The organism is Tropicimonas sp. (assembly GCF_047971885.1).
GTDB lineage: Bacteria > Pseudomonadota > Alphaproteobacteria > Rhodobacterales > Rhodobacteraceae > Tropicimonas.
Window position 1 is genome coordinate 1 of sequence record NZ_JBKEAE010000183.1, and the last position, 55993, is coordinate 55993.

Annotated in this window: 50 protein-coding genes, 2 tRNA genes and 1 pseudogene (1 of these 53 cut by a window edge); 25 read left to right on the forward strand and 28 right to left on the reverse strand. The window is 65.1% G+C overall.

Features of this window, described 5'->3' with window-relative positions:
* Positions 1-254: 254 nt before the first annotated feature.
* From ACK5IR_RS15290 to ACK5IR_RS15320, 7 genes are all read right to left on the reverse strand, one after another.
* A complete protein-coding gene (locus tag ACK5IR_RS15290; RefSeq protein ID WP_416930034.1) occupies positions 255-887 on the reverse strand; it encodes a hypothetical protein in 633 nt (210 codons plus the stop codon).
* A 233-nt stretch (positions 888-1120) separates the two neighbouring features.
* On the reverse strand, positions 1121-1792 hold the full coding sequence (locus ACK5IR_RS15295) for an aspartate/glutamate racemase family protein (protein WP_416930035.1): 672 nt from the start codon (positions 1790-1792) through the stop codon (positions 1121-1123).
* A gap of 95 nt (positions 1793-1887) precedes the next feature.
* A complete protein-coding gene (locus ACK5IR_RS15300; protein ID WP_416930036.1) occupies positions 1888-3027 on the reverse strand; it encodes a lactonase family protein in 1140 nt (379 codons plus the stop codon).
* Positions 3024-4487, reverse strand: coding sequence for an NAD(P)H-dependent oxidoreductase (locus tag ACK5IR_RS15305; RefSeq protein ID WP_416930037.1), 1464 nt, complete (start codon positions 4485-4487; stop codon positions 3024-3026). Before ACK5IR_RS15305 ends, ACK5IR_RS15300 begins: the two co-directional genes overlap by 4 nt.
* A gap of 72 nt (positions 4488-4559) precedes the next feature.
* Positions 4560-6077, reverse strand: coding sequence for a tripartite tricarboxylate transporter permease (locus ACK5IR_RS15310; protein ID WP_416930038.1), 1518 nt, complete (start codon positions 6075-6077; stop codon positions 4560-4562).
* A 20-nt stretch (positions 6078-6097) separates the two neighbouring features.
* Positions 6098-6508 (reverse strand): tripartite tricarboxylate transporter TctB family protein, encoded by a 411-nt coding sequence (locus ACK5IR_RS15315; RefSeq protein ID WP_416930039.1) that lies wholly within the window; start codon positions 6506-6508, stop codon positions 6098-6100.
* Between the two features lie 131 nt (positions 6509-6639).
* Positions 6640-7605: a Bug family tripartite tricarboxylate transporter substrate binding protein gene (locus ACK5IR_RS15320; RefSeq protein WP_416930040.1), complete on the reverse strand. Its 966-nt coding sequence runs from the start codon at positions 7603-7605 to the stop codon at positions 6640-6642.
* 234 nt (positions 7606-7839) lie between these two features.
* On the opposite strand from ACK5IR_RS15320, the gene ACK5IR_RS15325 reads away from it, so the two are divergent.
* The gene (locus tag ACK5IR_RS15325) at positions 7840-8766 is read left to right on the forward strand and encodes a LysR family transcriptional regulator (RefSeq protein ID WP_416930041.1); all 927 of its coding nucleotides are present in this window, start codon (positions 7840-7842) and stop codon (positions 8764-8766) included.
* A gap of 125 nt (positions 8767-8891) precedes the next feature.
* Here the strand turns inward: ACK5IR_RS15325 and ACK5IR_RS15330 are convergent, their stop codons facing one another.
* From ACK5IR_RS15330 to ACK5IR_RS15380, 11 genes and pseudogenes are all read right to left on the reverse strand, one after another.
* A complete protein-coding gene (locus tag ACK5IR_RS15330; protein ID WP_416930042.1) occupies positions 8892-9071 on the reverse strand; it encodes a DNA gyrase inhibitor YacG in 180 nt (59 codons plus the stop codon).
* A complete protein-coding gene (locus tag ACK5IR_RS15335) occupies positions 9068-10111 on the reverse strand; it encodes a ribonuclease E/G (protein ID WP_416930043.1) in 1044 nt (347 codons plus the stop codon). Before ACK5IR_RS15335 ends, ACK5IR_RS15330 begins: the two co-directional genes overlap by 4 nt.
* The gene (locus ACK5IR_RS15340) at positions 10108-10686 is read right to left on the reverse strand and encodes a Maf family protein (RefSeq protein ID WP_416930044.1); all 579 of its coding nucleotides are present in this window, start codon (positions 10684-10686) and stop codon (positions 10108-10110) included. The genes ACK5IR_RS15335 and ACK5IR_RS15340 overlap by 4 nt, the downstream gene beginning before the upstream one ends.
* A gap of 9 nt (positions 10687-10695) precedes the next feature.
* Positions 10696-10914 (reverse strand): translation initiation factor IF-1, encoded by a 219-nt coding sequence (infA, locus tag ACK5IR_RS15345; protein ID WP_043918791.1) that lies wholly within the window; start codon positions 10912-10914, stop codon positions 10696-10698.
* 73 nt (positions 10915-10987) lie between these two features.
* On the reverse strand, positions 10988-11887 hold the full coding sequence (locus ACK5IR_RS15350) for a nitrilase-related carbon-nitrogen hydrolase (protein WP_416930045.1): 900 nt from the start codon (positions 11885-11887) through the stop codon (positions 10988-10990).
* Positions 11888-12054: 167 nt separating this feature from the next.
* Positions 12055-12519 (reverse strand): low molecular weight phosphatase family protein, encoded by a 465-nt coding sequence (locus ACK5IR_RS15355; protein WP_416930046.1) that lies wholly within the window; start codon positions 12517-12519, stop codon positions 12055-12057.
* 5 nt (positions 12520-12524) lie between these two features.
* A complete protein-coding gene (locus ACK5IR_RS15360; protein WP_416930047.1) occupies positions 12525-13010 on the reverse strand; it encodes a UPF0262 family protein in 486 nt (161 codons plus the stop codon).
* On the reverse strand, positions 13007-14317 hold the full coding sequence (gene hisD, locus ACK5IR_RS15365; RefSeq protein WP_416930048.1) for a histidinol dehydrogenase: 1311 nt from the start codon (positions 14315-14317) through the stop codon (positions 13007-13009). Before hisD ends, ACK5IR_RS15360 begins: the two co-directional genes overlap by 4 nt.
* A 68-nt stretch (positions 14318-14385) precedes the next feature.
* Positions 14386-14862, reverse strand: a complete 477-nt coding sequence (locus ACK5IR_RS15370; RefSeq protein WP_416930049.1) for a DUF2948 family protein — start codon at positions 14860-14862, stop codon at positions 14386-14388.
* A 10-nt stretch (positions 14863-14872) separates the two neighbouring features.
* Positions 14873-16129 (reverse strand): annotated as a pseudogene (murA, locus tag ACK5IR_RS15375) (UDP-N-acetylglucosamine 1-carboxyvinyltransferase); the annotation flags it as partial.
* Positions 16101-16310, reverse strand: coding sequence for a hypothetical protein (locus ACK5IR_RS15380; RefSeq protein WP_416930050.1), 210 nt, complete (start codon positions 16308-16310; stop codon positions 16101-16103). The pseudogene murA and the gene ACK5IR_RS15380, both read right to left, overlap by 29 nt.
* A 127-nt stretch (positions 16311-16437) precedes the next feature.
* Here ACK5IR_RS15380 and ACK5IR_RS15385 point away from each other — a divergent pair.
* Positions 16438-16512, forward strand: a tRNA-Thr gene (locus tag ACK5IR_RS15385).
* Positions 16513-16940: 428 nt separating this feature from the next.
* Here the strand turns inward: ACK5IR_RS15385 and ACK5IR_RS15390 are convergent.
* Positions 16941-17453: a DUF2478 domain-containing protein gene (locus tag ACK5IR_RS15390; RefSeq protein ID WP_416930051.1), complete on the reverse strand. Its 513-nt coding sequence runs from the start codon at positions 17451-17453 to the stop codon at positions 16941-16943.
* A 241-nt stretch (positions 17454-17694) separates the two neighbouring features.
* Between ACK5IR_RS15390 and ACK5IR_RS15395 the strand changes: the two genes are divergently transcribed.
* Positions 17695-19797, forward strand: a complete 2103-nt coding sequence (locus ACK5IR_RS15395; protein WP_416930053.1) for a TonB-dependent receptor plug domain-containing protein — start codon at positions 17695-17697, stop codon at positions 19795-19797.
* Between the two features lie 62 nt (positions 19798-19859).
* On the opposite strand, the gene ACK5IR_RS15400 is transcribed toward ACK5IR_RS15395, so the two are convergent.
* From ACK5IR_RS15400 to ACK5IR_RS15425, 6 genes are all read right to left on the reverse strand, one after another.
* Entirely contained in the window at positions 19860-20588 is a 729-nt protein-coding gene (locus tag ACK5IR_RS15400; RefSeq protein ID WP_416930054.1) for a helix-turn-helix transcriptional regulator, read from the reverse strand.
* Positions 20589-20615: 27 nt separating this feature from the next.
* Positions 20616-21209 (reverse strand): histidine phosphatase family protein, encoded by a 594-nt coding sequence (locus ACK5IR_RS15405; RefSeq protein WP_416930055.1) that lies wholly within the window; start codon positions 21207-21209, stop codon positions 20616-20618.
* A gap of 27 nt (positions 21210-21236) precedes the next feature.
* The gene (locus ACK5IR_RS15410) at positions 21237-21956 is read right to left on the reverse strand and encodes a glutathione S-transferase family protein (protein WP_416930056.1); all 720 of its coding nucleotides are present in this window, start codon (positions 21954-21956) and stop codon (positions 21237-21239) included.
* 34 nt (positions 21957-21990) lie between these two features.
* Entirely contained in the window at positions 21991-23445 is a 1455-nt protein-coding gene (locus tag ACK5IR_RS15415) for an aldehyde dehydrogenase family protein (RefSeq protein WP_416930057.1), read from the reverse strand.
* Between the two features lie 162 nt (positions 23446-23607).
* Positions 23608-23682, reverse strand: a tRNA-Gly gene (locus tag ACK5IR_RS15420).
* 117 nt (positions 23683-23799) lie between these two features.
* On the reverse strand, positions 23800-27243 hold the full coding sequence (locus tag ACK5IR_RS15425) for a pyruvate carboxylase (protein WP_416930058.1): 3444 nt from the start codon (positions 27241-27243) through the stop codon (positions 23800-23802).
* 128 nt (positions 27244-27371) lie between these two features.
* Between ACK5IR_RS15425 and ACK5IR_RS15430 the strand changes: the two genes are divergently transcribed.
* Both ACK5IR_RS15430 and ACK5IR_RS15435 read left to right on the forward strand, forming a co-directional pair.
* Positions 27372-29735, forward strand: coding sequence for an ATP-dependent helicase (locus ACK5IR_RS15430; protein ID WP_416930059.1), 2364 nt, complete (start codon positions 27372-27374; stop codon positions 29733-29735).
* A 71-nt stretch (positions 29736-29806) separates the two neighbouring features.
* Positions 29807-30220: a response regulator gene (locus ACK5IR_RS15435; RefSeq protein WP_416930060.1), complete on the forward strand. Its 414-nt coding sequence runs from the start codon at positions 29807-29809 to the stop codon at positions 30218-30220.
* Positions 30221-30284: 64 nt separating this feature from the next.
* On the opposite strand, the gene ACK5IR_RS15440 is transcribed toward ACK5IR_RS15435, so the two are convergent.
* Both ACK5IR_RS15440 and ACK5IR_RS15445 read right to left on the reverse strand, forming a co-directional pair.
* On the reverse strand, positions 30285-30506 hold the full coding sequence (locus ACK5IR_RS15440; RefSeq protein ID WP_416930061.1) for a DUF1127 domain-containing protein: 222 nt from the start codon (positions 30504-30506) through the stop codon (positions 30285-30287).
* A 191-nt stretch (positions 30507-30697) separates the two neighbouring features.
* Positions 30698-30916, reverse strand: a complete 219-nt coding sequence (locus ACK5IR_RS15445; protein WP_416930062.1) for a DUF1127 domain-containing protein — start codon at positions 30914-30916, stop codon at positions 30698-30700.
* A 1308-nt stretch (positions 30917-32224) separates the two neighbouring features.
* Between ACK5IR_RS15445 and ACK5IR_RS15450 the strand changes: the two genes are divergently transcribed.
* The 10 genes from ACK5IR_RS15450 (at position 32225) to murD (ending at position 43628) form a co-directional block, all read left to right on the forward strand.
* The gene (locus tag ACK5IR_RS15450; protein ID WP_416930063.1) at positions 32225-33316 is read left to right on the forward strand and encodes an Mrp/NBP35 family ATP-binding protein; all 1092 of its coding nucleotides are present in this window, start codon (positions 32225-32227) and stop codon (positions 33314-33316) included.
* A gap of 713 nt (positions 33317-34029) precedes the next feature.
* Positions 34030-34497 (forward strand): division/cell wall cluster transcriptional repressor MraZ, encoded by a 468-nt coding sequence (gene mraZ, locus ACK5IR_RS15455; RefSeq protein ID WP_416930064.1) that lies wholly within the window; start codon positions 34030-34032, stop codon positions 34495-34497.
* A gap of 3 nt (positions 34498-34500) precedes the next feature.
* Positions 34501-35502: a 16S rRNA (cytosine(1402)-N(4))-methyltransferase RsmH gene (gene rsmH, locus ACK5IR_RS15460; protein ID WP_416930065.1), complete on the forward strand. Its 1002-nt coding sequence runs from the start codon at positions 34501-34503 to the stop codon at positions 35500-35502.
* On the forward strand, positions 35499-35852 hold the full coding sequence (gene ftsL / locus ACK5IR_RS15465; protein WP_416930066.1) for a cell division protein FtsL: 354 nt from the start codon (positions 35499-35501) through the stop codon (positions 35850-35852). Before rsmH ends, ftsL begins: the two co-directional genes overlap by 4 nt.
* A complete protein-coding gene (locus ACK5IR_RS15470) occupies positions 35849-37633 on the forward strand; it encodes a peptidoglycan D,D-transpeptidase FtsI family protein (protein WP_416930067.1) in 1785 nt (594 codons plus the stop codon). The genes ftsL and ACK5IR_RS15470 overlap by 4 nt, the downstream gene beginning before the upstream one ends.
* 65 nt (positions 37634-37698) lie before the next feature.
* Complete coding sequence (locus ACK5IR_RS15475) at positions 37699-39186, forward strand: UDP-N-acetylmuramoyl-L-alanyl-D-glutamate--2,6-diaminopimelate ligase (RefSeq protein ID WP_416930068.1); 1488 nt, start codon at positions 37699-37701, stop codon at positions 39184-39186.
* On the forward strand, positions 39183-40634 hold the full coding sequence (locus ACK5IR_RS15480) for a UDP-N-acetylmuramoyl-tripeptide--D-alanyl-D-alanine ligase (protein ID WP_416930069.1): 1452 nt from the start codon (positions 39183-39185) through the stop codon (positions 40632-40634). Before ACK5IR_RS15475 ends, ACK5IR_RS15480 begins: the two co-directional genes overlap by 4 nt.
* Positions 40635-40644: 10 nt before the next feature.
* Entirely contained in the window at positions 40645-41727 is a 1083-nt protein-coding gene (mraY, locus tag ACK5IR_RS15485) for a phospho-N-acetylmuramoyl-pentapeptide-transferase (RefSeq protein WP_416930070.1), read from the forward strand.
* A 15-nt stretch (positions 41728-41742) separates the two neighbouring features.
* Positions 41743-42210 (forward strand): hypothetical protein, encoded by a 468-nt coding sequence (locus ACK5IR_RS15490; RefSeq protein WP_416930071.1) that lies wholly within the window; start codon positions 41743-41745, stop codon positions 42208-42210.
* Positions 42207-43628 (forward strand): UDP-N-acetylmuramoyl-L-alanine--D-glutamate ligase, encoded by a 1422-nt coding sequence (gene murD, locus ACK5IR_RS15495; protein WP_416930072.1) that lies wholly within the window; start codon positions 42207-42209, stop codon positions 43626-43628. The genes ACK5IR_RS15490 and murD overlap by 4 nt, the downstream gene beginning before the upstream one ends.
* 275 nt (positions 43629-43903) lie before the next feature.
* Here the strand turns inward: murD and ACK5IR_RS15500 are convergent, their stop codons facing one another.
* Positions 43904-45097 (reverse strand): NAD(P)/FAD-dependent oxidoreductase, encoded by a 1194-nt coding sequence (locus ACK5IR_RS15500; protein ID WP_416930073.1) that lies wholly within the window; start codon positions 45095-45097, stop codon positions 43904-43906.
* 152 nt (positions 45098-45249) lie between these two features.
* On the opposite strand from ACK5IR_RS15500, the gene ftsW reads away from it, so the two are divergent.
* The 10 genes from ftsW to lpxC form a co-directional block, all read left to right on the forward strand.
* Complete coding sequence (gene ftsW / locus ACK5IR_RS15505; protein WP_416930074.1) at positions 45250-46416, forward strand: putative lipid II flippase FtsW; 1167 nt, start codon at positions 45250-45252, stop codon at positions 46414-46416.
* Entirely contained in the window at positions 46416-47507 is a 1092-nt protein-coding gene (locus ACK5IR_RS15510; RefSeq protein ID WP_416930075.1) for a UDP-N-acetylglucosamine--N-acetylmuramyl-(pentapeptide) pyrophosphoryl-undecaprenol N-acetylglucosamine transferase, read from the forward strand. The genes ftsW and ACK5IR_RS15510 overlap by 1 nt, the downstream gene beginning before the upstream one ends.
* A gap of 50 nt (positions 47508-47557) precedes the next feature.
* Positions 47558-48955 carry a UDP-N-acetylmuramate--L-alanine ligase gene (gene murC / locus ACK5IR_RS15515; protein WP_416930098.1) on the forward strand — a complete coding sequence of 466 codons (1398 nt, stop codon included), beginning with the start codon at positions 47558-47560 and terminating at the stop codon, positions 48953-48955.
* A gap of 129 nt (positions 48956-49084) precedes the next feature.
* Positions 49085-49357 carry a DUF2484 family protein gene (locus ACK5IR_RS15520; RefSeq protein WP_416930076.1) on the forward strand — a complete coding sequence of 91 codons (273 nt, stop codon included), beginning with the start codon at positions 49085-49087 and terminating at the stop codon, positions 49355-49357.
* 20 nt (positions 49358-49377) lie between these two features.
* Complete coding sequence (murB, locus tag ACK5IR_RS15525; protein WP_416930100.1) at positions 49378-50307, forward strand: UDP-N-acetylmuramate dehydrogenase; 930 nt, start codon at positions 49378-49380, stop codon at positions 50305-50307.
* A 101-nt stretch (positions 50308-50408) separates the two neighbouring features.
* The gene (locus ACK5IR_RS15530; protein WP_416930077.1) at positions 50409-51323 is read left to right on the forward strand and encodes a D-alanine--D-alanine ligase; all 915 of its coding nucleotides are present in this window, start codon (positions 50409-50411) and stop codon (positions 51321-51323) included.
* Entirely contained in the window at positions 51311-52201 is an 891-nt protein-coding gene (locus ACK5IR_RS15535) for a cell division protein FtsQ/DivIB (RefSeq protein ID WP_416930078.1), read from the forward strand. The genes ACK5IR_RS15530 and ACK5IR_RS15535 overlap by 13 nt, the downstream gene beginning before the upstream one ends.
* Positions 52198-53532, forward strand: coding sequence for a cell division protein FtsA (ftsA, locus tag ACK5IR_RS15540; protein WP_416930079.1), 1335 nt, complete (start codon positions 52198-52200; stop codon positions 53530-53532). The genes ACK5IR_RS15535 and ftsA overlap by 4 nt, the downstream gene beginning before the upstream one ends.
* Positions 53533-54046: 514 nt before the next feature.
* A complete protein-coding gene (ftsZ, locus tag ACK5IR_RS15545) occupies positions 54047-55642 on the forward strand; it encodes a cell division protein FtsZ (protein WP_416930080.1) in 1596 nt (531 codons plus the stop codon).
* 242 nt (positions 55643-55884) lie between these two features.
* Positions 55885-55993 carry the beginning of a UDP-3-O-acyl-N-acetylglucosamine deacetylase gene (gene lpxC, locus ACK5IR_RS15550; protein WP_416930081.1) on the forward strand. It continues 815 nt past the right edge of the window, so the window shows 109 of its 924 coding nt (coding positions 1-109); the start codon lies at positions 55885-55887; its stop codon lies off the right edge, out of view.

The window sequence follows — 55993 nt, forward strand, 5'->3', positions numbered from 1 at the left end:
CGTCGAGCCGTCCAAATGGACGCCCATTTTGCCGTCCAATTCCAAGCCTGAAACCTCCGCTACCCAGCAGGTCGCAGATGGCACCGATCAGATCGGGACCGGCAGCAGCGGAACAACGTCGCGCTTACGATGATGCCAACGTCATGCGGATTGATCGTCTGTAAGATGTCAGCAATACGGGTAGAATGCGCATTCACCGCAGATGCTCAATTTGTGCTGTGTCAGAAGGACTTTGGAAGGTCGAGCGGAATCGATTAGTGTGCGGCACAAACGTCGGCGGACATCCAGGTTGCCTCAATTTCGACGATACCGGCGGCACTTGCTTTCGCCTTTATCTCGCGTGGTCGTGCTCGCATGCCGCACAGGGAGTCGATTGCTGCTTGCATGCCCTCGATGATCTCATCGCGAATGTCCTTTGCTGAGGGCATTCTGCTCGATCCAGGCCACCACGCGGCTTGAACAATTCCCGAGCTTGCCGCTGATTTGAATTCCAACGGCTGCATATTGTCTGCCGCTTCCGGGACAACTAGGAAATCTGAGACACCAGCAGCGATACTCCGGGTGTAGAGCGAATATCTGCTATCCGGAGATAGTGCCTCATATCCGCCTGCCGCAACACCCTCATTCCAGCCGGCCGTTTCAAGGAAATCTGACACTTCGTGCGCAGATGCATCGATTTTAACCTGCTGCCATTTATCCACGGATGGTGCCGCGATAATCGTGGAAAATTCACCGAGTTGGCTTAGATCAGGTATTTTCACCCCGGAAATCGGTGCCGGCTGAATGACCTCCTGCGCGATCACCTGACTTGGCTGGGTCGCTAATCCGAAGCCAAGAAAGCAGACGAAAGCGGCGCGACTCGCGAGCTTGCCTTTTCTTGCAGCCATTGTCTCCAATCCAACTCTTTGACCTCCTTGATGATATCACACTTGCGAGAGCGACGCACAAAATTTGTCCACAGGATCAGGCAAACTAGCCAAGTGCCTGATCCGGCCTTGAGTTCTGGTCCGCCGCGTTGGTTGCGGCGATCCGGGCGGAGTAATCCGCGCTCGCGGGGCGGTGCCCTGACGAGGGTATCCGCCATGTTGCCGGCGCCGGCGGGGTCGGCGGGGTCGCGCGATCAGCATGCCCGTTTCTCCAGTTCTTCCCGCATGGCCCTGACCGCCGCCTCGGGGGCGGTGAGCACCGGCACCCCGACCCTGCCGTGCACCAGAGCGGCGGCGCGCGAGGTGGAGAAATGTGCCAGCATGATGGCATCCATCGCGTCGAGTTCTGCCGCACGCCGGGCTACCAGCCGGTTGTGCGTCTCGCCATCGCCCTCCCTGAGCCTGTCGAGGGCATCGGCGACGAGAAGCGTGGTCAGTTCTGCCTCCGCGCCGGCCTCACCGGCGAAATCGTGGAATTCGCGCTCCATCGCGGCCACCGAGGGGCCGAAGGTCGCCAGCATCCCGATCCGCCGGCCCTGCCGCAGCGCCTGCCGGAACATCGCCTCGTTGGGTTTTACCACCGGGACGGGCAGGTCCGCCGCCATGCGGTCGAGGGCCGGGCCGAAGGCGGAACAGGTCGCGAGAATGCCATCGGCCCCCTGACCGACGGCATAGCGCCCCAGGTCCATCAGTCGGGCGGTCAGCCGCTCCGAAAGCGCGCCGGTCTCCTGCGCCCGATCGTGCGAAAGCCCGTCGTCGAGCAGGTTCACCGCCAGCGCTTCGGGCCACAGCCGCGTCATCGCCGAAAGGACCGGCTCCATCGCAACCGGCGTCGCGTGCAGAAGCACTATTCGTGGAGATGTCATGGATTGTCCTCCCTGAATACGGGCCGGCCGCGAGGGCGTTCGCCGGCGCGGGAACCCGAAAAGGCAAGCCGACCCCGCGCCGGGGTCGCGGATTCTCAGTCGGTCCGCACAATCTCGACCCAGGCGGGTCCGGCACCGGTTTCCTGCCGGTCTCTCAGGGTGAGCGTGCCGCTTTCGGGATCGATGCGGTAGGCGGCGATATGGCCGGACTTCTCGCCTGCCGCGATCAGGAAAGCGCCGTCCGGCGAGATGGCGAAATCGCGCGGCTGCTGCTCGGTGTCGGTCGCGCCAAGATAGCTGAGCGCGCCGCTTTCGGGGTCGCGGGCAAAACCGATCAGGCGGCTTTCCGTCCGTTCGGAGATGTAGAGCCAGCGCCCGTCCGGCGTGATCCCGATATCGGCAGCCCAGATCGCTTCCGGGTCGGGCTTTGCCGGGCCGGCGCTGGAAACGGGCGGGCGCTTCTTGCCGGGGTGGAGGCGGGTGCCGGGCATGCCATCAAAATCGCCCAGGGCGGTGAGTTGGCCGGTTGCGCCGTCCAGCGCGAAGGCCGAGACAACGCCGAGAAACTGGCTGACCACATAGAGGTGCCGGTTGTCCGGCGAGACGATGAAATGGCGCGGCCCGCTTTCCTCGGGCAGCGGGACGGTTTGAGCCGCATTATAAGCGAGGGTGGCGGTTGCCGGGTCAAAGGTGAACTGCTCGACGACATTTTCGCCCAGACTGGGTGCGAAGAGGTAGCGGTTGGTTGCATCCGTGCGCACCGCATGGACATAATCGCGGGTCTGAACGCTCTGAACCGGCGTATCCGAAACCCGTCCGGCCTCGTCCAGCGCGTTGACGGTGATCAGATCGGAGCTGTTTGAGGCCGCGAACAGGTAGCGCCCACTCTGGTCCAGCGAGAGATAGAGCATGTTGGCGGCAAGCGGTGCGGTTCCCAGAGGCGTCAGCGCGCCACTTTCTGCGTCGATCCTCCAGGCATGGACCGCGAAGGGTTCGGAGCGCACCGCGGCATAAAGGGCTGAGCCATCGGTGGCTGATGTCATTGGCATGACCAGCGGCGCTGCCTCGCTCAGCCCGAGCGGCGCAAGCCGGCCGTCATCGGAGAGCGCGAAGCCGGCCACATTCCCATCCTTGGCATTCGAGACATAGACGAATGTGCCGGCCACGGTTGGTGCCGCACCAGCCAGCAAGGCCATAGCGGCAAGGCTCCCGGCAAGGGATCTGCGATATCTCATGATCTACTCTCCTCCTGTTGAATATCGGTGGCGGACGGCGCCTGAGAACTCAGGAAGACCCGATCCTGTTCGCGCCTGAGTGCCCAGAGTACCGATCCCTCGGGCTCCTCGACCATGTCGTAGGTGATCGCGGTCCCCGCCGGGATGTCGACGGCGGCGCGATTGCCGCGCAGCAGATGCGCGCAGGCGAGATTGCCGGGCGCAACCGGCCGGGCGGGAACGATGCGCGCGCTCATCGAAGGGTCGTGGTCATTGCCGAAAACCTCGCCCCTGCCGATATCGCGGGCGGCGACCTTCACCAGATCATAGCGCGGACGGTAGTTCTCCGCGCCGGTATCGATGCCGAGCAGGCCCGCCATCAGGATCGAGGTCGATGTCTCGACGCCACAGAGGTGATAGGGGCGATAGATCACCGCTGCGCTGTCATCGTAATTGGCGATCTGGCCCTTGGTTGTCAGCACATGGTTGGAATAGGCATTGTCGCAGCGGACAACGAGGAACACGCCGCCGCCCAGCCCCGATTCATCGGGCGCCCGCAGGCAGGTGGCCAGGTCGATCACATCAGAGGCCGCGAACAGGCCGCCATCATCCGCCCCGCAATAGGCGACGGGAATCTCGGTGATCCGCAGCGGGGCATGATAAAGCGCGTCGCGCGCCGGTTTCATGCCGGTGTAATTGGCTGCGATGGTCATCTCGCAGAGGTCATAGCTTCCGGGCTGGGGCAGGCCGGCGAGGATCCGTGCCCGTTCGGCGACATATTCCGCTGTCCTCCCCTGCGGGATCATCTCCAGATAGCGAGCGTCCTGGGGCGCAACGGTGATCGTTTCGACAGAAGGGGGATGTATCTTCTTGTCGGTCTGGATTGTCACTGTGCCGGCAGCACGGTCATAGATGAATTCGCCATCGGTCGCCTTGCCGCCGCTCAGCACCGTCAGGCCGACCGATTTCGCCCATTCATAGAGCTGGATCAGCAGGCCATGCTGATCGCCATCCACGGGGGTATAGACGACACCGGCCTGCTCTGCCTTGCGCTTGAGGATCGGGCCAACGGCGACATCGCAATCCTTGGTGATCATCGCCACATGCTTGCCATTGGCAATTGCGGCAAGCGCGTAGCGGGCGCTCATCTCGGGCATGCCGGTGCTTTCGCAAACCACATCGACAGCGTCGATCTCGGTCAGTATTTCAGAGCGGTCGGTGTAGATCCGGGCCCCCGCGCGGATCTTCTGCCGGGCATCTCCGACCGTTTCGGCATAGGTCACATGGCTCATGTCGAAGCCGCCTTTTTCATAGGCTGCACGGGCGGCATCAACCGATATGTCGGCAACCGCAACCACAGCGAGCCTTGGTGTTGCCGGGTCCTGGGTAACGATCGCACTTCCGTAGTTTCCGGCGCCAATCACGGCCACCCTGACTTCGGACCGTGTTGCAAAGCGGCTGTAGAGATGATGGTAAACCATGAACGAACTCCTGCAGAGGCTCGGAAAGCCGGCCTTGATTGACTTGTCGGATCGCGGAAATGGACGCGACGCTCAGGTCGATGGTTGCTGGTCGCGGGCGCTGCCGGGTCTTTTCCAGAACGTCGAGATGAACGGATAGAACAGGGTGATGACCGCCATGAAGAAGATCACGTTGGCGATCGGGCTCTGGAAGAACACCATCGGATCGCCGTCCGAGCCGACCAGCGTGCGCCGGATGCCGCGTTCGAGGATCGGCCCGAGGATCATGCCGAGGATGAGCGGCACCGGCGGGTATTTCAGCTTGACCATGACATAGCCGATGAAACCGCAGACCGCCGCGACTACCACGTCGAACATCGAGTTGTTGATCGAGTAGATGGCGAAGCAGACAATGCCAATGACCGAGGGGAACAGGTAGCTCGGCTTGACGAAGGCGCAGCTTGCCAGAAGCGGGATCAGCACGATGGTGATCAGCACCAGGGAAATGTTGCCGATGTAGAAGCTGCCGAAGATGGTCCAGACGAAATCGGGCTCGGTCTGAAACAGCATCGGGCTGGGCTGGAGACCGATCATCAACAGGCCGCCCAGCAGAACGGCGGTTGTGCCAGATCCCGGAATACCCAAGGCAAACATCGGGATCATCGACCCGTAGGAGGCCGCATTGTTGGCCGATTCCGGCGCCGCTACTCCCTGAATCGCGCCCTGGCCGAACATCTCGGGCGTTTTGGACAGGCGTTTTGCCAGCGCATAGGCAATCATGGTTGCGGCGGTTGCGCCCGCGCCCGGAAGGACACCGACGACAAACCCGACAACCGAGCCGATCAGCAGTTCACGCCAGCAACTCAGTGTCTTGCGAAGATCGGGGAAAAGCTCGCGGAAACGGAAGCGCGGGCCGGAAGCCTTCCCGGCGGTGCCGATGGGGGTCGAGTACATCTCGGCGAGGCCAAAGAGGCCGACGGCCAGAATGGAAAACTCTATCCCATCCATCAGGTGCACCTCGCCGAAATCGAAGCGGGGGATGCCGATGATCGGATCAAGCCCGATCACACCAACCCAAAGCCCGACAAACAGCGCCAGCAAACCCTTGACCGGGTCCTTTCCGCCGAGCACGCTGACCAGCGACAGGGCGAAGACCATCATCGCCGTCATCTCGATCGGGCCGAAGGCGATCGCCGCCCGGGCAATCGTCGTTGCGAACAGGGTCAGGAATATCAGCCCGATCAGACCGCCGGCAAAAGACGCTGCAATGCTGATGCCCAGGGCGGTTCCCGCCTGTCCTTTCTTGGTCAGGGCATGGCCGTCGATCACCGTCATGGTGGCAGCGGAATCGCCCGGTATCCCCAGCAGGATCGCCGTCACCCCGCCGCCATATTGCGACCCGTAATAAACCCCGCCAAGTGCTGCGATCGCCGCCGTGCCGTCGAAGCCGACGACGATGGGCAGAAGGATCGCGACCCCCGCCGTTGGGCCGAGGCCGGGCAAGGCGCCGATGAACAGGCCGAGTATGGCGCCGATGAAGATTGCCGCCAGAATGGCCGGAGATGCGGCATGCGCCACACCGTCCGCAAGAAGTGCAAGTGTTTCCGACATCGCGATTCTCCAATCCCCTTTCAGGGCAACGGAACGGACAGGATCCTGACGAAGATGACATAGAGGACACCAGACATCAGCAGGGCGAGCAGCGCCGAGCGGCTCAGTTGCCTGCCGGTTCGGGCGCCGAAGGCCGCGGCGACGAAGATCATCAGCAGAAATCCGGAAACCAGCATCCCGATATGTGCCGAGAGCCAGGTAAACAGGCAGATCGCGGCGCTGCATGCCAGCACGCGCACGATCTCTTCGGAGCCGATGTGCTCAAGAACATCGGTTCGCCGGATGGCATTGATCAGGTTGACCAGTGCCAGCAGGGTTATTCCCGCCCCGATCAGGACAGGGAAATAGCCTGCCCCGGGCGAAGTGCCGTCCATGAAACCGTAGCTGCGGCCGGTCTGCACCACGTAGAGGCCGAAGCCTGCCAGGAGCACTGATACGACAATGTCCAGATTTCGGATTCCGACCATTGGGTTCCCCCTCTCGTGGCCAATGACAGGCAGGGCGCCGGCAAGTGCCCGGTGTGGCCGGGAAGGAGCCGTTCGGCCCCTTTCCCGAGTTTGCATCATTCGATCAGACCAAGTTCCCGCATCAGGTCTTCATAGCGTGCGGAGGTCTCGACCATTTCCGCACCGAATTCCCGGCTGTCCATGAACAGTGAAATCTCGTTGAACTTGTCGAGATAGGCAGCGCGCCATTCGTCGCTTTCGGCGACCGTCTTCATGACGCCTTCCCAGAACGACACCGCTTCGGGTGGAACATCGGCAGGCATGATGATGCCGCGAAGCTGGGTATGGTCGATATCGTAGCCAAGCTCTTCAAAGGTCGGAACATCGGGCAGTTCCGGAATCCGCTCCGGCGCGCTGACTGCCAGCGGCCGCATGGCGCCCGAGCGCACCTGTTCCAGCATTTCGTTGGGGTTGCCCCACATTACGTCGAGATGCCCGCCCAGAACCGCGGCGATCACCTCGCCGCCGCCGTCATAGGGGATCACCTTGACCGACGCGCCGAGTTTTTCGTTTACCAGATGGGTCAGCAGCGCCTCGTCGGCAACCGCGCCGACGCTGCCCACTTTGAGCCCCGTCGCCGTCTTGATGTCATCGAGCGACTCGATGGGAGATTGCGAGCGCACCACGAAGATATAGGGCGAGCGGGCAACTGCGGCGAGGGGCGTGAAGCTCTCGTAATTATAGGGCATTTCGCGCAGAAGTGGTGTGGTAAAGAAGCTGACGCCGACACCGCCGAGCATATAGGCGTCGCCCTTGTGCGAGTCGATATGGGTATAGCCGATCGCGCCCGAGCCGCCGGGGCGGTTTTCGACGAGGATGCGCACACCGTCGGGCAGCAGGCCCTTCTGCTCGATGACGCTCACCAGTGTGCGGGTCATCACATCGGTGCCGCCGCCGACTCCGGCGGCGACGATATAGGTCATGTTCATGTCGGGATAGCTTTCGGCCACCGCCGCGTTCACGGCAGGCAGCGACAGGGTGCCGGCCATCAGCAGGCTCAGCGTGCGTGGAATTTTCGTCATGGGGCTCCTCCTTCGTGTTGGCAGAACGAGACCGCCCGCGGTCCGGGCAGATCCGGACCGGTCGCGAACGGATATGTCAGTGCGAGTTCCTCCTGCTTGCAGCAAGTTGCAGGCATTTCCCCTGGACAGACAAGCTAAATAAACTTGTCGATTATTCGATTGGACAAACCAATAGGGCGGTGGCTATCCTGTAACTGAGGCGCGGTTCGAACTGCCCGTCCACACGGTGGGAGAATGGCGATCGACAGCGTCAACAATATCAACCTCAAGCTGCTGCAAACCTTCCTGCTGGTCGCCTCCGCCCGCAGCTTTCGCGCCGCTGCCGAGCAGTTGAGCCGGTCGCATTCGGCCATCAGCAGCCAGATCAAGCAGTTGGAACAGCAGCTTGGTGTGCCGCTTTTCGAGCGCACGACACGCAGCGTGCGACTGACCGACGAGGGGCGGAAACTGCAGGAGATTTCGTCGCGGGCTCTGCTCGATATCCAGCTCGGGCTGAGGCAGTTGCGCGAGGTTGCGGATTTCCGGCAGGGCAGCCTGACCGTCGCTACCTCACCCAATCTGGCATCGATCTATCTGCCGGCGGTTCTGGCCGGATTCGTGCGCGACTATCCCGCTGTTTCGGTCAGGATGCGCGAACTGACCACCCGCGACCTGTTCGAGGCGCTCAAGCAAAAGGAGGTCGATTTTGCGCTTGGGCCGCAGCGGGAGGATGCGGAACTCAGCTTTGTCACCGTCCTGACCGAGCCGGTCTTCGCGCTGGTGCCGCCGCAATTCGTCGAACCCGACCAGACCGAAATCACCTGGCGGGCGCTTGCCCGGCTGCCGTTGCTGCTGCCGAGCAATGCAACCTCGATGCGCAGCCTGCTCGACAGGATGATGCGCGAAATCGGCGTTGTGCCCGAAGCGCGCTATCAGTTCATCCAGGCCGAAACCATCGTCGCCATGGCCGAGGCCGGACTCGGTGTCGCCATCCAGCCGGCATCGCGACTGCGCAAACTGGGCGCCACGCAGGCGCGGATCCTTGATCTGGTCGAACCGAGGGTCAGCAGGAAAATGGCACTGATCACCCGTCGCGATCAGGTTCTCTCGCACACCGCGCAAAAATTCGCGGACAGGATCATCGCGGAACTGGCGGGCGGTGGCGCGGCCGCAATCGCGTGATGCCGAGCGTGCCCCGACGATATCGACATGTGTCACACATCAGGCACCGCGCGCCGGTCGACGGATCGGAAAATTCCCTGTCGGCGCACCAGCGCTGTCGCCAGCCCGGTTCGGCTGACGCTCGCTCAGTCGTCGCGCGGCTCCCGGGGCAGGTCCGCTTCGGGCGATCCGGGTTCGGGTGCCTCGTCGGTCTCGATCCGGTAATATCCGCCGAGCCAGCGGCCAAGATCGACATCGGCGCAGCGCTTCGAGCAGAAGGGCCGGTAGGCCGGGTCGCTGACCTTTCCGCAGATCGGGCAGGTCATCGCAGCGCCTTTCGCACCACCGCATCGAGCGGCGTCCGCTCGCGTTTGCGTTGCAGTTCGAAGTTCCCCAGCGGCGTCCAGCCGGCCAGGGCGGTTTCCACCGCGTCGCTCCTGAATGCCGCCTGTAGTGCCTGTTCGATCTGCCGCCGGTCCTTCTTGGCCAGCGGCGCGAAATCGATCGCGATCTGCCCGCCAAGCCCGCGCAGCCGCAGCGCGCGGGGCAGGGCGCGTGCCGCCGCCAGATTGGCCTTGAGCCCGGCGGCGGGCGATGCGTCGGCGCCGGTGTTCACATCCACCGCGACAAAGGCCCGGGTCGGCTCGACCGCCATCGTGCCGCCGCCGGACAGGTCTTCGAGCGGCGCGGTCGCGCTCGCCAGGTCGTCCAGCACACCGCGCGCCGCAAAGCACCCCGGTTCGGTCATAACCTCGTCCGGGCTGCCCCACTCCCGCCAGGCGAGCGCATGGGCATCCGGGCCGTCGAGCAGCAGCTCCGCGGCGCCATCGGCGTTTGCGGTTACCGCTTCGGCCTGCGCGCGCATTTCGGCGATGTCCTCGGCGATCTTGTCCTCCGGCGCGTTCGCGCTGGCCGAGCGCAGGATCAGGCCGAACCCCGAGCCCTCCATGATCCCGGCCGCCAGCACCCTGAGTTGCAGGCGCGTCTCCTCGTCGCGGATCGCGCGCGAGACGTTCAGCCCCGGCGCGCCCGGTGTGACGATTGCGTATTTCGACTTGAAGAGAAGCTTCTGCGTCAGCGGAACCGCCTTGCCCGGCTCGCAATGGGACGAGATCTGAACCAGAACCGGCTGACCGGCGGAAAGCCCCTTCGAATGACGCAGAAAGCCCTTGCCGTCGGGCAGGCGGACAAAGACACCGCCCATGCCCTTGAGCGGGCGCTCGACCAGCCCGCGAAAGATGGCGCCGGGAACGGCCGGGCCGTCTTCGGGTGGATCGATCAGGAAATCCTCCAGCCGGCCATCCGTCAGCAGGGCGGCGGCCCGCCGCCCGGCGATCCGGTCGAGAAAGGCGCTGCTGCCCCTCATGACCGGCTCCGGTAAAGCGGATAGCCGGCGGCCATCAGCAGGTTGGCCGTTTCGGCAACCGGCAGGCCGACAATGGCGGTATAGGAGCCGCTGATCCACGGAACGAAGGCGCCGGCCGGCCCCTGGATCGAATAGCCGCCTGCCTTGCCCCGCCAGTCGCCGCTGGCCAGGTAGGCGTTCACCTCGAGATCGCTCAGCCGTTTCATCCTGACGGTGCTGAGCGCTTCGCGCTCCCACAGCCTGCCGTTGCGCCGTACGGCAACCGCCGTTACCACGCGATGGCGCCGCCCCGACAGCGCATGGAGGAATGCCGCCGCCTCGCCCGCATCCGCGGGCTTGCCATAGATGCGGCGGCCGAGCATCACGGTGGTGTCGGCGGCAAGCACGATGTCATCGTCCTCGGCCGGAACCGCCAGCGCCTTTTCGCGCGCCATGCGGGCGCAATAGGGGCGCGGAAGCTCGCGCGGCGCCGGCGTCTCGTCGATTTCGGGCGGGCGGACCGCATCGGGCGTCACGCCGATCCGGGCAAGCAGTTCCCGCCGGCGCGGGCTGGCCGACCCGAGAATCAGCCGCATCCCCGCCGCCTATTTGAAACGATAGTTGATTCGGCCCTTGGTCAGGTCGTAAGGGGTCATTTCCACCTGAACCCGGTCGCCTGCAAGAACCCGGATGCGGTTTTTCCGCATCTTGCCTGCCGTATGCGCGATGATCTCGTGGCCATTGTCCAGCTCGACCCTGAATGTCGCGTTCGGCAGAAGTTCCTTCACGACACCGGGAAATTCGAGCATTTCTTCCTTGGCCATGGTCACTCCTGAGTAGTTTGCGCGTACCTCCCGTCGGAAGGTGCCGGTTAAATGCGCCCTGCGGTCTAATAAATCAAGGCCGATTCTCGGCAAAGCCCCGCAGCGTGGCGCCAGCGGCGCAACTGTCCGCCCGGGCGGAATCGGTTCGGGTGGAAACCTGGCCTTCGGTGCGGCATTGTCTGAGCGCGGCACGGCTGACCTCGGCATGGCACCAGCCCGGGCGGTTCAGTACGCCCTGGGCCAGAATGCCGGTTGCCGGGAAACCGACATCGGGCGGAGCGAAGATCGCGGCACGCCCGTAATTCTCGTCGACGATCGGGCAGCCGGGCACCGGGCCGACCATCGGCGCATGGATCGCGACGCATTGCTGTTCGAGCGCCCGCGCCCGCGCCGCGATGCGCACTCGCTGCTGGCCCGACATGGTTTCGGTGTTCGATGGTACCAGCAGGACATCGGGTTTCAGCACGGTGGCCAGCGCGGGGAACTCGGCGTCGTAACAGATGAGCACGCCGATACGGCCGAGATCGGTTTCGAAAGGCGTCAGCGGCTCGCCCGGGACAAGCGGAGTGAAATCGCGCTCCCACGGGGTGAGGATCTGCTTGTCCTGATAGCCCGTTTCGCCGGTGGGCGTGTGCAGATGCGCGCGGTTGACCAGCCCCGGCACACCGTTGGCCGGCAGGGAGCCGCCGAGCAGGAAGACCGAGTGGCGCCGCGCGAGCCCGCCACAAAGCGCGGCGTAGCGTTCGGCGACCGCGGCCGAGCGCGGCCACCATTCCGCCAGCGGCAGGTTGGGCGGGGCATCGACCAGCGCGGCTTCGAGCCCCGCGTATTCGGGCAGAACCAGCAGCGCCGCGCCGTCGGCTGCCGCCCCGCCGATCCAGCGGTCGAGCTTTTCTTCGAGCGCCGCCCAGTCGGGCAGGCGGTCGACAGGGTAGGCCGCGCAGGCAAGGCGGATCGTTCGGGCTTTGGTCATGGGCGTTTCCGTTGTTCTTTCCGTTTCCGGTGTCGCTGTTCACGTCGTTCCTGCCGAATCGTGCGGCAATATCGTGGTTCGGGCAATAGCCGCAGCCCAGTCGGGCGGGTGGAACACACAGATTTCCGATGCGGACCAGCGATCATCGCCCGAAAGCCGGACCAGCCTCAAAGGGTGTCGCCGTCGAGCGGCGGGCCGAAGCGGGCCACCATGCGGTCGATGATCTGATCGCGCGACTGCCGGTAGCGTGACAGCTTTTCCTCGCGCGTCTCGCCCAGACCGGTGGGGTCCATGATCGGCCAGTATTCGACATCGAGGTGGTAGTAACGGGTCAGTTCCAGCGCCTTTCGCTGGCTGGCCGGCGAAAGCGCCACGATCAGGTCGAAACCGCCCAGATCGTCGCCCCAGTCCTGCATCTCGTCGAAACTGCGCGAGCGGTGGCGCGACAGTTCGACATCCATCTCGGCGCAGACCGAGATGCAGAATCCGTCGATCTCCAGATCGTTCTTCACCCCGGCGGACTGGATGTAAAAGCGGTGCCGGTAGAACAGCTTGGCTATCCCCTCGGCCATCGGCGAGCGGACGGCATTGTGATCGCAGGTGAACAGGACCGATGCGGGCAGATCGCTCATGCAGGTCAGCCCCCGAAATGCAATACGCAGATCAGGGTGAAGAGCCGCCGGGCGGTATCGATATCGATTTCGGCCTTTCCCTCCAGCCGCTCCTGCAATACGCGGGCTCCCTCGTTGTGGATGCCGCGACGGGCCATGTCGATGGTTTCGATCTGGCCCGGTGGCAGCGTCTTGACGGCGCTGAAATAGCTTTCGCAGATCTGGAAGTAGTCCTTTACCACCTGCCGGAACGGGCCGAGCGAGAGGTGAAATTCGGCGACCATCTGTTGCGTTTCGGTGGCGACCTCGAACACCAGCCGCCTTTCGCGGATGGCCAGGCCCAGCCTGTAGGGGCCATCGGGAACGGGCTGGTCGCCGCGCGGCGGGATGGCGAAGCTGTTGTCTTCCAGCAGATCGAAGACGGCGACCCTGCGCTCCTGTTCGATCTCGGGGGTAGGCGGCGGCAGCTGGGAATCGTCGATCTCGACGTGGCAGATACGGGTGGTGCTCATGACTTGTCCTCGTTGAGCCGGTCGAGCCGGGCGCGGACGGACAGGCCATGCGCTTCGAGGCTCTCGGAAATGGCGAGCCGTTCGGCGGCCGGGCCGATGGCGCCGAGCGCGCCGGGGCTCATGCGGGCGAGCGTCGTGCGCTTGAGAAAATCCAGCACCGAAAGGCCGCTGGAAAACCGCGCCGACCGGGCGGTCGGCAGAACGTGGTTCGGCCCGCCGACATAATCGCCGATCGCCTCGGGGGTCCATGCGCCCAGAAAGATCGCGCCCGCGTGGCGTATCCGCGCCGCCAGCGCCTCGGGGTCGGCAACGCAAAGCTCCAGGTGTTCGGGGGCGATACGGTCCGAAAGGGCCACGGCTTCGTCCAGATCGCGCACGGTGATGACGGCGCCGAAATCGCGCCAGCTCGGCCCGGCGATGGTCCGCCGTTCGAGCGTTTCGAGCCGGCGCTCCACCGCCGCCGCCACCGCCTGCCCAAAGTCCGCATCGGGGGTGATCAGGATCGACTGCGCGCTTTCGTCGTGTTCGGCCTGGCTCAGCAGATCGACCGCCAGCCAGTCGGGATCGTTGTCGGCATCGGCGATCACCAGGATTTCCGAGGGCCCGGCGATCATGTCGATACCGACCCGCCCGAAGACGCGCCGCTTGGCGGCGGCGACAAAAGCGTTGCCCGGCCCGGTGATCTTGTCGACCGGGGCGATGGTTGCGGTGCCATAGGCAAGCGCGGCGACCGCCTGAGCGCCGCCGATGCGGTAGATCGTATCGACCCCGGCGATCCGCGCCGCCAGCAGGACCAGCGGGTTCACCGTCCCGCCGGGGGTGGGTACGGTGATGACCAGCCGCCCGACACCGGCAACCCTGGCGGGGATCGCGTTCATCAGCACCGAGGAGGGATAGGAGGCCAGCCCGCCCGGCACATAGAGCCCGGCGGCATCGACCGGCGTCCAGCGCCAGCCGAGTTCCGCGCCCTCGGGATCGGTCCAGCGCGCATCGGCGGGTATCTGGCGCCGGTGATAGGCGCGGATGCGTTCGGCCGCCAGTTCCAGCGCGCGGCGCTCGTCCTCAGGCACGCGGGCGCATTCGGCGTCGATCTCGGCTTCGGTGAACGCAAGGGTCGCCGGAGTCAGCGCCAGCCGGTCGAAACGCTCGGTCAGTTCGATCACCGCCGCATCGCCGCGCGCCCGGACATCGCCGATGATCGCGGCCACCACCGCGTCGACATCGGGCGAATCCTCGCGCTTCGTGGTCAGGAAGGTGGCGAAGCGCGGCTCGAAATCCGGATCGGCGGTGTTCAGGAACTGGGGCATCTGATCTCCTCGTCTGCCCCCTGATATCTTCCGCGTGCGGGGCCCTCAAGCCGGCCCTTGCGCGGCGCTCAGTCGCCGTGGCCGGGCGCCCGGCGCGATGGCGCCAGATAGGGGCGGCTGACATCGCGCAGCCAGATGTTCAGGCTCTCGACATCGAGCGCGATCGCGCCGTCGCCGGCAAGGACCAGTTCCAGCCGCCCGGTGCCATCCTCGCCGGGCAGGAAGACCAGATCGATCAGCGACAGGATCGTCTCGTGATCGGTCCGGTCGATCCCCTGGCTCGCCACCTTCGCGACGTCCGAGACCAGCAGCAGGCTCTGCACCCGTTCGTAGGGGCGGTTGAGCCGTTCGGCGTCGGCACGGTCCTCCCAGCGGAACCGGTTGAGCAGCAGCGAAAAGCGCCGCAATGCCGGCTGCCATTTCATCTCGGTGACCGGAAAGATCGCATCCTGAACCAGCGTCGCGACGATCCGGAGATCATCGGCGTCGGTGACGCCCAGCGACAGCGGGCGTTCGGCGCCGTCCTCGAAAGTTGCGACAGCCATGCCCCTCACTCACCCGTTCGATATCGGCACCGCAGGCGCCCAGTTTTTCCTCGACCCGCTCGTAGCCGCGGTCAAGGTGATAGACCCGGTTGACCACGGTTTCACCCTCGGCCGCAAGGGCGGCGAGGATCAGCGAGACGCTGGCGCGCAGGTCGGTCGCCATCACCGGCGCGCCCTTGAGCTTGTCAACCCCGACAACCGTCGCCGTGCCGCCGTGCACGTCGATCCGTGCGCCCATCCGGATCAGTTCGGGTGCGTGCATGAAGCGGTTTTCGAATATTCGTTCCTCGAGCACACTGATGCCGTCGGCGGTGCACATCAGCGCCATCATCTGGGCCTGAAGGTCGGTCGGGAAGCCGGGGAAGACCTCGGTCACCACATCGGTTGCCCGTGCCCGCCCGTTGCGGCGTTCCACGACAATCCCCTCCGCCGTCTCCTCGATGGCGATATCGCAGGCGTCGAGCTTTTCGCAGAAGGCGCCCAGCAGATCGGTGCGGCCGCCGATCAGCTCCACCCGGCCGCCGGCGATCGCCGGAGCGAGCATGTAGGTGCCGGTCTCGATCCGGTCCGCCACCACGGGATGTGTCGCGCCATGCAGCCGGTCGACGCCCTGAACGGTAATGACCGGGCTGCCTTCGCCTTCGATCTCGGCCCCCATCTTGCGCAGACAGTGCGCAAGGTCGACAATTTCCGGCTCGCGCGCGGCGTTGCCCAGAACCGTGGTGCCCTTCGCAAGCGTTGCCGCCATCAGCACGTTTTCGGTCGCCCCGACCGAGGGGAAGCGCAGGTCGATCCGGTTGCCCCTGAGACCGCCCGGCGCGCTGGCGTGCAGATAGCCATCCCTCAGTTCGATTTCCGCCCCCATCGCCTCGAGCGCCGAGATGTGGATATCCATCGGCCGCGCCCCGATCGCACAACCGCCGGGAAGCGAGACGACCGCATGGCCGTGACGCGCCAGCAGCGGCCCCAGCACGAGGTTCGATGCCCGCATCTTGCGCACGATCTCGTAATCGGCGACCGGGTTGTCGGCGTTGTGGCTCGACATGGCCAACACCTTGCCGTCCTGCATGGTCGAGGTTTCGGCCCCGAGCGAGGCGAGAAGCGTCGTCATGGTGCGGATATCGGACAGGCGCGGCGCATTGGTCAGCGTCAGCGGTTCGTCGCTGAGAAGCGTCGCCGGCATCAGTGCCAGACAGGCGTTCTTTGCCCCCGAAATCGCGATTTTCCCGGCGAGGGGCCTACCGCCCCGTACAACGATCCTGTCCATGCCCGTCTGCCCTCTCGTCGTCGTTCTGCCCATCGTCAGCATGGGTGCCGCTTTCGCCGACCGCAGGCACCGCCCGCGCCCTGGCCTGCGCCTTGCGCTTCGCAAGATTGGATTTCAGCGCGTCCCTGAGCCGCTTTTCGCGCCCGTCGCCCGCCGTTCCGGATTGCCTTCCCTTGCCCATGCGCCGCCATACCGCGCAAGGCGCGCTCTCGTCCAGTCTTCCCGACCACCCCCGGCAAATCCGTGCCGCAACCGAAAATCCGCTTGCACTCCCCCCCTCGGCCCGTATATCCCGCCGTCACTTCGGCGCTGCTGTAGCTCAGTGGTAGAGCACTCCCTTGGTAAGGGAGAGGTCGACAGTTCAATCCTGTCCAGCAGCACCATCAACGCCAAGAAAATCAAGCGGCTAGGATGGTTGGATGGCAGTGTGATCCGTTACCTCGCGTTATCCCCGGGCGGAATCACGTGCATCCCGACCAGCCATCACCTGCGGCACCCTATCTGCTCTCCAAGTCATGACCGACGATAGACCGCAGGAGTTCATACAATTCGACACGACTGGAATTCGCGGAAGCAGAGCGAAGCATCTTGGCTGTGTTGCGCAAATCAACTGACGGCTGACCGTCCCCTATCCCCGGACGGCCCTATCCGACGACCTTTGTAACGGGTATGCCGAGGGCAGTGTCGCCATTCAGAACAGCGATGCGGACCTGTGACCGGCCCGTCCGGAAAACAGGGAATACCGGCGTCTGACCAGACATTCCCGGCCGGCGGCGATCACCGGTTGGGGCTTGCCCTCACGAGTTCCGCTTCAGGCGGCGCGCTTGCAGCAGGCGGCGCGCAGCCAGTCGAGCGCCAGATCGGCGTCGGCGGCAAGGGGCTGCGCCACGCCATCGGCGAAGGTCAGGAAAGCGGTGCGCCATTCTGGCGCGACACCGACCAGAACCGGCAGACCCATGTTGCAGGCCTGGCCGATGGCCTCGACCAGCCCGCGGCCCGCGGCTTCCTGTTTGCCGAACTTGTTGACGATCAGCGCCTGCGCTCCGGGGAGGCGTTCGTGAACCACACTTACCGCCTGTTCGAGCGCACCTGCGTCAAGGCGGCAACTGACCGAGCCGGGGCCGAGATCCATGCTGACATTGCGGACCGGCCCATCGGGCAACAGGCGCAGGACGATGTTGCATAACTGATGTTCCGCCCCCGGATCGTCGAGTTGCACCGTGCCAGCAAGCACGATGCCCTCGGCCGCCGCGTGCCGGGCGACGGTATCGAGAATGCGGTTGGTCAGCAGATCCTCGTCCGAACAGATATAGCGGATGTCCATGTGTTCCACCTTTTATTATCAATATGTATTGTGAGGAATATCGCATGTGTCTTTCAAGCAATATTTTTCGGAAAATCCTGAATTTTGGCGGATAGGAATTTCGAATTTTCCTAGGAAACCGTGTGTCAGGGTGTTTTGTCGCGCCATGCGCGGCTTGCGTATTGGATTCGTTATAGTTTGTTACACATAACGATTCGCCAGACCTTCCCCCGAAGGTCGCGCCATTGGAGGAGGTTTCCCGATGCTGTGTTCCACGTCACGTTTGCGCCGCCTGATCTTTGCCGGAACGATACTGTCCGGTATCCCGGTTCTGCCCGTGCTTGCGCAGACCGCCGAACAGGGCGGTACGGACGCGTTCGAACTCGGCACGATCTATGTGGATGGAAACGGCGAAGGTCAGGGTGGCACCACCACCACGGTCAGCGGCGAGCAGGCGATGAAGGCCGGTCGCGTTACCCTGGACGATACGGTCGGCGTGTTGCCCGGTGTCTCGTCCATTTCCGGCGGCGGGTCGCGCAACGAACGGGAAGTCTTTGTCCGGGGGTTCGATCGCTGGCATGTGCCGCTGTCGATCGACGGTATCCGCATCTATCTGCCGGCCGATAACCGGCTCGATTTCGGCCGCTTCCTGACGCCGGATCTGGCCGAGATCCAGATACAGAAAAGCTATGTCTCGGTCCTGAACGGGCCGGGTGGCATGGGTGGCGCGATCAACCTCGTGACCAGAAAGCCGACCGAACCGTTCGAGGGAGAACTGCAACTGGGTATCGAGGCGGGCAACAGCGGCGATGTCACCGGCCGCCAGGGCTATATCTGGCTCGGAACGAAGCAGGAGTTCTGGTACGCGCAACTCAGCTACATGAAACGCGAGAGCGACGGCTTCTACCTGTCAGACGATTTTGACGCGGTGCCGCAGGAAAATGGCAAGTTGCGCGACGATTCCGATAGCGAGGACAGCCGCCTGAACGTGAAATTAGGCTATACGCCGAATGCGACCGACGAATATGTGCTGAGCTATACGCGGCAGGAGGGGGCGAAGAACGCGCCCTACAGTGTTCTTCTGCCGATAAGCGGCAAACCCGACACCTACGATCCCGATCTGCGCGACCAACGCAACTGGACATGGCCGGAATGGGATGTTTCGAGCCTGGCATTCTATTCGCATACCGAGCTTCCCGTCGGCTATCTGAAAACCCGCTTCTATTACAACACCTTCGACAATACCCTGTCGTCCTGGGACGATTATCATCACAACACCCAGACCTCGCGGCGCACCTTTGACAGCGTCTACGAGGACTATTCGCTGGGGGCGAGCGCGGAATACGGTGTTTCGCTTGGTGCGCACGACCTGAAGACGGCGCTGCATTTCCGGCGCGACATTCATCAGTCGACGCAGCATTCGATGCCCGATCTTGTGTCCGGAACCGATCCGACCGAACACAGCGAGGAGGAGACCATCGCGGTTGCCGTCGAGGACAGCTGGCAGATCTCCGATGCCGTCCGCCTTGTCGGCGGGCTCAGCTACAGCCGGGCAATGGTGCTCGAAGCGAACCGGACCAGGAACGACCGCGGCCTGCCGAAGGTGGAAACCGAGGCCGTGGACTGGCAGCTTGCCGCGATCTGGACCCCGGAGATGTGGGGCGAATTCCACGCCAGCGTCTCGTCGCGCACCAGCTTCCCGACGCTGTTCCACCGTTACAGCACCCGCTTTGGCACCTTTGAGGTCAACCCCGACCTTGACGCCGAGCGTGCAACCAACTTCGAAATCGGGTATCGGGGCGACATTGGCCCGGTCGCGGTTGAAGGCGCATTGTTCTACAGCGATGTCACCGATCTGATCCAGTCGGTCTATCGCTATACCGACAGCTTTGGCGATGAAATCTGGCAGCAGCAGAACGTCGGCGATGGCATCTACAAGGGGGTCGAGCTTGCAGCGAACTGGGCGGTGAACGACCGGGTGGATGTATACGCGAACTACACCTATCTCGACGCCAGCATTTCGGATCCGTCGATCAACGGATTGCGGGTCACCGATATTCCGCAACACAAGTTCTATCTTGGTGCCGACTGGCAGGCGACCGATACGCTGACCCTGTCGCCGTCGATCGAGGCCTACGGGTCCCGGTGGTCCGATCCCGCCGTCAACTCGGGCGATGCGGAGAATCCGACCTATACGAAGATGAGCGAATTCGCTCTGGCGAACTTTGCCGGGACATGGCAGGCGACGCCGAGGATCGCGGTGGATTTCGGCGTTCGCAATCTGCTCGATCACAACTACGAACTGGTCGAGGGTTACCCGGAGCCGGGGCGGAGCTTCTTTCTGACCTCGCAGGTCAAGTTCTGAAGGTTGGCGTCGGGCTTGCGGGCCCGGCGCCGGTGCCGGCTGTCGGCAGCGGGCAGGGGGTGTCAGGCGGCCAGTTGCAGCAGGCCGGCGCCGATTCCCTTGACCGCCGCCGTCGTTCTGTCATTCACATCCAGTTTGCGGAAAATCCGTCGCACATGTGTATCGACGGTATGCACCGAGATGCCCAGGATATCCGCGATCACCGAGTTGGATTTGCCCTTGGCGATCCAGGCCAGAACCTCGCATTCGCGCCGGGTCAGGTCGAAGCCGTTCACCGGATCGGGCGGCACCAGCCTGCAATAGCGCAAATGGCCGAGTTGCGCCGCAAGCTGAAGCTCCCTGAGCCTGCATCGCTCCAGTTCCGGGGCGTCGTCGCCGAACCCGAGGTTGACGGTTCCGTTCCGGCTGTCGGGGCCGAAGACCTGAATGACCAGCCCCTTGCCGGGCACCAGCGCCCGCACGTATTCGAGGTAGTCGATATCATCCCGTGAAAGCTCGGAAAGCCGCGTTGCCTCGGTCCAGTAGAAGGGTTCGGTCGTATGAAGCGCCCTCTCGATGATGGGGTTGTCGCGGAAATGCGGGTTGGCGAGTATCTGATCGACGATATCTCTGTCGAGCCCGTGGAAATAGACCTGCGGCGGTTCCTCGGCCGAGGGTTCGCCGATCACGTGGCGATAGCTGACGATGCGGGCGCCGGCCGACCTGAAATACCCGACCATTACCGCCCACAGCGTATCAAGATCGCGCGCGGTTGCGACCGTCCTGATGAGGGTGGGCAATCCGGTGTTCATCTGCCTCTCCGTCCGACTCGGTCAAGCCTAGCACGAAAGGAGCGCCTGGCCATCCGGTTCGGCCGGTGGATCCAGAACGGTCTGACATCCGTCTTCCACGCGGTACACGACACCCTGTCGGTCCTCGATCGTGCCTATGGAAGCGGGCGCAAGCCCGGTCAGTTGTGCCCGCAACACCTGCGAGGTGACCCCGTGTGTCACCACGACAGCCGGGCCGGAAAGGTCGGACAGGAACGCCGAAACGCGGCGCCAGATATCGTCGAGCGTCTCGCCACCGGGGGCGGAGAACTTCCATGTCACCGCGTCGGTTCCGTGGAATGCCTGTGGATGGCGCGCCCGGATTTCGGCCATGGTCAGCCCCTGCCAGGCGCCCATGCCGACCTCGTTCAGGCGCGCGTCGCGGATCGGGCTGCGCCCAGGCAAGGCCAGTTCCGCAGTTGCTTTCGCGCGCCCCAGCGGCGAGCAGAAAAGCGGCAGGCCGGCCGCCCCGACACGGCGCAGGACAGCGCCCTGCGCCCGCGCCTGTGCCGCACCCCGCCGCGTCAGCGGGGAATCGAGATGGCCCTGCATCCGGCCCTGCCGGTTCCACTCGGTCTCTCCATGACGCAGGATCAGCAGCATCGGCCTGTCATCCGCGTTCCGGGCAGTTCACTCACCCGCCCAGACCGTGACTACCTTTCGCAGCGATTCCTCGATCTGTCCGCCGCAATAGGCATCGCCCCAGCGCGCATCACAGCTTTTGCGCATCGCGGCGATTTCCGGCAGGCTTGCGATGCGCCGGCTCAGCGCGGCGACGGCGGGGGCGCTGCGTTCCAGCAAGGGCCCGAGCGGCGGCAGCTTGTCCGTCATGGTGAACCAAAGGGCGGCGGTTGCCAGATCGGCGAGCGAGGGCGCGTGCGAGCCCAGCATGTGGCCCGCCGTTTCGCTCAGCCCGTGGCGGCGGCCGGTCTCCTCGAATATCGCCATCCAGCGCGGCAGCCGGCCGGCGGCAAATTCATTCCACCCTTCCTGTGTCCACATTGCGCGCCCGCAATTGCAGGTGATTTCCTCAAGCACATCGCTGGCATCGCCGATGATCTTGTGCACCAGGGCGTCGGCTGCCGGCGCGCCTGGAAACAGCCCGTGTTGCCGCCCGAGATAGCCGAGGATGGCGGGAAGCTGACTGAGCCACAGATCGCCCGCGTGGTGATGCAGCAATGGTGGTGCCATGAACGGAACGGGTTGCCGGGCGGCGGGCTGATCCTTGAGCGCCAGCATCTCCGCCACCGGCGGTTCGTCCCAGGTCTGGCGGCAGTGGACCAGAAGATAGCGAACGAAATGGCCGCGGAACGGGATCGGCCAGTAGTAGAGCGTGTAATCTGTCGGCATTGCCGCCTCCCTTGCGCTGATTGCCGGCGATGGCCTAGCGGCGGCGGATCGCGATATTCTTGGTCTGCACGTAGTTCAGCAGTGCTTCGCGCCCTTTTTCCCGGCCATAGCCCGATTTTCCCCAGCCGCCGAACGGCGTTTCGACCCCGCCCGCGTACCATTCGTTGACAAAGACCTGACCGGCGCGCAGCCGTTTCGCCGCCGCCGTTGCCCGGTCCAGATCGCTGGTGAAAACCCCGCCGACTAGCCCGTATTGCGTAGCGTTGGCGATCTCGATCGCCTCGTCGTCGTCGCGGAAACCGAGCACCGACAGCACGGGGCCGAAAATCTCGGTCCGGGCGATCTTCATCTCCTGCGTGACCTCGGTCAGCATGGTGGGCTGGTAGAAGGCGCCGATGTGATCCTTTGGCCGGCGTCCGCCGGTGGCCAGGTTGGCGCCGTCGGAAATGGCCTCGGTCACCATCAGTTCTACCCGGTCGCGCTGCAATTCGCCGACCATCGCCCCCATGTTGGCGCCGAATTCCGCCCGGTCGATCCCCGGCCCGACCGAGAGCGATTCCGCCATTTCGGCGATACGGTCGACCAGTTCGTCATGGCAGCTTTCGTGCACGATCACGCGCGACATGGCCGAGCAGACCTGCCCGGCATTGAGGAAAATCCCCCAGCGGACATCGTCGACAAAGGCGTCGAGATCGGCATCCTCGTGCACGATGGCCGCCGATTTCCCCCCCAGTTCGAGCACGCAGGGCACGATGTTGAGCGCCGCCGCCTTGGCGACCGAAACCCCGGTCGGCACCGAGCCGGTAAAGACGATCTGGTTCACATCCGGATGCCCGGCCAGCGCGGCGCCGGCCTCGCGCCCGTAGCCGCACAGGATGTTGAGCGCGCCGGTCGGCAGCCCGGCGGCCTCGGCGGCGCGGCCCAGCCAGGCGCTGCTGAGCGGGGTAAGCTCGGCCGATTTGACCACACAGGCATTGCCCATCGCCAGTGCCGGCGCAAGCGAACGCGCGGCCAGTTCCAGCGGAAAGTTCCATGGAATGATCTGCGCCGAAACCCCGTGCGGTTCGTGGACGGTAAAGTCGAAATACCTTCCCCCCAGGGGAATGGAACGCCCCTCGACCGCTTCGGCCTGATTGGCGAAATACTCGAAATAGCGGGCTGCCCCGTGAACCTCGACCCGGGATTCCCACAGCGGCTTGCCCTGTTCCAGCGTCAGGACAGGTGCGATTTCGTCTGCATGATCAAGAAGATGGCGGCCCATCGCGCGCAGTATCCGGCTGCGGTCGACCGGGTGGAGGTCGCGCAGTTCGCCCGACAGGTGCACCTGTCTTGCGGCTTGCACGGCATGATCGATATCGGTCGCATCGGCAAGCGCATGTTCGGCCAGAACCTCGCCGGTCGCCGGGTTCGTCACCGCGATCCGGCCGGCGCCACCGTCGACCCATTCCCCGTCTATATAGTTCTGCCAGAACTCGTTGATCTCAGTCATCGCGTCTGCATCCCGCCCGTCCGTTGACGCACATCTCATAAGCCGTTTTGATGAGACCGAATGCAATATCTTCGATGCGGCGCGAACCGGTCCGGGCGTGGCCGCGGCACAAAAAAGGACCGCCGAAGCGATCCCTGAGAATTGCGCCGAAAATAAGCTTTCTGGAGCGGGCGATGAGATTCGAACTCACGACCCTTACCTTGGCAAGGTAATGCTCTACCCCTGAGCTACGCCCGCATCCGGAAGTGAGCGGGATTTAACGACCCGTGCCGGCGGCTTCAAGGGGAAAATCCGGCGCATGCGAATTTTCCCCGTCCGGGCGGCGCCCCGTTGCCAGGGAAGGGCCAAAGGGGATCACTCGAACTCGATCAGCAGATCCTTGGCGTCCACCTGTTCGCCGGGATGGACATGAACCGCCCTGACCACGCCATCGGAATCCGCATGGATGCCGGTTTCCATCTTCATCGCCTCGATGGTGACCATCAGGTCGCCGACCGAAACCTTCTGTCCGACATGCACACCGAGCGAGGCGATGACGCCGGGCATCGGGGCGCCGACCTGTCGCGGGTCGCCCACGGTAACCTTGGTGCGGGCCGGTATGGCGCTTTTTACCTTGCGGTCGGGCACGCGGATGGTGCGTGGCTCTCCGTTCAGTTCGAAGAAAACCTTGGCCTCGCCTTCCTCGTTGGTTTCCGAGACCGCCTGCATGCTGATTTCCAGCGTCTTGCCCGGCCCGATGGCCGGGGTGATCTGCTCGCTCGGCTCCATTCCATAAAAGAAAGTATGTGTCGGCAGTACCCGCACCGGCCCGTATTCCTCGTTGCGGCGCAGGTAGGCGGTGAAGACCTTGGGATACATCAGGTAGCCGTTCAGATCCTCGTCGTCGATCTCGCGGTTGTCGAACTCGGCCGAGAGCCCGGCGCGCGCCGCTTCCAGATCGACATCGTCGACCAGAGAGCCGGGGCGCACCGTGATCGGGGTTTCGCCCTTCAGGATCCTGGCCTGAAGCGCCGGCGGCCATCCACCCGGCGGCTGGCCGAGGCTGCCGCGCATCATGTCGACGACCGAATCGGGAAAGGCCACGTCGCGCGCGGGGTCTTCGACCTCGGTGCGGGTCAGGCCCTGGCTGACCATCATCAGGGCCATGTCGCCCACCACCTTGGACGATGGGGTGACCTTCACGATGTCGCCGAACATCTGGTTCGCCTCGGCATAGGCATGGGCGACCTCGTGCCAGCGCTCCTCGAGCCCGACGCTGCGCGCCTGCGCCTTGAGGTTGGTGAACTGTCCGCCGGGCATCTCGTGCAGGTAGACCTCGGAGGCCGGGGCCTGCATGCCGCTCTCGAAGGCGACGTACTGGGCGCGGACGGCTTCGAAATAGTTCGAGATCCGGCGCACTTCCTCGATGTCGAGCCCGGTATCGCGTTCGTCATGCGCCAGCGCCTCGACAATCGTGCCGAGCGTCGCCTGACTGGTGCCGCCCGAAAAGGAATCCATCGCGCAGTCGACGGCATCGACCCCCGCCTCGGAGGCGGCGAGGATCGTGGCGCAGGAAATGCCGGCGGTATCGTGGGTGTGCAGGTGCACCGGCAGGCCGATCTCTTGCTTGAGCGCCCTGACCAGAACCCGCGCCGCAGCCGGTTTCAGCAGCCCGGCCATGTCCTTGAGGCCGAGGATATGGGCGCCCGCATCCTTAAGTTCCCGCGCCATCCCGACGTAATAACGCAGATCGTATTTCGCGCGCTCGGTGTTCTGGATATCGCCGGTGTAGCAGACCGTGCCTTCCAGAACCTTGCCCTGCTCCAGCACCGCGTCCATTGCCACGCGCATGTTCTCGACCCAGTTCAGGCTGTCGAAGACGCGGAACAGGTCGACACCCGAATCCGCCGCCTGCCCGACGAAGAAGCGCACCACGTTGTCGGGGTAGTTGGTGTATCCGACGCCGTTCGCCCCGCGCAGCAGCATCTGCGTCATCAGGTTGGGCATCGTTTGGCGCAGTTCGCGCAACCGCTGCCACGGGCACTCCTGAAGGAAGCGATAGGCCACGTCGAAGGTGGCGCCACCCCAGCATTCGACGCTGAAAAGCTGCGGCAGGTTGGCGGCATAGGCCGGGGCGACGCGGATCATGTCGATCGAACGCATCCGTGTCGCCAGAAGGCTCTGATGGCCATCGCGCATCGTGGTGTCGGTGATCAGCAGGCGTTTCTGTCCGGTCATCCAGTCGGCAACGGCCTGCGGCCCGAATTCTTCGAGGATATTACGCGTTCCCGGCTGCGGAGAATGCGTTTTCGGCGCCGGCGGCACCGGTTCGCGCGCCTCGGCCGGCGGTCTGGGGCGCCCGGCGACATCGGGGTGCCCGTTGACCGTGATATCGGCGATATAGCGCAAAAGCTTGGTCGCCCGGTCCTTGCGGCGCGGGAAATGGAACAGCTCCGGCGTCTCGTCAATGAACTTGGTATGATAGTCGTTGCCGAGGAACTTCGGATGGGCCAGCAGGGTTTCGACGAACTGGATATTCGTCGCCACGCCGCGCACGCGGAATTCGCGCAGGGTGCGGGTCATGCGGGCGATCGCGTCCTCGGGGGTGGGCGCCCAGATGGTCAGCTTGGCCAGCAGCGAATCGTAATGGCGGGTGATGACGGCGCCGGTATAGGCGGTGCCGCCATCGAGCCGGACCCCCATGCCGGCCGGGCTGCGATAGCCGGTGATGCGGCCGTAATCGGGGATGAAGTTGTTGCGCGGATCCTCGGTGGTGATCCGGCATTGCATGGCGTGGCCATCGAGCGTGACGTCGTATTGCGAGGCGATGCCGGTGGCCTCGGTCAGGCTCTTGCCCTCGGTGATCAGGATCTGGGCGCGGACGATATCGATGCCGGTCACTTCCTCGGTCACCGTATGCTCGACCTGGATGCGCGGATTGACCTCGATGAAATAGAACTCGCCCGTTTCCATATCCATCAGGAACTCGACCGTGCCGGCGCATTGATAGCCGACATGCTCGCAGATGCGCTTGCCCAGATTGCACAGTTTCTCGCGCTGCGCGGCGGAGAGATAGGGCGCCGGCGCGCGCTCGACGACCTTCTGGGAACGGCGCTGCACCGAGCAGTCGCGCTCCCACAGGTGATAGATCCGCCCCTGCCGGTCGCCCAGTATCTGGACCTCGACATGGCGGGCGCGGGTGATCATCTTCTCCAGAAAGCCCTCGCCATTGCCAAAGGCGGCCTCGGCCTCGCGGCGGCCCTCCAGCACCTTGTCGACCAGTTCGGCCTCCGACAGGATCGGGCGCATGCCGCGCCCGCCGCCGCCCCAGCTTGCCTTGAGCATCAAGGGATAGCCGATTTCGGCGGCCTGGCGCTTCACGTCCTCCAGGTCGTCGCCCAGAACCTCGGTTGCCGGGATGACCGGCACGCCGGCCTCGATGGCCACCCTGCGGGCGCTGGCCTTGTCGCCAAGCTGGCGCATGGTCTGCGCCAGCGGGCCGATGAAGGCGATGCCCGCTGCCGCGCAGGCGTCGACGAAATCGGGGTTTTCCGACAGCAGCCCGTAGCCCGGATGGATCGCATCCGCGCCGCAGTCCCTGGCGACACGGATAATCTCGTCGATCGACAGATAGGCCTGAACCGGGCCAAGCCCCTTGCCGATCCGGTAAGCCTCGTCCGCCTTGAACCGGTGCAGCGAGAGCTTGTCCTCCTCGGCATAGACGGCGACGGTCCGTTTGCGCAGTTCGGCGGCGGCGCGCATCACGCGGATGGCGATCTCGCCGCGATTGGCGACGAGGATTTTCCTGAATTCCGGCATCTGGGGCTCCCTTCGGGCGTCGCGAGAGGTGTACGGCCCTTTCGGGGCATGAACAACACTCTTGGCCGCTTGCGAACAATTGTAGAACGCATCTTTTCTCCCCGCGACGCATCCACTAGATTGCACGCATGTCAGGCTTTGATGAAACCGATGCCTTCGCGGCTGCCGTCCCGCTCTCGCAACGCGCAATGGCGGCGCGCACCGCCCCCTATCTGGACGGGCTCAACCCGGCGCAGCGCGAGGCGGTCGAGGCGCTCGACGGGCCGGTGCTGATGCTGGCGGGTGCCGGTACGGGCAAGACCCGGGCGCTGACCACCCGCATCGCGCATCTGCTTCATACCGGCAGGGCGCAACCGAACGGGATCCTGGCTGTCACCTTCACCAACAAGGCCGCCCGCGAGATGAAGGAGCGGGTGGCGAAGCTGCTTGGTCACGCGGTCGAGGGCATGCCGTGGCTCGGCACCTTCCATGCCATCTGCGTCAGGCTGCTCAGGCGCCACGCGGAACTGGTCGATCTGAAGCCAAATTTCACCATTCTCGATACGGACGATCAACTCCGGTTGCTCCGGCAGCTTGTGATATCAGCCAATATCGACGAGAAGCGCTGGCCGCCGCGCCAGCTTGCCGGAATCATCGACAACTGGAAAAACCGGGCCTGGACGCCGGAAAACGTGCCGGCGGCCGAGGCGGGCGCGTTCGACCACAAGGCGCTTGGCCTTTATTCGGAGTATCAGGCGCGGCTGCGCACGCTGAACGCGGCCGATTTCGGCGATCTGCTGTTGCATGTCGTCACGATATTCCAGCGGCACGAGGATGTGCTGGCCCGGTACCGCCACCGGTTCGGCTATATTCTGGTCGACGAATATCAGGACACCAACGTCGCGCAGTATCTGTGGCTGCGCCTGCTGGCCGGCGGACACCGCAACATCTGCTGTGTCGGCGACGACGATCAGTCAATCTATGACTGGCGCGGGGCAGAGGTGGGCAACATCCTGCGGTTTGAGAAGGATTTTCCGGGCGCGCGTGTGATCCGGCTCGAACAGAACTATCGCTCGACCCCGCATATCCTCGCCGCAGCCTCGGGTGTGATCGCCGCCAACAAGGGCCGGCTCGGCAAGACGCTCTGGACCGAGACGGAGGAGGGCGAGAAGGTTCGCCTGATCGGCCATTGGGACGGCGAGGAGGAGGCGCGCTGGATCGGCGAGGAACTTGAGGCGATGGGGCAGGGAACCCGCGGCATGCGCCCCCTCGGGCTCGAGGATTGCGCAATCCTGGTGCGCGCCAGCCACCAGATGCGCGCCTTCGAGGACCGGTTCCTGACCATCGGCCTGCCCTATCGGGTGGTCGGCGGGCCGCGGTTTTACGAACGGCTGGAGATTCGCGATGCGATGGCCTATTTCCGCCTCGCCGTCAGTCCCGATGACGATCTGGCGTTCGAGCGCATCGTCAACACCCCCAGACGGGGGCTTGGCGACAAGGCGCAGCAGAAAATCCAGATGGCGGCGCGGGCGAACGGCGTAGGCCTTGTCGACGGTGCGCGGATCCTGCTGGCGGCGAAGGGGCTGGGCGGCAAGGGTGCGGGCGAACTGTCGCATCTGATCGCCGGCATCGACCGCTGGTCGGCGCTGGCGCGCGACCCGGCGGTCAGCCATGTCGAGCTTGCCGAGCAGATCCTCGACGAATCCGGCTATACAGCGTTCTGGCAGAACGAAAAGACGCCCGAGGCGCCGGGGCGGCTCGAAAACCTCAAGGAACTGGTCAAGGCGCTGGAGAGCTTCGACAATCTTCAGGGGTTTCTCGAACATGTCGCCCTGATCATGGACAACGACACCGAGGATGCCGAGGAAAAGGTCACCCTGATGACGCTGCACGGCGCCAAGGGGCTGGAGTTTCCCGCCGTTTTCCTGCCCGGCTGGGAGGACGGGCTGTTCCCCAGCCAGCGCGCGATGGACGAGACCGGGCTCAGGGGGCTCGAGGAAGAGCGGCGCCTGGCCTATGTCGGCATCACCCGTGCCGAGGCGTTGTGCACTATTTCGTTCGCCGCCAACCGGCGGATTTATGGCCAGTGGCAATCGGCGCTGCCGTCGCGGTTCATCGACGAGTTGCCACAAGAGCACGTCGAGGTGCTGACCCCGCCGGGGCTTTATGGTGGCGGTTTCGGCGCAGCGGGCATGGCGCCGCAACAATCCGGCCTTCACGACAGGGCGGGACGGGCGGATGTCTATAACTCGCCGGGCTGGAAACGGATGCAGGCCCGCCGAGACCAGCGCGGAACGAGCCAGCCGAGGGAAGGCCGGAATGTGGTGATCGACCTTGACGCGGTATCGGCCTTTGCCCGGGGCGACAGGGTTTTCCACCAGAAATTCGGCTATGGCGCGGTGGTCGCGATCGAAGGGGACAAACTCGAGATCGCGTTCGACAAGGCCGGAACCAAGAATGTCGTGGCGAAATTTGTCGTGCCGGCGGCCTCTGCCGACGATGTGCCCTTTTGACCTGCGACACTTTGTGTGCCATCAATCGTCTGTGACCGGCGGGTGGGTCGGGTGAGTCGCGGAGTGGTTGCATGAAAATCCTGCTTGTCGAGGACGATCCTAACCTGAGGGCGCTGTGGGGACCGATTTTCGAGGAAGCCGGACATCAGACGTTTCAGGTCGCAACCGAAGGTTCCGCGCTCGCGGCGCTTCGGACCTCGGATTACGATCTGGTGGTGCTGGACCTGTGCGTTGCCGGGGGCGACACGCTGGGTGTTGCCAGTTACGCCACCTGCCGCAACCCCGATTGCAGGGTTGTCGTGGTCAGCGGGTCGGCCGCGCATTCCCGCGCAATGTTGTCTGCGGCGGCGCCCGCGGTGACAACCACGTTGCGCAAACCGGTGGACATAGAGGATCTTGAGGATGCCTGCCGGATCGTCACGCGCACCGCGCGCCGGATGCCGGTTACGGCGCTGATTGCCGCATCTGCCGAATATCGCCCCTGAAATCCGTCTCGCGGTTCGCGGCGGCCATCGCCGCCGCGCCTCTGTCTGAACGGATCTGCCCGGATCAGCGAATCTCGTCTGCGGCCTGAAGCGCAACTTCCCGGATCAGCGATCTGCAGAGCCCGATATCGGCCAGGTCGCGGTCGGTCATCGACGACAGTTCGTTGAAGGTCAGTTGATAGGCGCGCCGGCGCGCGCGCATCAGTTTCAGCGCTGCGGCCATTCTGGCGAAGCGTCCGGAAAGGCCGTCGAACCGGACGTTCGACGTGTTGGAAACATAGGTCATGTGGGTGTCCTTGAAGGGTGGCTGCCCCGGTGTCGTGGAGCGCGCGCTCCGCCCGGGCGGAAGCCGGCGCCGGCGCGTTGCGCGGCATTCCGGCGATTGTCTGGCGGTGGCGGCATCAGGGAGGAGGAGGACGCCGCCACCTTGTCAGAAAACCCAGGGAGGAGGAGGGGTTTCCCGATTTCCGTGTCGTTTCAGGCGCCGTAGGCGTTTTCGCGCGCCAGTTCGCGGATCATCGACCGGCTCAGCCCCAGATCGGCCAGCGCCCGATCCGAAAGGCCGGAAAGCTCCCGCACGGTCTGGCGATAGATCGCGTATTGCGCGTAACGTGCCCTGATCGTTTCCAGCGTGGAGGTAAACCAGTTGCCTTGACCGGCAAGCGCGACGTTGTTCGTTTCGAATGTCTTTTCCATCATTCTATCCTTTGTGGTTGCAGCGCCGACCGCGTCACCAATTACACTGCCTTCGTTAGCGCTACCTCTTGGCTTCAAGATAGACGGTGATGCCACCGGTTCAATCCGCATTTCGGCAATGCTGCCATGCAGCAATCGCAGGACTCATGAAACTTCAAGAAACAATCGTATCACTCGAAATTTTATGAATAATTTTTGAAATATAGCATTCTTGGCATCATTCGCAATCGCAGCATTTTTGCCGGGCGGGGCGAATTTCGGCCGCTCCGCAGCAGGTCGGCAAACGCATCCCGGTGCTTGACGAGGCGGGCGTGTCGCCTGTCGGTCCGGGAAGGCAAAGGGAATACAAAAAGGCGGCGACACCAGGGAGGAGGAGGGTGTCGCCGCCAAAAGACAGAAAACCCAGGGAGGAGGAAGGGTTTCCTGATCTCGTTCCGGCACCGCTGCGGGTGCCTTGAAACTTGTGCGGCAGCTCCAGGGAGGAGGAGGGAGCTGCCGCTGAAACAGAAAGCCCCGGGAGGAGGTGGGGTTCCTGTATTCCGTATCGAACGCACCGCATCGGTGCCGGGTGCCCCGCGTTCGGGGCCGAACAGGTGCGGCGCATCAGGGAGGAACGATGCCGCCGCCGAGACCGGAACCCAGGGAGGAGGACGGGTTTGCCTGTCTCGAACTCTGCCTGAACAATCCGATGGATCGTTCGGCCATGATCTGGTGGCGATGGCATCAGGGAGGAGGAAGATGCCATCGCCGTATCAGAAAACCCAGGGAGGAGGACGGGTTTCTGAAACTCTTGTCTCGTTCAGCCGCCGAAGGCGGTCCTGTGCGCTATCATATGGACACTGCGCCGGCTCAATCCAATATGTGCCAACTCGTCGTCCGTCAGCGCAGCGAAATCCCTGACCAGCCGACGATAGCTGTCCAACTGTTCAAATTTCGTCAACAGAGCAGCGAAAACCCTGCGGGTCGCAGCGCGACGCGGTTTGCCCGCCGTCCGTTGTGTCTCCGTCATTGCTTCAGCTTCCTGCTTCTGCACCCGGGCTTTCGGCTCGATTTGTCCCAGCTTGAACTTGCCGGTTGTTAGCGCCGCGAACCCGGAATGTTAGCGCCCTTCGTTGACTTCAAGATATCGTCCGGCGAGGTGTTTGCAATTGCTCTAAACTTCAATGCCGCTATGCAGCATTTGCATATGTCCTGCTGACCTGTTTTTGTGACATTGCGCCCCTTATCCGTGCAAGGTTGAAACTCGGCTTGCGTCGGGAGCATGGCGGTATAGGTCTGGACGGTGAAATTCGAGGAATTGGGGGAAATATGCCCGTAACGCGTGACGATGTTGTCAAGGTACTGCGCACGATCAACCTCGCCGATGGTGGCAATCTGGTCGCACGTGACATGGTGCGTGCGCTCGACGTCGATTCGAGCGGGGCGGTCCGTTTTGTCATCGAGGCCGAATCTCCTGACATGGCGCGGAGCATGGAGCCGGTGCGCCGGGCGGCCGAAGCTGCCGTTGCCGGGCTTGAGGGCGTATCGTCGGTATCGGTGGTGCTGACCGCGCACGGGCCGGCGGCGCGGCCGGCGCCTGCGGGTCCGCCGCCCGATCTCAAGATCGGCAAACACCCCTCGCCGCGCCAGCAGGCGGGGCCGGCCGCAATCCCAGGTGTCGACCGGGTAATCGCCGTCGGGTCGGGCAAGGCCGGGGTGGGAAAATCGACCGTTTCGGCCAACCTCGCCGTGGCGCTGGCGCGTCAGGGGCGCCGGGTCGGGCTTCTCGACGCCGATATATACGGCCCGTCGCAGCCGCGCATGATGGGGACCCACCGCCGCCCGTCTTCGCCGGACGGCAAGACGATCGAACCGCTCCGGGCGCATGGCGTGACCTTCATGTCGATCGGGCTCATGCTGAAGGAGGCCGAGGCGGTGATCTGGCGCGGCCCGATGCTGATGGGGGCGTTGCAGCAGATGATGGAGCAGGTCGCCTGGGGCGATCTCGACGTGCTGGTCATCGACCTGCCGCCGGGAACGGGCGATGTGCAACTCACGCTCGGGCAGCGCTACCGGACAACCGGCGCGCTGGTGGTCTCAACGCCGCAGGATGTGGCGCTGCTCGACGCGCGCCGCGCCATCGACATGTTCGGCAGGTTGAACGTGCCGGTGCTGGGCCTGATCGAGAACATGTCGACATATATATGTCCCAATTGCGGCCACGAGGCGCATCTGTTCGGGCACGGCGGCGTGGCGGCCGAGGCCGGAAAGCTCGGCGTGCCCTTCCTGGGGGAACTGCCGCTCGAACTCGAGACCCGGGTCGCCGGGGACGAGGGGCGCCCGATCGCCCTGGGCGACGGCCCGGCGGCGGAATCCTATGCGGCGATCGCCAGCCGCCTGATTGCCGAAAACAAGGCCTGACAGAACTGCCGATGGCCGGCCCGTGCCGGTGGGCGCGGGCACGGGTTCCGTGTGCCGGGCGGGTCTCATGGGAAATCATGGGCCGGACGATAAGAAGCGTGCCCACGCGCCGAATCTTCAGGCCGATAGCGCGGTGATTCGGCTGAATCGGGCCTGAAACCGGCGAATTTCGTCACCGGAAGTGGTCGGGAATCGCCCCTGTGGGCAGCATTCGCGGGATTTTATGGGTTTTTTCGTCCAAGATCCCGACGCCCATATATCGTGTTCCATTTCGGCTTGTGCGCAACCTGTACTCAAAATGAACCCCAAGACCCCTGCTTTTCGCGTTGTCTCAGGTCTGGAATACCCGTCCTGTGGGCTGTCGGCCCATAAAGTGGTATTGATTTCCATGAAATCCCACGGCATAAAGGATCACACGATGAGGACGGGCAGACAAAGGGGCGCAAGACCCCGGAACTTCCCAAAGTCAGGTTTCATACAGGCACCCGCTTTCATCGAACAAGAGATCCGACGCGTGAGCGAGCAGACATCCCCCCAGGTGGCACGCGCGATCGGACGCACCCAGCGATGGGACGAGGGCGGCGGACCGGACTTTGGCAGCAGTTCGGTCCGCCGTTTTCATTTCAGCCCCCGGGGTGGCTCCGGGGGCGGGACAGAGGCAGCAAGGGGCGCTGAAAGTGGCGCGACGGTTCAGAGGCGAAGGGCTCCACAAGGTGGACACGAAGGGCAGGGTCTCGATCCCGGCCCTGTTCCGCCGTGTGCTCGAAGCCAATGACGAGGAAGATGCCGATCCGAAATGTCCGAGCCTCGTCATCCACTACGGCCCTGCCGAGAGGCAGCATTTCATCGAATGCTACACGATGGCCGCCGCCGCCGAGGTCGATGCGCGTATCGCCGCGCTTCCCCGGGGATCGAAGGAGCGCCGGTTTCTCGAAAGCTATTTCCACGGCAAGTCGCAGCAGACCACGGTTGACGAAACCGGGCGGCTTGTCCTGTCGAAAGCGTTGCGCGATTTGCTCGGGTTGACCGACGAGGCGAAGTTCGTCGGTTCGGGCGACACCTTCAAGATCTGGAATCCGGGCACCTACGAGGCGGAAGTCGTTGCGAACGACGAGGAGATGCTCGACGATCTGCCGGAGGGTGCCGATCCGCTGACGATGCTGGAGGGGGGCGCGTTCTGAGCCATGGCCGCCGCCGCCCCGACCACCGGCCCCGCCACGCCGCACATCCCGGTTCTGATTGATCCTCTGATCGCGGCGGTCTCGCCGGTGGCGGGAATCTGGCTGGATGGAACCTTTGGCGCCGGCGGCTACGCGCGGCGCCTGCTTGATGCCGGCGCTGCGCGGGTGATCGGCGTGGATCGTGACCCGGATGCGCTGGCGCTGGCCGGTCCGCTTGCCGCCGAATATGGCGAGCGGCTGCGCCTGATCGAGGGGTGGTTCTCGGCGCTTGACGTGCTGGCGGGTACGCCGCTCGACGGGGTGGTACTGGATCTCGGCGTTTCCTCCATGCAGCTCGACCAGCCGGATCGCGGGTTCTCGTTCCAGAAGGACGGCCCGCTGGACATGCGGATGAGCGGCACCGGCCCGACGGCGGCCGATCTGGTCAACGGTTCGAGCGAAGCCGTGCTGGCCGATTACATCTATCACTATGGCGAGGAGCGTGCCGCGCGCCGCATCGCGCGGGCGATCGTCGCACGGCGGCCGTTCGGGCGCACCCTGCAACTGGCCGAGGTGGTTTCATCCTGTCTGCCACGGCCGAAGCCCGGGCAGATTCACCCCGCGACACGCACATTCCAGGGGCTCCGCATTGCGGTCAACGACGAGTTCGGCGAACTGATCGCCGGTCTGGCCGCGGCCGAACGGGCGTTGCGTCCGGGCGGGAAACTGGCGGTCGTCACCTTTCATTCGCTGGAAGATCGCGTGGTCAAGCGCTTCCTGCTGGCGCGGTCCGGGCATTCGGCGCGGCCGAGCCGGCACGCGCCCGAATCGGTGCCGGGCGAGGCGCAATTCCGTCTGATCTCGCGCAGGGCAATTGCGCCCACGGATGCCGAGGTGGCGCGCAATCCGCGCGCCCGCTCGGCGAAACTGCGCGTCGCCGAACGCACCGCTGCGCCGTCCGTCCCGGTCGACCGCGCCGCGATGGGCCTGCCGGGACCGAAGGACTGGTGGAGGGAGCCTGCATGAGAACCTTGTTTTACCTGACATCCGCGTTGGTTGTGATGGGGCTCGCGTTCTGGGCCTATCAGGAGAATTACCAGACCCAGTCCGCGCTCAAGCGGTCCGCCGCGCTCAAGCGCGAACTTGGGGAACTGCGCGAGACGCTGGCGGTGCTTGAGGCCGAATGGGCCTATCTCAACCGGCCGGCGCGGCTGGCCGAACTGGCCGAGATCAATTTCGACAGTCTGGGCCTGCTGCCGCTCAGGCCGGAACAGTTCGGCGCGGTCGAGCAGGTCGCCTATCCGCGGCCCGAGATCGATGTCACCGACCCCATCGAGATTGCCGGCAGATTGCACCCCGGAGAGGAATTTCCATGACCAGAACGCCGCTGCGCCCGCTGCCCCGGATTCTGTCGGCACGCGCCCGGGGTGAAAACCCCGACGCCATCGAGCGCGAGAACCTGCGGCTCAGACATGAAAAGATGCGGGACAAGGCGCGCCGCCGGGCCGAGGGGCGGCTTCTTGTGCTCGGGCTGTGCTTTTTCTGTGCCTTTACCGTCATCGGCGTGCGGATGGGGCTTTTGGCGGCGACCGAACCGTCCGAGGTTCAGATTGCCGATACCGGATCGGATATCGTGGCGCAGCGCGCCAACATCGTCGACCGCAACGGCCGGCTGCTGGCGACCAATCTGTCGACCCATTCTCTTTATGCCCAGCCGCAGCAGATGGTCGAGCCGCTGCGGGCTGCCGAGGAACTGGCGAAGATCTTTCCCGACCTCGACGCGGAAAAGCTCAAGGCGCAGTTCGCCGGCAAGCGCAAGTTCCTGTGGGTCAAGAAGAAACTCAGCCCCGAACAGATGCAGGCGGTTCACGACATCGGCGAACCGGGCCTGCTGTTCGGCCCGCGCGAGATGCGGCTCTATCCCAACGGGCGGCTGGCCGCCCATGTGCTGGGCGGTGCCAGTTTCGGCCGCGAGGGCGTGCATTCGGCCGAGGTCATCGGCACCGCAGGGGTCGAGAAGTACTTCGATGCCTGGCTGCGCGATCCGGCGAACAACGGCGCGCCGCTGCAGCTTTCGATCGACCTGACGGTTCAGGCGGCGGCGCGCGAGGTGCTCGAAGGCGGCATGCGGCTGATGAACGCCAAGGGCGCCAGCGTGGTGCTGATGGATGTGCACACGGGCGAAATCCTGTCGATGGTCTCGTTGCCCGATTTCGACCCGAACGACCGGCCGAAGCCGCTGGTCAAGGGCGATGCCGGCGACAGTCCGCTGTTCAACCGGGCGGTTCAGGGGGTTTACGAGCTTGGCTCGGTCTTCAAGATATTCGCCGCGACACAGGCGATGGATCTGGGGCTGGTCAACCCTGCCACGATCATCGACGCCAACGCGCCGATGCACTGGGGCAGGTTCAAGATCAAGGAATTCCACAACAAGAACTACGGTAGGCTTTCGGTAACCGACGTGATCGTGAAATCCTCGAACGTCGGAACGGCGAGGATGGCACTGGCGGTTGGCGGTGCGCGGCAGAAGGAATTTCTCGGGACGCTCGGTTTTCTCGAACCGACACCGCTGGAAATGGTCGAGGCGCCGACCGGCAAGCCGCTTGTCCCCAGCCGCTGGTCGGAGATCAGCACCATCACCATCTCCTACGGGCACGGGATCAGCGCCAGTCCGGTGCATCTGGCCGCCGGCTATGCCTCGATCCTGAACGGCGGCACGCGAATCAGGCCGACCCTTCTGCGTCAGGACGGGCCGCAGATGGGCCAAAGGGTCGTCTCGCCCGAGGCGTCGGCGGCCGCGCGCTCGATGCTGCGCCAGGTGGTCAGCCGCGGCACGGCGAGTTTCGGTGAGGTGCCGGGCTACGCGGTGGGTGGAAAGACCGGAACGGCCGACAAGCCCAAGCCGCGCGGCGGGTATTACAAGGACAAGGTTGTGGCGACCTTCGCCTGCATATTCCCCGCCTACGATCCCCGATACGTGCTGATCCTGACGCTCGACGAACCGGTCGAAACCTCGGGCAGCCAGCCGCGCCGCACCGCCGGCTGGACGTCGGTTCCGGTCGCCGCCGAGATGATCCGCCGTACCGCGCCGCTTCTGGGCCTCATGCCGGCCGAGGAACCGGAACCGGCGCCGGCCGTTGTCCGCGTATCGAATTGACCGGTGGACCCGGCGTGGAAAACGCCGGAAAAGGGGGAAAGAACAAAGACCGGGGGAGGTCGCGAATGACGGTAGAGCAGGTAAAATCGCTGGCGCAACTCGGGCTCACCGCACAGGGGGGCGACGACGCGCGGGTTACGGGGCTTGCCGTCGACAGCCGCGAGGTCAAGCCCGGCTATCTGTTTGCCGCCCTGCCCGGCACCCGCATCCACGGGGCCGAATTTGCCGGCTATGCGCTTCGCATGGGGGCGGGTGCGATCCTGACCGACAGCGCGGGTGCGCGGATCGCCGCCGCCGAACTGGCGGATCACCCCGCCGCGCTGGTCATCGCCGAGGATCCGCGCGCCGCGCTGGCCGGCGCGGCGGCGCTCTGGTTCGAGGCGCAGCCGGACGTGATGGTGGCGGTTACCGGGACCAACGGCAAGACCTCGGTGGCGAGCTTCACGCGCCAGATCTGGTCGGCGATGGGGTTTTCGGCGATCAACATCGGCACGACCGGGGTCGAGGGCGCGTGGGAGGCCCCGTTGCACCATACCACGCCAGAGCCGGTCACCCTGCATCGCCTGCTGGCCGAGGCCGTGGCGCACGGCGTGACCCATGCGGCGATGGAGGCGTCGTCGCACGGGCTGGCGCAGCGGCGGCTCGACGGTGTGCGTCTGGTGGCGGCGGGCTTTACCAACTTGACGCAGGATCATCTCGATTATCACCCCGATCTCGATGCCTATTTCGCCGCCAAGGCAAGCCTTTTCACCCGCGTCCTGAGCGAGGACGGCGTGGCCGTGATCGAGGCGGATTCGGCGCGTGGCGCCATGATGGCCGATATCGCCGACGCCGCCGGGCTCGAGGTGATCCGCGTCGGGCGTGGCGCCGGCTGCCAGTTGCGCCTGCTTGGCCTGCGCTTCGATGATACCGGGCAGGACCTGCGCTTTTCGTGGAACGGGACGGTGCGGCAGGCGCGCCTGCGGCTGATCGGCGGTTTCCAGTCCGAGAACGTGATGGTCGCGGCGGGGCTGGCCATCGGGTCGGGCTGCGATCCGGTCGAGGTCTTCAACGTCTTGCCGCAGCTTCGGGGGGTGCGCGGACGCATGCAGCTTGTCGCGACGCGCGACAACGGCGCGCCGGTCTATGTCGATTACGCCCATACGCCCGATGCGCTGGCCACCGCGCTCGCGGCGCTCAGGCCGCATGTCATGGGTCGGCTGATCTGCGTTTTCGGCGCCGGCGGCGACCGGGATCGGGGCAAGCGCCCGCTGATGGGCGCGGCGGTCGCCGAAAACGCCGACGTGGCCATCGTGACCGACGACAATCCGCGCGGCGAAGACCCGGCGGCGATCCGGGCCGCGGTGATGCAGGGCTGCCCCGACGCGACCGAGGTGCCCGACCGGGCCGAGGCGATCCTGCGCGGGGTCGATGCGTTGCAGCCGGGCGATGCGCTGCTGATTGCCGGCAAGGGGCACGAAACCGGCCAGACGGTGGGCGATGTCGTCTATCCCTTCGACGATGCGGAGCAGGCAAGCGTGGCGGTGGCCGCGCTCGACGGGCACCTGACATGAGCGCGCTCTGGACATCCGGGGATGCGGCAGGGGCGACCGGCGGGCGTTTGACCGCACCGTGGCAGGCAACCTCGGTTTCCATCGACAGCCGCACGCTCGAGCCCGGCGCACTGTTTGTCGCGCTGAAGGATGCGCGCGACGGGCACGATTTTGTCGCGTCGGCACTGGAGAACGGGGCCGCCGCCGCGCTGGTCAGCCGTATGCCCGAAGGTGTCTCGCCCGATGCGCCGCTGCTCGTCGTACCCGATGTGCAACGGGCGCTCGAGGCGCTCGGCGCGGCCGGCAGGGCGCGCAGCAGGGCCCGGGTCATCGGCATCACCGGCTCGGTCGGCAAGACATCGACCAAGGAGATGTTGCGGATCGTGCTGGCCGGTCAGGGCAGGGTGCATGCCGCCGAGAAAAGCTACAACAACCACTGGGGTGTGCCGCTGACGCTGGCGCGCATGCCCGCCGATGCCGATTTTGCCGTGATCGAGATTGGCATGAACCACCCGGGCGAGATAGCGCCGCTGGCCCGCCTCGCCGGTCTCGATGCGGCGGTGATAACCAATGTCGCACCGGTTCACCTTGCCGCTTTCGACAGCGTGGAGGGGATCGCGGCAGAGAAAGCCGCCATCCTCGAAGGGCTGAAAATGGGCGCGCCGGCGGTTCTCAACGCCGATATCGCAACCTCGCCGATCCTCTTTGCCGCGGCGCGGGCGCATGGCGCGCGAATCGTCGGGTTCGGCGAACAGGGCCGGGAAGCGCTGCTGCGCGATGTGCTGGTGCAGGGCGGGCAGATTGTGGTCCGGGCGGATCTGCACCTGACCCCCGAATCCGCCCCGATGCCGGTCATGTTCCGCCTGCAATCGCCGGGCAGGCATTTTGCGATGAACGGGCTGGCCGCGCTTGCGGTGGCCGGCGCGCTTGGCGCCGATCCGGCCATGGCCGCTGCCGATCTGGGGCGCTGGGTTCCCTATGCCGGGCGGGGTGCGCGCGAGACGATCACGCTCGATATCGTCGAGGATTCGCTGCAATTCGATCTCATCGACGATTCCTACAACGCCAACCCCGCCTCGGTCAGCGCCGCGCTCGACATGCTGGCCGCCTCCGGCCCGGTCGATGGTATCGGGCGCATCGCGCAGGGGCGCCGGATCGCCATACTCGGCGACATGCTCGAACTCGGGTCGGACGAGGTGGCGCTGCATGCGGCGCTTGCGACGCACCCGGCGATTGCCGATCTCGACAAGATCCACTGTGTCGGGCCGCGGATGAAGGCCATGTGGGACGCGCTGCCGCCGCAACGGCGCGGCCGCTGGGCGGAAGACAGCAAGGCCATGGCGCCCGAAATGCACCGCCTGCTCGACGCGGGCGACATCGTGCTGGTCAAGGGGTCGCTTGGCATGCAGATGGCGCGGATCGTTGACGCGATACGGAAACTGGGCCAACCGGTTCCGAAAGAATATTGAAAGGCAGGCGATGTTCTATTGGCTGACGAATTTTTCCGACGGCGGCGACTTCTTCAACCTGTTCCGCTACATCACCTTTCGCACCGGCGGGGCGTTCTTTACCGCGCTGGTCTTCGGTTTCCTGTTCGGCCGGCCGCTGATCGACCTGTTGCGCCGCAGCCAGGGCAAGGGCCAGCCGATCCGCGAGGACGGCCCCGAAAGCCATTTTTCCAAGGCAGGAACGCCGACCATGGGAGGTGTGCTGATACTGGGCGCGGTGGTGATGGCGACGTTGCTATGGGCGCGGCTGTCGAACCCCTATGTCTGGATCGTGCTGTTCGTGACCATGGCCTTCGGCCTCATCGGCTTCGCCGACGACCATGCCAAGGTGTCCAGGGCGAATACGGCGGGCGTGTCGGGGCGGATCCGGCTGGGCGCGGGCTTCCTGATCGCGGCTGTCGCGGCGGCGGCGGCGGCGTATTTCCATCCGCCCGAACTGACCAACCAGCTTGCCCTGCCGATCTTCAAGAACGTGCTGATCAATCTCGGCATCCTGTTCATTCCGTTTTCGATGCTGGTGATCGTCGGTTCGGCCAATGCGGTGAACCTGACCGACGGGCTGGACGGGCTGGCCATCATGCCTGTGATGATCGCGGCCGGAACGCTGGGGGTGATCGCCTATGTGGTGGGCCGCACCGACTATACCGAATATCTGGGCCTGCATTACGTGCCGGGCACGGGCGAATTGCTGATCTTCGTCGCCGGGCTGATCGGCGGCGGGCTGGGGTTTCTCTGGTACAACGCGCCGCCGGCGGCGGTGTTCATGGGCGATACCGGCAGCCTCGCGCTCGGCGGTGCGCTGGGAGCGATCGCCGTCTCGACCAAGCACGAAAACGTTCTGGCCATCGTCGGCGGACTGTTTGTGGTCGAGGCGCTTTCAGTCATCATCCAGGTGCTTTATTTCAAGCGCACCGGCAAGCGGGTGTTCCTGATGGCGCCGATCCATCACCATTTCGAAAAGCGCGGCTGGGCCGAACCGCAGATCGTCATCCGCTTCTGGATCGTCTCGCTGGTGCTGGCCCTGATCGGGCTGGCGACGCTGAAGTTGCGATGATCGGGGTGAACCAGCGTGCCAAACGCAAAATTCCCCAAGGGCCAGCTAGTGCGCCAGCGTGCACGCACTGAGCACTGGAAACTGCTCGGCGAGGAAACGATCCGGATTGCCGAGATTCTTGCGCTGTTTGTCCTGTTTGCGACGCTGGCCTGGGTGGCATACGGCCTCAATTCCTGTGCCGACAATCGTCGTTCAGAGTATCTTACCGGTGTCATGGTCGCAGTGGCGGGAGCGATGTGTCTGTTTCTTGCCCTATATCCTCTCGGAGGAGTGGTTAAAGGTATGGAAATCGCTGTCAGAGATGCTTTTTTGCCCGGAATGGGTTATGCTGTTCTGGGCTTCATCACCATCGTTTTTTCGGTTTCCCTGGCCTTTGTGTTCTCGGCGAGTGAGGGTTTTGATGTTGCTTCCAAACTCTGCAAAAATGAAGCGAACATGGAGTGGAACCTGCCGGAGACGATCGAAGTGAGTGGCACGCATTGATCCCCGTACTTGGTATCGAAAAACTCACCGTCGCCATCCTCGGCCTCGGTCGTTCCGGCCTGACGGCGGCGCGGGCGGTGCAGGCAGGCGGCGGGCGCGCCGTCTGCTGGGACGACGGGGCGCCGGGGCGCGAGCGGGCCGGGGCCGAGGGGTTCGAACTGCGTGATTTTACCCGCCCGGGCGCGCTCGACGATGTGGCGATGCTGGTCACCTCGCCCGGTATCCCGCATCTTTATCCTGCCCCGCACCCCGCCATCGCGGCGGCGCTTGGGGCGGGGGTGCCGGTCGATAACGATATCGGCCTTTTCTTCCGTTCGCTGGCCGTGCCCGAATGGGACAGCTTCGATGTGCCGCCCAGGGTGGTGGCGGTGACCGGCTCGAACGGCAAAGCGACCACGGCGGCGCTGATCGCGCATCTGCTCGATGCCGCCGGGCGCGAGGTGCAGCTTGCCGGCAACATCGGGCGCGGGGTTCTGGATATCGACCCGCCGGGCGACGGCGGGGTGGTGGTGCTGGAACTCAGCTCGTACCAGACCGATCTGGCCCGCGCGCTGACGCCCGATATCGCCGTCTTCACCAACCTGTCGCCCGACCACCTCGACCGGCATGCCGGCTATGGCGGTTATCTGGCGGCCAAACGGCGGCTCTTTGCCGAGGGCGGGCCGGACCGCGCGGTGATCGGCGTGGACGAGACCGAGGGGTTGTTCCTTGCCGGCCAGATCGCCGAAGGCCCTTCCGACGACCGGGTGATCCGGGTGTCGGCGGCCCGCAGGCTTGCCGGGCCGGGCTGGTCGGTTTTCGCCCGCAAGGGGTTTCTCAGCGAATATCGCAAGGGGCGGCAGGTCGCCTCGATCGACCTGCGCGGGGTGCGCGGTCTGCCGGGGGCGCATAACCACCAGAATGCCTGCGCCGCCTATGCGGTCGCGCGTTCGCTGGGCCTTGCGCCGCGGGTGATCGAACAGGGCCTGCACGGTTATGCCGGCCTGCCGCATCGCAGCCAGATCGTGGCAGTCAGGGATGGCGTGACCTTTGTCAACGACAGCAAGGCGACCAATGTCGACAGTGCCGCGCGCGCGTTGCAGGCCTTCGGCCGTATCCGCTGGATATGCGGCGGGCTGGAAAAGGGTGGCGGGCTCGACGGGTTGCACCCCCATCTCGGCAATGTCGCGCGCGCCTATGTGATCGGGCGTGAGGCCGGACATTTCGCCATGGGGTTGGGGCAGGGGGTCGAGGCCGAGATCTGCGGCACGATGGAGAATGCGGTTGCCCGCGCGGTGGCCGATGCCCAACCGGGCGAGACCGTTCTGCTGGCCCCGGCGGCGGCCAGCTTCGACCAGTACGACAGTTTCGAGCGGCGCGGCGAGGATTTCGTCGCCCGGCTTCGGACGCTGGGGATCGGGGAGGATATCGACGGCTGAGGAGAATGGTGGCCAGGTTCGCCGCCAGGCGCTTTGCCAACGTCAGTACCAGTTTCAAAATCGTGCTCGGATGTGGTTGGCATAATGTGCCAAGTTCCGGGGTTGGAGCGCCTGTCCACTGCCATGCGCTGGCGCGTCTTGCGCAACACTCGGATAACAGCAATGTCCGCCGCGCCGGCCTTGTGCCGAGATATCGTGTATCGGGAAATTACCCGGGGCGATGGTGCGGGCAGCGCTTCCCGGTCCGGTAAAACGTCGGAATGCGACAGGAGGGCTTACCTTTCCCTGTCGGCGATGGCGGTCCCGGCCGCCCAGCCCGACGACCATGCCCACTGGAAGTTGAAGCCGCCGAGCCAGCCGGTCACATCGATGCATTCGCCGACGAAATAAAGCCCCGGAACCTCGCGCGCCTCCATCGTCCGCGACGAGAGCGCGCCGGTGTCGACCCCGCCGAGCGTCACCTCGGCGGTGCGGTAGCCTTCGCTGCCCGAAGGGGTCAGCCGCCAGTCGGAAATGGCGCGTGCCAGCCGGCGCAGCGCATTGTCGTTCTGATCGGCAAGGTTTCCCGTCAGCCCCGTTTCCGCGATGACAAGCTGCGCCAGCCGTGCCGGCAGAAGGTCCGCAAGCCCGGTCGATAGCGCCCGGCGGCCATGCGCCGCACGCCGCTGCCGCAGGATGTCGAAAGGATCGGTGCCGGGGCAGAGATCGACCGCGATCGGATCGCCCTCGCGCCAGCAGGACGAGATTTGCAGGATCGCCGGTCCGGACAGCCCACGATGGGTGAAAATCAGCGCCTCGCGGAAGGCTGCGCCGTTGCACGAAACCTCCGCTTCAGCCGAAACGCCAGCCAGCGGTTTCAGTTTTTCGAGCGTGGCTCCGCCGAAGGTCAGCGGAACAAGGGCCGGCCGGGTTTCGGTGACGGGAATGCCGAAGGTCTCCGCAATCGAGTAGGCAAGCCCGGTCGCGCCCATCCCGGGGATGGACTTGCCCCCGGTCGCCACCACGAGGTTGCGCGCCCGGACCATCGTTTCGCGCGCTCCCCGGCGGAGGTGGACGGCAAAGCCGCCGGCATCCCGCCGGATTTCGCCAATTCCGGTGCCGAGCCACAACTCCGCGCCGGCACGGACCATCCCGGCGCGAAGCATCGCCACGATTTCCGCCGCCGATCCGTTGCAGAACAGCTGACCAAGGGTCTTTTCGTGCCAGGCGATCCCGTGGCGTTCCACCAGTTCGATGAAATCCCACTGCGTGTAGCGTCCAAGCGCCGATTTGCAGAAATGCGGGTTGGCGCCCAGAAAGTTGCCGGACGTGGTGTGGAGATTGGTGAAGTTGCAGCGCCCGCCGCCCGAGATGCGGATCTTCTCTCCCGGGGCCCGTGCGTGATCCACCACCAGACAGCGCCCGCCCGCATGGGCGGCGCACATCATGCCGGCGGCGCCGGCGCCGAGAATGATCGTATCGACCTGCATGGCTCTCCTGACCACGCGCGGCAGGGTGGTGCAAGCCGCGCCGGTGGCCGGGGTAGTGCGAATGGCGTCATTTTACTGGATTAATGGCTTTCTGCGGGCTACACTTCGCACAGACCCGGAAAACCGGGCAGAGGCAGAGTGGCAGTAATTTCATGACGGAAATGGTCTACGGAGCCGCGCCCGTACGGGCTGGCGATCCGGTATTACCGCGCTGGTGGCGGACGGTCGACAAATGGTCGATGTCCGCGATCCTGATCCTTTTTGGCATAGGGTTGTTGCTGGGGCTGGCCGCGTCGCCGCCGCTCGCCGCGCGCAACGGACTCGACTCGTTCTATTACGTGCAACGGCAGGTGTTTTTCGGCGGGTTGTCGATTCTGGTCATGCTGTGGGTGTCGATGCTGTCGCCCGCGCTCGTCCGCCGGCTTGCCGTACTGGCGTTCTTCGCGGCATTCGCCTCGCTGGTCGTCCTGCCGTTCCTCGGAACCGATTTCGGCAAGGGCGCGGTGCGCTGGTATTCGCTCGGCTTTGCATCGGTCCAGCCGTCGGAATTTCTCAAGCCCGTCTTCGTCGTCTTCGCCGCCTGGCTCATGGCGGCGAGTCAGGAGGTGAACGGCCCGCCGGGCAAGTCGATTTCCTTTGTTCTCGTGATCATGATCGTGGCGCTTCTGGCGCTGCAGCCCGATTTCGGGCAGGCGGCGCTGACATTGTTTGCCTGGGGGGTGATGTATTTCGTCGCCGGGGCTCCGATCTTCCTGCTGGTGGTCATCGCCGCCGGTGTGGTCGGGGTCGGGATGACGGCCTATAACGCGTCGGAGCATTTCGCCCGCCGGATCGACGGCTTCCTGTCGCCCGAGGTCGATCCGCGCACCCAGCTCGGCTATGCCACCAATGCCATTCAGGAGGGCGGTTTCTTCGGTGTCGGCGTTGGCGAGGGGCAGGTGAAATGGTCGCTGCCCGATGCGCATACCGATTTCATCATCGCCGTTGCCGCCGAGGAGTACGGCCTGGTTCTGGTGATCCTCATCATCGCACTCTATACGCTGATCGTCTCGCGCTCTCTTTTCCGGCTGATGCGCGAACGCGATCCGTTCATCCGGCTGGCCGGAACGGGGCTTGCCTGCATGTTCGGCGTGCAGGCGATGATCAACATGGGGGTTGCGGTGCGTCTGCTGCCGGCCAAGGGGATGACCCTGCCGTTCGTCAGCTACGGCGGATCGTCGCTGATCGCGGGCGGGATCGCGGTTGGCATGTTGCTCGCCTTCACCCGCAAACGGCCGCAGGGCGAGATCGCCGATATCTTCCAGCGCAGGGTTCCGTGATGGCCGCGCCGCTTCTGGTCATTGCCGCGGGTGGAACGGGCGGGCACATGTTTCCCGCGCAGGCACTGGCCGAGGCGATGCTCGGTCGCGGCTGGCGGGTGCGGCTTTCCACCGATGCGCGCGGCGCGCGCTACGCGGGCGGATTTCCCGAAGAGGTCGGGATTGTCGAGACCGCTTCGGCGACCTTTGCTCGCGGCGGTGCGGCGGCGAAGGCGGTTGTCCCCTTGCGCATAGCGGGCGGGGTGATGGCCGCTGCAACCCGGATGATGCTGGACCGGCCGGCCATTGTGGTGGGTTTCGGCGGTTATCCGGCGATCCCTGCGATGTCGGCGGCGTGGGCGCTGCGGCTGCCGCGGATGATCCACGAGCAGAACGGCGTTCTCGGCCGGGTCAACGAGGTATTCGCCGGCCGCGTCGATGCGATCGCCTGCGGGACATGGCCGACCGGCCTTCCCGACGGGGTCGAGGGGGTCCATACCGGCAACCCGGTTCGGGCCGCCGTCATGGAACGGGCCGGCGCGCCCTATATTCCGCCGGGCGATTACCCGATGTCGATCCTCGTGATCGGCGGCAGCCAGGGCGCGCGCGTTCTCTCCGATGTGGTACCCCCGGCGATTGCCGCCCTGCCGATGGACATGCTCCGCCATATCCGCATCGCGCACCAGGCGCGGGGCGAGGATATGGAGCGGGTGGCCAAATATTATGCCGACCATGCGATCGACGCCGACGTGCAGCCGTTCTTCGACGACGTTCCCGCCCGCATGGCCGAGGCGCAGCTTGTCGTCTCGCGCGCCGGCGCGTCGTCGATTGCCGATATCAGCGTGATCGGGCGGCCATCGATCCTGATCCCCTATGCCGCCGCGGCGGGCGATCACCAGACCGCCAACGCGCGCGGGCTGGTCGATGCCGGCGCCGCGATCCTGATTCCCGAATCGGCGCTTGCGGTCGATGCGCTTTCCGAGCAGATAGCGACCGTTCTTTCGCAGCCGCGCGGTGCCACCCTGATGGCGCAGGCCGCGCTGGCGCAGGGGCGCGCCGATGCGACGGAACGGCTGGTCGAAATGGTCGAGGACTTGTCCGGCCGGAAATGAACATAAATGACATTGAGAGACGAGCATAGATCATGGACGGAAGCACGCTGATGAACGCGGTCACCAAACTGCCCACCGATGTCGGGCCGATCCACTTCGTCGGGATCGGCGGCATCGGCATGTCGGGGATCGCCGAGGTGCTGATGACCCATGGCTATTCCGTCCAGGGTTCGGACCTGAAAGCCTCGAAAATCACCGAACGGCTGGAGCGGCTCGGGGCGCGGGTGTTCATCGGCCAGCGGGCGGAAAATCTCGACGGCGCCGAGGTTGTGGTGATCTCCTCGGCGATCAAGCCGGGCAATCCCGAACTGGACGAGGCGCGGCGGCATGGCCTGCCGGTGGTGCGCCGGGCCGAGATGCTGGCCGAACTGATGCGCCTGAAATCGAATGTCGCCGTCGCCGGCACCCACGGCAAGACGACCACCACCACCATGGTGGCGACACTTCTCGATGCCGGCGGGATCGACCCGACTGTGATCAACGGCGGTATCATCCATGCCTACGGCTCGAACGCGCGGGCCGGGCAGGGCGAGTGGATGGTGGTCGAGGCCGACGAGAGCGACGGCACCTTCAACCGCCTGCCTGCTACCATTGCCATCGTCACCAACATCGACCCCGAGCATATGGAGCACTGGGGTTCGATCGAGAATCTGCGCCAGGGATTTTACGACTTCGTGTCGAACATCCCGTTCTACGGGCTGGCCGTCTGCTGCACCGATCACCCAGAGGTGCAGGCGCTTGTCGGCCGGATCACCGACAGCAGGGTGATGACCTTCGGCTGCAACGCCCAGGCCGACGTGCGCGCGGTGAACCTGCGCTCTCAGGGCGGGGTGGCGCATTTCGATATCGAACTTCACGCCGAGGATGCGGTGATCGAGGAGTGCACGCTGCCGATGCCGGGCGATCACAACGTCTCGAACGCGCTCGCGGCGGTGACGGTGGCGCGCCATCTGGGCATGAAGCGCGATGAGATTCGCGCCGCCCTGGCGGATTTCGGCGGGGTCAACCGGCGCTTCACCCGTGTGGGCGAGGTGAACGGTGTCACCATCATCGACGATTACGGGCACCACCCGGTCGAGATCGCGGCGGTGCTGAAAGCGGCGCGTCAGGCCAGTGACGGCCGGGTGATCGCGGTGCACCAGCCGCACCGCTACTCGCGCCTGTCGAACCTGTTCGAGGAATTCTGCGCCTGTTTCAACGAGGCCGACGTGGTTGCCATCGCCGAGGTCTATGCCGCCGGCGAGGATCCGATCGAGGGCGCCGATCGCGACGCACTGGTCGCCGGGCTGGTCCGCCACGGCCACCGCCATGCGCGGGCGCTGCTGAGCGAGGACGATCTGGAACGGCTGGTGCGCGAGCAGACCCGGCCCGGCGATATGGTCGTGTGTCTCGGGGCCGGCACGATCAGCGCATGGGCGAACAATCTGCCGGAGCGGCTGAACCGCTGATGGAAGGGCGGCCGCCGCAACGCGGGCCGGGGCCATGATGAAGGTACGTTGCCGGCGGCTTTCCGCGTACTTCGCTTCGGCGCGGGCAACCGGCCGCGTTACCTGCGGCGGCCATGCGCGGGGGAGCCGATGAACAGTTCGCTGCTGCTGGTCTGCCTCTGGGTGATCGTCGCGTCGGTTCTGGCGATAATACCGTCACGCCACGGGCACTGGCCGGCAGCGGTAATGCTGATCGTTGCCGGCGTTCCCCTGCTTGGCTATGTGACCTATCAGAATGGCGCGCTGGTCGGATTGCTGGTTCTGGCGGCAGGCGCGTCGGTCCTGCGCTGGCCACTGGTTTTCCTGTGGCGGCGCCTGCGCAAACGATACTCGAAACGGCACGGGGCCGAACCGGAGGTTTAGCAGTGGCATTGCCCGGGGAAATGGAGGTTCGCGGAACGCTTCAGGCGAACCAGCCGCTCGACCGGCTGACCTGGCTGCGGGTCGGCGGGCCGGCCGAGTGGCTGTTCCAGCCCGCCGATCGTGACGATCTCTGCCACTTCCTGTCCCGTCTCGATCCGGCAATCGCGGTATTTCCCATCGGCGTCGGATCGAACCTGATCGTGCGCGATGGCGGGATTCGCGGGGTGGTGATCCGGCTGGGGCGCGGGTTCAACGATATCGCCTGTTCAGGCGGCGTGGTGACCGCCGGAGCGGCGGCGCTTGACGCGCATGTGGCGCGCAGGGCGGCGTCGGCGGGGCTGGATCTGACCTTCCTGCGCACCATTCCGGGTGCCATTGGCGGCGCGGTCAGGATGAACGCGGGCTGCTATGGCAGCTACATCGCCGACCACCTGATCGACGCCGAGGCGGTGACGCGGGGCGGCGATATCGTCCGGCTGACCCCCGATGCGCTGGATTTCCGCTATCGCCACACGGCGCTGCCGCCCGGCTGGGTGGTGACCGGGGCGCGGTTTCGTGCTGCGCCGGGCGATCCGGACGCGCTGGCGCGGCGGATGGACGAGCAGATCGCCAGGCGTGACGCCAGCCAGCCGACACGGGAGCGTTCGGCCGGCTCGACCTTCCGCAATCCGGCCGGATTCAGCTCGACCGGGCGCGACGACGACACGCACGAACTCAAGGCATGGAAGGTCATCGATGACGCAGGCATGCGGGGCGCCCGGCTCGGCGGTGCGCAAATGTCCGAAAAACACAGCAACTTTCTGCTGAACGCCGATAATGCCACTGCCGCCGAGCTTGAGGGGCTGGGCGAACTGGTTAGAAAAAATGTTTACCGTAACAGCGGTATAGAGCTAGAGTGGGAAATCATGAGGGTCGGTGAACCGGCCCCGGAGTCCGGCCGGGAAAACTGATCCGGCAAACAGGCAGCGGAACGGCGGCGCCAGGCGGCCTTCCATCGGAATAATCGGGAAAACCCCTGATTTAACAGGGAATCCCGGGAAACGAGGCGGGTATGTCGAGCAGGACAGACCCCAGTGTGGCGGTCCTCATGGGGGGGCCTTCGGCGGAACGCGAGGTATCGCTTTCCTCCGGGCACGAATGTGCGGCGGCACTGCGGGGCGAGGGATTTCAGGTCACCGAACTGGACGCGGGTCCGGATCTTGCGGCGCGTCTGGCCGGATTGCGGCCCGATGTCGCCTTCAACGCGCTGCACGGACGCTGGGGCGAGGATGGCTGCGTGCAGGGCCTGCTGGAATGGCTGCGCATCCCCTATACCCATTCCGGCGTGCTGGCCTCGGCGCTGACCATGGACAAGGAGCGGACCAAGGCCGCCTATCGCGCGGCCGGCCTGCCGGTGGCGGAAAGCCGGCTGGCCTGTGCCGCCGAGGTGCGCGCCCGCCATGTGATGGAGCCGCCCTATGTGGTGAAGCCCTATAACGAAGGCTCGTCGGTCGGGGTCTATCTGGTGCACGAGGCGGCCAATGGCCCGCCGCAGCTTTCCCCCGACATGCCCGAAATCGTCATGGTCGAGAAATTCGCCCCGGGCCGGGAGCTGACCACAACCGTCATGGGCGACCGCGCGCTGACCGTCACCGATATCCTGACCGACGGCTGGTACGATTACGACGCGAAATACAAGCCGGGCGGCTCGCGCCACGTTCTGCCGGCGGATGTGCCGCAGGAGATTTTCGACGCCTGCCTCGATTTTGCCCTGCGTGCCCACAAGGCGCTCGGCTGCCGGGGCATCAGCCGCACCGATTTCCGCTGGGACGAGGCGCGCGGGCGCGACGGGCTGGTGCTGCTGGAGACCAACAACCAGCCGGGCATGACGCCGACCTCGCTCGCCCCCGAACAGGCGGCCCATTGCGGGATCGGCTTCGGGGCGCTCTGCCGCTGGCTGGTGGAGGATGCCTCGTGCGATCGCTAGGCTCCGAAACCGCCCTTCCGCGGCGCGATCCAGCGCCCTCGCGCTGGTCCTACCGGCTCAACCGGATGTGGCTGACGCCGGGCTACCGGCGGCTGCTCCGCCTCGGCGTGCCGGCGTGCCTGATCGCGGCGGCGGCATTGTGGTTCGTTTCGGATGACAGCCGCGTGCAGGCCTATGGCGAACGGTTTCAGGAACTGGTTCGCACCATCGAGGAGCGGCCGGAATTCATGGTAAACATGATGTCGGTCGACGGCGCCTCGCCCGAACTGGCCGAGGCGATCCGCGCCGAGCTTCCGATCCGTTTCCCGGTCTCGTCGTTCGACCTCGATCTCGATGCGATGCGGCTGAAGGTCGAGGGGTTCAATGCCGTCGAGTCTGCCCATATCCGCATCCGTCCCGGCGGAACGCTTGTCGTCGAGGTGGCCGAACGCCAGCCGGTCGTCGTCTGGCGGCACGCCTCGGGGCTGACGCTGCTCGACCGGACCGGCCATGTCGTCGCCGGGACCGGGCTTCGCAGCGACTGGCCCGACCTGCCGCTGATCGCCGGGCAGGGGGCGGAGCGCGTGGTTTCCGAGGCGCTGGAGATTTTCGCCGCCGCCGACCCGTTTCAGGATCGGGTCCGCGGCCTCGTTCGCATGGGCGAACGGCGCTGGGACGTGGTGCTGGACCGCAACCAGCGCATCCAGCTTCCCGAGCAGGGCCCGGTGGCGACGGTCGAGCGGATCATCGCGCTCGACACGGCGCGCAAGATGCTGGAGCGCGACATTTCCGTTGCCGATTTCCGCAACCCGGGCCGGCCGACCCTGCGGCTCAACGCCGACGCCTACAACGAACTTTACAATATCAACGACGAGGCGCCCGGAGGCGCGAGCGAATGACCGATCTTTATCAGTCTCAGCGCATGATGCGGCGGATGAGAAAGCAGGCGATGGATCGCGGGGTGATCGCGATCCTCGATGTGGGCTCATCCAAGATTGCCTGTCTTGTGTTGCGGTTCGACGGCGCGATGCCGGCGGGCGGCAAGGACGGGGTCGGCTCGCTGGCCGGGCAGTCGAGCTTCCGTGTCATCGGCGCGGCAACGACCCGCTCGCGCGGAATCCGTTTCGGCGAGATCGAATCGATGCCCGAAACCGAGCGCGCGATCCGCACCGCCGTGCAGGCGGCGCAAAAGATGGCCGGCGTTCGCGTCGATCATGTGATCGCCTGCATCTCGGGGGCGCGGCCGCGCAGTTACGGCCTCGACGGGCGTGTGGAACTGGGCGATTCCATCGTCCGCGAAGACGATGTGAGCCGGGTTCTGGCGGCCTGCGCGGTGCCGGAATTCGGCAACGGGCGCGAGGTGTTGCACGCCCAGCCGGTGAATTTCGCCATCGACCACCGGACGGGGCTGGGCGACCCGCGCGGCCAGATGGGCAATTCGCTGGCCGTCGACATGCATGTTCTGACGGTCGAGACCGGCGCGCTGCAGAACCTGCTCTATTGCGTCAAGCGCTGCGATCTGGAACTGGCGGGGCTGGCCAGTTCGGCCTATGTCGCGGGGATCTCGGCAATGGTCGAGGACGAGCAGGAGCTTGGCGCAGCCTGCATCGATCTGGGCGGCGGTGCGACGGGGATTTCGATCTTTATCAAGAAGCACATGATCTATGCCGATTCGGTCCGGATCGGCGGTGAACATATCACCCAGGATATCTCCAAGGGACTGCGCGTTCCGCTGGCCACCGCGGAGCGGATCAAGACCTTTTTCGGTGGTGTCGTCGCCACCGGGATCGACGATCGCGAGATGATCGAGATCGGCGGCGATTCCGGCGACTGGGAACACGACCGCCGCAAGGTGAGCCGGGCGGAACTGATCGGCATCATGCGCCCGCGCGTCGAGGAGATACTCGAGGAGGTCCGCTCCCGGCTCGACGCGGCCGGATTCGAACATCTTCCCGCGCGGCAGATCGTGCTGACCGGCGGCGGCAGCCAGATTCCCGGCCTCGACGGCATGGCGGCCAGGATTCTCGGCCAGCAGGTGCGGCTCGGCCGCCCGCTCAGGGTACAGGGCCTGCCGCAGGCGGCGACCGGCCCGTCCTTTTCCTCGTCGGTCGGGCTTTGCCTGTTTGCCGCGCATCCGCAGGACGAATGGTGGGATTTCGACATTCCCGCCGACCGCTACCCGGCCCGGTCGCTCAAGCGGGCGGTGAAGTGGTTCCGCGACAATTGGTAAGGCGGCATTGCGGTATAGCATCAGCATTGCGCCGCAACTCCTTGTTTTCGCGGAATTCGACGGATTTGACGGGGTGGTGGGACTGCGCCGCGGATTGCCTCGCGCCTTGGAATGGCGGGCGTTGAATTTGCTGGCTTTTCGCTGTGGCAGGCGATAGTTTTGCCGCCAGAAACAAGCCCGGACAAAACCGGCACAGGCAGGCCGAGCAGCCGCCCCGACAGCAGGAATTGCGCGCACCGGAAAGGTGTGCCCGCGTCGTAATGGTTCGGCGTGCCCAGGTGTGATTTGTGTGGATGATGGGAGGTTCCACCAGATGCGGCGGCCTCCCCGGACATGCGGTTAAGAACCCGGCGGAAATCCCCCATATTTTGTGGCATTTTCACGATTTTTGGGTGACGAAGTGCGGGCGTATGCGTATGATGGTCCAAAATTGTGTAGCGCCGCGGGCAGCTTGCCCCGGGTTTGATCAGGCAGAGCCGTCCGGGGACAGGGCGGAGAGACAGGCGGAGAAGACATGGCATTGAACCTCACCATGCCCGAGCAGCAGGAAGAACTCAGGCCGCGGATCACCGTGTTCGGTGTCGGCGGGGCCGGCGGCAACGCGGTCAACAACATGATCGAGAAGGCGCTTGAAGGTGTCGAGTTCGTGACGGCGAACACCGATGCGCAGGCCCTGCAACAAAGCCGCGCGCCGTCGCGGGTGCAGATGGGCGTCAAGGTGACCGAGGGTCTGGGTGCCGGCGCGCGCCCCGCGGTCGGCGCCGCCGCCGCCGAGGAAACCATCGAGGAGATCGTCGATCACCTCGCCGGGGCGCATATGTGCTTCATCACCGCCGGCATGGGTGGCAGCACCGGCACCGGCGCCGCGCCGATCATCGCGCAGGCGGCGCGCGAACTGGGTGTGCTGACGGTGGGTGTCGTCACCAAGCCCTTCATGTTCGAGGGTGCCAAGCGCATGCGCCAGGCCGAGGAAGGCATCGAGGCGCTGCAAAAGGTTGTCGATACGCTGATCATCATCCCCAACCAGAACCTGTTCCGGCTGGCCAACGAGCGCACGACCTTCACCGAAGCCTTCTCGATGGCCGACGATGTGCTCTACCAGGGTGTCAAGGGCGTAACCGACCTGATGGTGCGGCCCGGACTGATCAACCTCGATTTCGCCGATGTCCGCTCGGTCATGGACGAGATGGGCAAGGCGATGATGGGCACCGGCGAGGCCGAGGGCGAGAGCCGCGCCATCCAGGCCGCCGAAGCCGCCATCGCCAACCCGCTGCTGGACGAGATCAGCCTCAAGGGTGCCAAGGGCGTGCTGATCAACATCACCGGCGGCTACGACCTGACGCTGTTCGAACTTGACGAGGCGGCGAACCGCATCCGCGACGAGGTCGACCCCGACGCCAACATCATCGTCGGTTCGACGCTGGACATGGACATGGAAGGGCGGATGCGCGTTTCCGTGGTCGCCACCGGCATCGACGCATCGGAGGTTCGGCACGACATTCCGCGCCCCGACCGCAAGCTGCGCGAACCGGTGCGGGCGGAGAAGGCGGCAGCGCCGGAGGAGGAAGAAACCGTTGCCGAGCCCGAACTCTTTGCCGGCGGTTTCCAGCCCCGGAAGGAAGAGCGCCGGATCGAGATGGTCGAGGATGACCTGCCACCCCCCGCTTACCGGCAGCCGGCCGCCGAAAATGCCCATGTTCTGGAAGCCGAGGTCGAGGAGCCGCGGGCTGCGGCGCCGCGCGACCTGCCGCCCGGTGCGCCTTCGCCCGAGGTGATGGCGCGGCTTCAGGCTGCGGTTCTCAAGGCCGCGCCAACCGGGATGACCGAACATGCGACGCATGCCACCGCGCCGCGTCCGCAGGCCGGAGAGTCATCGGCCGAGAAGCGGGGTTTCGGGATCGGAAACCTGATTCACCGCATGTCCGGCAGCGCGGAACCCGAACGCCCGGCGGCGGCGCCCGTCCGTCCGGCGGCGCCACCCCGGAACGAGCCGCCGCAACTGCGCACCCGCTCCGCCCGGTCGGCCGAAGCCTTTGAGGACGACCCGGCGATGGATGTCGAACAGCAGCGGATCGAGATACCGGCGTTCCTGCGCCGGCAGGCGAACTGATCAATTTCCCTTGTGACACATGGCAAGGGGGCCGGTTTCGCCGGCCCCTTTTTCGTTTGAAAACAAACGGTTACCTCATCCGAATGTCGATCGGCGGGTTTCTGCCGCTTGTTTTGTTGGCATGTTACATATGGTTACAATCCTTGATTTGTGAAAAATCCGCGCCCCGCCTATGTCGGGATCAACCGGGAGTGGTGCGTTAAGTCTCGGGTATAATAATGAAATTCGGGGCTTCGGGAAAAATGGTTCAGACGACGCTGAAATCGACCGTGACGCTGAAGGGCGCGGGGCTCCATTCGGGGCGCCCGGCGCGTATCACGCTGTCGCCCGCGCGCGCCGGCCATGGCATCG

What these genes read in the sequence shown, in the direction of transcription:
- ACK5IR_RS15290 (WP_416930034.1), bottom strand. Translation starts at nt 887, where the DNA reads ATGGCTGCAAGAAAAGGCAAGCTCGCGAGTCGCGCCGCTTTCGTCTGC.
- ACK5IR_RS15295 (WP_416930035.1), bottom strand. Translation starts at nt 1,792, where the DNA reads ATGACATCTCCACGAATAGTGCTTCTGCACGCGACGCCGGTTGCGATG.
- ACK5IR_RS15300 (WP_416930036.1), bottom strand. Translation starts at nt 3,027, where the DNA reads ATGAGATATCGCAGATCCCTTGCCGGGAGCCTTGCCGCTATGGCCTTG.
- ACK5IR_RS15305 (WP_416930037.1), bottom strand. Translation starts at nt 4,487, where the DNA reads ATGGTTTACCATCATCTCTACAGCCGCTTTGCAACACGGTCCGAAGTC.
- ACK5IR_RS15310 (WP_416930038.1), bottom strand. Translation starts at nt 6,077, where the DNA reads ATGTCGGAAACACTTGCACTTCTTGCGGACGGTGTGGCGCATGCCGCA.
- ACK5IR_RS15320 (WP_416930040.1), bottom strand. Translation starts at nt 7,605, where the DNA reads ATGACGAAAATTCCACGCACGCTGAGCCTGCTGATGGCCGGCACCCTG.
- ACK5IR_RS15325 (WP_416930041.1), top strand. Translation starts at nt 7,840, where the DNA reads ATGGCGATCGACAGCGTCAACAATATCAACCTCAAGCTGCTGCAAACC.
- ACK5IR_RS15330 (WP_416930042.1), bottom strand. Translation starts at nt 9,071, where the DNA reads ATGACCTGCCCGATCTGCGGAAAGGTCAGCGACCCGGCCTACCGGCCC.
- ACK5IR_RS15335 (WP_416930043.1), bottom strand. Translation starts at nt 10,111, where the DNA reads ATGAGGGGCAGCAGCGCCTTTCTCGACCGGATCGCCGGGCGGCGGGCC.
- ACK5IR_RS15340 (WP_416930044.1), bottom strand. Translation starts at nt 10,686, where the DNA reads ATGCGGCTGATTCTCGGGTCGGCCAGCCCGCGCCGGCGGGAACTGCTT.
- infA (WP_043918791.1), bottom strand. Translation starts at nt 10,914, where the DNA reads ATGGCCAAGGAAGAAATGCTCGAATTTCCCGGTGTCGTGAAGGAACTT.
- ACK5IR_RS15350 (WP_416930045.1), bottom strand. Translation starts at nt 11,887, where the DNA reads ATGACCAAAGCCCGAACGATCCGCCTTGCCTGCGCGGCCTACCCTGTC.
- ACK5IR_RS15355 (WP_416930046.1), bottom strand. Translation starts at nt 12,519, where the DNA reads ATGAGCGATCTGCCCGCATCGGTCCTGTTCACCTGCGATCACAATGCC.
- ACK5IR_RS15360 (WP_416930047.1), bottom strand. Translation starts at nt 13,010, where the DNA reads ATGAGCACCACCCGTATCTGCCACGTCGAGATCGACGATTCCCAGCTG.
- hisD (WP_416930048.1), bottom strand. Translation starts at nt 14,317, where the DNA reads ATGCCCCAGTTCCTGAACACCGCCGATCCGGATTTCGAGCCGCGCTTC.
- ACK5IR_RS15370 (WP_416930049.1), bottom strand. Translation starts at nt 14,862, where the DNA reads ATGGCTGTCGCAACTTTCGAGGACGGCGCCGAACGCCCGCTGTCGCTG.
- ACK5IR_RS15380 (WP_416930050.1), bottom strand. Translation starts at nt 16,310, where the DNA reads ATGGGCAAGGGAAGGCAATCCGGAACGGCGGGCGACGGGCGCGAAAAG.
- ACK5IR_RS15390 (WP_416930051.1), bottom strand. Translation starts at nt 17,453, where the DNA reads ATGGACATCCGCTATATCTGTTCGGACGAGGATCTGCTGACCAACCGC.
- ACK5IR_RS15395 (WP_416930053.1), top strand. Translation starts at nt 17,695, where the DNA reads ATGCTGTGTTCCACGTCACGTTTGCGCCGCCTGATCTTTGCCGGAACG.
- ACK5IR_RS15400 (WP_416930054.1), bottom strand. Translation starts at nt 20,588, where the DNA reads ATGAACACCGGATTGCCCACCCTCATCAGGACGGTCGCAACCGCGCGC.
- ACK5IR_RS15405 (WP_416930055.1), bottom strand. Translation starts at nt 21,209, where the DNA reads ATGCTGCTGATCCTGCGTCATGGAGAGACCGAGTGGAACCGGCAGGGC.
- ACK5IR_RS15410 (WP_416930056.1), bottom strand. Translation starts at nt 21,956, where the DNA reads ATGCCGACAGATTACACGCTCTACTACTGGCCGATCCCGTTCCGCGGC.
- ACK5IR_RS15415 (WP_416930057.1), bottom strand. Translation starts at nt 23,445, where the DNA reads ATGACTGAGATCAACGAGTTCTGGCAGAACTATATAGACGGGGAATGG.
- ACK5IR_RS15425 (WP_416930058.1), bottom strand. Translation starts at nt 27,243, where the DNA reads ATGCCGGAATTCAGGAAAATCCTCGTCGCCAATCGCGGCGAGATCGCC.
- ACK5IR_RS15430 (WP_416930059.1), top strand. Translation starts at nt 27,372, where the DNA reads ATGTCAGGCTTTGATGAAACCGATGCCTTCGCGGCTGCCGTCCCGCTC.
- ACK5IR_RS15435 (WP_416930060.1), top strand. Translation starts at nt 29,807, where the DNA reads ATGAAAATCCTGCTTGTCGAGGACGATCCTAACCTGAGGGCGCTGTGG.
- ACK5IR_RS15440 (WP_416930061.1), bottom strand. Translation starts at nt 30,506, where the DNA reads ATGACCTATGTTTCCAACACGTCGAACGTCCGGTTCGACGGCCTTTCC.
- ACK5IR_RS15445 (WP_416930062.1), bottom strand. Translation starts at nt 30,916, where the DNA reads ATGGAAAAGACATTCGAAACGAACAACGTCGCGCTTGCCGGTCAAGGC.
- ACK5IR_RS15450 (WP_416930063.1), top strand. Translation starts at nt 32,225, where the DNA reads ATGCCCGTAACGCGTGACGATGTTGTCAAGGTACTGCGCACGATCAAC.
- rsmH (WP_416930065.1), top strand. Translation starts at nt 34,501, where the DNA reads ATGGCCGCCGCCGCCCCGACCACCGGCCCCGCCACGCCGCACATCCCG.
- ftsL (WP_416930066.1), top strand. Translation starts at nt 35,499, where the DNA reads ATGAGAACCTTGTTTTACCTGACATCCGCGTTGGTTGTGATGGGGCTC.
- ACK5IR_RS15470 (WP_416930067.1), top strand. Translation starts at nt 35,849, where the DNA reads ATGACCAGAACGCCGCTGCGCCCGCTGCCCCGGATTCTGTCGGCACGC.
- ACK5IR_RS15475 (WP_416930068.1), top strand. Translation starts at nt 37,699, where the DNA reads ATGACGGTAGAGCAGGTAAAATCGCTGGCGCAACTCGGGCTCACCGCA.
- ACK5IR_RS15480 (WP_416930069.1), top strand. Translation starts at nt 39,183, where the DNA reads ATGAGCGCGCTCTGGACATCCGGGGATGCGGCAGGGGCGACCGGCGGG.
- mraY (WP_416930070.1), top strand. Translation starts at nt 40,645, where the DNA reads ATGTTCTATTGGCTGACGAATTTTTCCGACGGCGGCGACTTCTTCAAC.
- ACK5IR_RS15500 (WP_416930073.1), bottom strand. Translation starts at nt 45,097, where the DNA reads ATGCAGGTCGATACGATCATTCTCGGCGCCGGCGCCGCCGGCATGATG.
- ftsW (WP_416930074.1), top strand. Translation starts at nt 45,250, where the DNA reads ATGACGGAAATGGTCTACGGAGCCGCGCCCGTACGGGCTGGCGATCCG.
- ACK5IR_RS15510 (WP_416930075.1), top strand. Translation starts at nt 46,416, where the DNA reads ATGGCCGCGCCGCTTCTGGTCATTGCCGCGGGTGGAACGGGCGGGCAC.
- murC (WP_416930098.1), top strand. Translation starts at nt 47,558, where the DNA reads ATGAACGCGGTCACCAAACTGCCCACCGATGTCGGGCCGATCCACTTC.
- ACK5IR_RS15520 (WP_416930076.1), top strand. Translation starts at nt 49,085, where the DNA reads ATGAACAGTTCGCTGCTGCTGGTCTGCCTCTGGGTGATCGTCGCGTCG.
- murB (WP_416930100.1), top strand. Translation starts at nt 49,378, where the DNA reads ATGGAGGTTCGCGGAACGCTTCAGGCGAACCAGCCGCTCGACCGGCTG.
- ACK5IR_RS15530 (WP_416930077.1), top strand. Translation starts at nt 50,409, where the DNA reads ATGTCGAGCAGGACAGACCCCAGTGTGGCGGTCCTCATGGGGGGGCCT.
- ftsA (WP_416930079.1), top strand. Translation starts at nt 52,198, where the DNA reads ATGACCGATCTTTATCAGTCTCAGCGCATGATGCGGCGGATGAGAAAG.
- ftsZ (WP_416930080.1), top strand. Translation starts at nt 54,047, where the DNA reads ATGGCATTGAACCTCACCATGCCCGAGCAGCAGGAAGAACTCAGGCCG.